Consider the following 46,567-nt stretch of genomic DNA (forward strand, 5'->3'; position numbering starts at 1 on the left):
GCGCCTGCCGCAAATCAGCCTGATGGCAGGCCACGGTCAATGCTTTTTGCTTGGACACATCCGTAATGTACTGGAGAAAACGTTCATCGATATCGACTACGTCAATTTGCCCTGGACGTTGCTGATTCCCTGGAAACAAGCGCTTGAGCAAAAGCCCCAGCGAGATGCTGACCAAATCATCATCCCCGACGCATAATATTTTTTTACCCACCAAACTCTGATGCCGCAAGCATAAGATTGCCCTGCGCAAGCTCGTCTCGACTGTGCATTTGGACTGATCGATCTGTACATCGACTTGTGGACGCCCAGCAAAAATCGTCTCCATTTCCGCTTGCAAGTCAGCCAGCTCAGTTTTCCAAGCTTCATCGTCTCTCATCAGCTTCTCGTACAGCTCTCGATCCAGCCCACCAAACCCTAGCTTTTGCTCAATGAACGCGTCCCCTTCTGCGGTACATCTCACCCCGCTCCCCTGCTGTATGGCACCTGCCTTGATCAGTTCTTTTTTGATCGCAGTCGCCACAGGTACAGGCAAGAGTACTTTTCTCGCCAGCTCTTTCGTAGGCAAACCCGGATGAAAATAACACGCGAGCAGAAACTGTTCGATTACACGCTGACCTTCTTGTAAACGCACTTGTTTATAGGTGTCTTCGATATAATTTTTCATGTAGAAAACCTCTTTTCAAAAGGGATGGACCCATCGATGCATGCAAAAAAGGCAGAGCATGAACATTCGTTCATCTCCGCCTTGAGGGCATACGTTCGCTACGTGCGCGTGGATAGTCACGCAAAAAAACCGTGCGTAAGAGCACGGTTCCCGTAGTCGAGCAAATGGGTAGATGGATGACCGTAAGTTCTTAACTAATCAAGGTCTCCCTTTTTCCATAGCAAATAAGCCGACATGAAATGCGGTTTTTGCCAAAATAATACTGGGAGTCCCCTATCCAATTGCTTAGTTAAGAACACACACCGACATCAAAACGTCCCCTTTTTGAAAAAGATACTTTCTATTATAAGGTACTCGCAATCAATCGGCAAGAAGCTATATGGCAGTCTCTACAATCGCAGTTCTAGGCTGCTTCCGCTTTTCATGCAACCTGCGTCCCAACCAATAAAAGATCAAGCTGACCAGTGCCAATACTGCCATGACCAAAAACATCACGGGGCCACCATATGCGGTGAGCACCATACCACCTGCCCATGGTCCGAGGAAGCTCCCCAGCATCGTTGCGCTTTGGGCCCCATAGTAAGTCCCTCTCATGTTCGCTGGACTGATCTCATCGATTTGCGCATACTCCGCCGGTATGATCAAGATTTCCCCGAGCGTAAAAACGATCATCGCTGTAATAAACCAAGCCCAATCCGGCGAAAAAGCAAAGCCGACTTCTCCTATGGCCATCAATACAGCGCCACCTGCTATCCGTGTAAACAAGGAATAACGCTCAACCAGCCTCGTCACTGGAATTTGCAAAAGCAAGACGGTAAATCCGTTGACGCTCATCAATGTTCCAAACAAGGCGACTCCCTCTGAAAAGTTTTCCCGCAAGTATTGGGAGAGCGTAACAGACATCTGACCGTACACCGTCACTAACAGGATTCCGCCTGTGACAAATGTAAGAAGGACGACATCCCTTCTGAGCACTTGCCAGATCTCACCCAAACTAGCTCTCTCTACCTCTCCGTTCCCCCCAACATCATCGGTGACGCCACATCTCCGACATGCCACTAATAAAATGATGGCAAAGCTCACCAAGGATACCGCAGTCAGAAAAAACGCCAGATTGCTGCCGGAAATCCCCAAAAAAGCACCGAGCATAGGACCAATCGCAAAACCTAGATTGTTCGCAAGATAGCGGTTCGAGAACACACGAAAACGTCTATGCTCGGGAGTCAAGTCTCCCATCAGCGCTTTTGAAACCGTCGCAAAAATCGAAGCCGCAAATCCCATAACCATGCTGATTAACAGCAAACCAATCGGATGAGCCACCGTAATGAATCCGATAATCGAGCACGCCATAGCAAGCAAGGAAAAAAACATCAGCTTTTGTCTGCCAAACAAATCCGAGAGAATCCCGCCAACAAATCCTCCTACTGTTCCAGCCAAAGGACCTGCACCGATAATCAGTCCAATATAGGCATGAGAGAGCTTCGTCGTTTCACCGAGATAGATGGCCAGAAAAGGGATACTCATCGATTGGGTGAGCTGAACGAACACCGTCCCTGCCATCAACAGATGAACAATCGGGTGATACGCCTCCCACACTTGCCTCATTTTGCTCATACTGATTCAACCTACCCTCTCAACAAAATCATGCCATTTCCGTAAGCAAAATCACTCTGGTGTATGGAAGAAGGAACGCAGTAAGACGGGAAGACGCTCGACGAAGGCTTCTCGCAGGCTGTAGTAGGAAATCGTCGTACTTCCTGTGTAGTGAGCACGAATCAGCCCCGCCCTGCGCAACGCCGTCACATGATGATGGACGGTGCTTTTTGCCAATGATACATGCTTCTGTAATTCACCGAGGGTGCACGTCTTTTTTGCCAGGCAGCGCAAGATTTGCAGACGCTTCTCATCCGCCAAGCACTGTGTGATGGGCAACAGCTCGAGGAGCGGCTGTGGTTTGGTCGTTGCCGCATCTTTGACAGGGTACATGCAAGTGGCAAGTCCCCGATAAAAGTCGAGAACAGAAGAATGGGCACAATGGTATTGCGGGATCAGTACAACCTCTCGCAAATCTGCCATCGGCTCAATCCAGATACCGTTCGTAACATGATCGACCAAATCGATCGGAGGCGTTTCTTTGGCGCGGACTGTCAGCTCATCGGCGCTCCGCTGCAGACTCTCCAAAATGCGTGGGTCCACTTTCGAAAAATAATGTTCATTCCACCGGGTAAGCAACGATAGGCTGCGATCACGGATTTCCCCCAGGTTCAGCGGGATGGTCTCTACCCATGGCGCGAGACGCTCATAAATTTCACCGGGAGGGATGCTTTCCAGCCACTCAAGAAATTCTTCAACGGATTTGGTCTTGGGCGATTGCGCTACAAGCAGCACCAAACGGTGGAGTACTTCCCAGCGTTCATCTGCGAGTTCATCTGCAAAAGACGCCGGGAGCTTTTGTTTTGTCTCCTCTAACCAAGCCGTGCCAAGCAAACAATGCTTGCGCTCCTTCTCGTAAGTGTAAGTGTAGAGGCTAATGATACATTCATACGCAGGAGACCATTCTACTCTGATCGAATATAACCCATTCATTCTATCACCATCGAACGTTTAGTTTTTTTCAGTGTATCATTCTTGTTGTATTTTGCATAGCGCCATTTCGTTGAATAACCTATAAAGGTCCTTATGAATGGGGTCAACATAGTGGAGGAGAAGAAAAAGCACAGCTCTCTTCGACTCTGACACGCCAACAGGGGTGATTCACTGTCCGTCTCCACTTCCAAAAGGGGACCGTCGAGCCAAAGCCACCCTACGGGCGGATGTATCTCAAGGAAGAAGTGTTCGACAAGCGTGGTCCCCTTTTGAAAGTTCCAACTGGGGAGGCGTTGTCAAGGTCTACGAGCCCTGTGCTTTTTCTTCTTACCAGCTTTGTAGGTTTATCGATACCACTTAAACCTTTGGCAAAAAAACTCTTTCTAGGCATCCTCAAGGGAGTGCGACCGCGTTTAAGCAGAAAGTTTTACTGAAACCATGCAAGAAGCAGACGTTGAGGCACCTTGTTCACGCAAAAAAAGTAAGCCCCCAGCTTCACCAAACTGACGGGGCTTACCTATACTAGCTTTCCTTATACAAACGGCGGGTCCCACGCTTTTTTTCGCCAGCCCAACCGATGATTAACGACGTTCAAATCACGATCCAAGACAACATCTACGCCAAATGGCAGCTTGCGGTTGTACCAAAAGCGCACATCGCTCCATGTGACTTCGTAACCGTCGGCAATCTCCTTCCACGTGACGTGGATTCGTTGAGCAAATCCGAGAAAAGCACGAACGCCGTCCACACCGACGGTAGCCTGAATGATTGCATCACGCTGCTGCTTCGGATACACATCCTCCAGTATCACACGTGCATACTCGATTCTTCCTGTGTAAAACAGTTCCTCCGTCTCTACGACGAATCGCCAGTGAAAGGGATGCATGCTCGGGAAAACATGGGATATGCCTCTCGTTTCTAATGCCCTTACTACCCGTCTGACGTTACGGTGATGCTGCCAAGCCCGCACGCCAATATACAGGAGCGTCATTCCATATGCTATCGGAAATAACACGCTGGGATCTCCGTTAAAAGCTATCCACCATATCGCCGCTGCTAAATGAACCGCGAACATCAGTGGCTCAAAAATCGCAAGCACATCCAAATGCACCCAGCGCTTGCTAATGGGGCGAATACATTGAACTCCATAGGCGTTTAGCATATCGAGAAAAACATGGAGCACAACAGCCAACAGCGTCCAACCGTACAAAATCCCGAATTGCCCCATGAGACCAAACCCCCAGGCAAGAGGAAGACTGATGATGAGGGGCCACAGAAACAAGGCGGGAATCGAATGAGTAATTCCCCGATGAAAGCGAATGTAAAAAGAAATACCGCGAAGTCTGGCCACAGTGTCGAAATCCGGGGCATGAGATCCCACTACCGTTGCGACCATCAGCGCCTGAGCAAGCGCCGGATCATCTGCCACTACTGGCGTGATATGAGCTAAGCCCGCCAGTGTAACACCCAACAAAAGATGACTGCCAGTGTCCATTACAATGCCTCCCTTTGCAAGTACTCCCTTCCCTTTTACTGTACGAAAAATTAGCGAGGATTCTATAAACCGCAGGTAAAGGTTATCCGAAGATTTCTTCTGCGATGTTAACAATCTCTCAACGAAAAAGCAGCCTGTCAGAAAAGCGACAGACTGCTTGGAGCTTATTTATTCGTGAATTTATGCTTCTTCTGTCAGGCGCAAGAATTCGTCGATGTCTGCCACAGCCAGATCAACAGCTTTTTGCCAGAACTCAACTGCCGTCATATCCTCGCCGAGATGCTTCTTCGCCAGGTCCTCTACCATCAGGCGGCCCGTATCTTGGAGCAGTGCATCGTATTTCGGTGCGAAGCTCTCGCCTTCTTCGAGTGCACGCGCATAGACACTCATGCTGAACAAGTACCCGAATGTGTACGGGAAGTTGTAGAACGGATACGACGTGATATAGAAATGCAGCTTGGAAGCCCAGAAGTGCGGCTCGTAATCTGCCAAAGCCCCGTTGTACGCTTGCTTTTGCGCCTCTTCCATGATTCGGTCGAGATCAGCCGCGCTCACGAGACCTTCTTTGCGCTTCTCGTAGAAGTTTTTCTCGAAAATAAAGCGAGCGTGGATGTTCATGAAAAACGCGACGATAGATTGCAGCTTATCTTCCAAGAGTACCAGTTTTTCATCGTCATTGGCTGCATTTTTCACAGCAGCGTCAGCGAGGATCATCTCTGCGAAGGTCGATGCTGTTTCCGCAACGTTCATCGCGTAGTTTTGGTTAAGTGCTGGCAAATCCCACATGACTTGCTGATGATACGCATGCCCCAGCTCATGTGCCAGTGTGGATACATTGCTTGCGCTTCCCGCATACGTCATGAACACGCGGGACTGCTTGCTGACTGGGAAGCTCGTGCAGAATCCGCCTGGGCGTTTGCCAGGACGATCCTCTGCCTCGATCCAGCCCTCATCGAATGCCTTTTGCGCAAACTCAGCCATGCTCGGATTGAAACGGTTGAAGTGCTCAACGATCAGGGCAGCTGCTTCATCGTAAGACACTTCTTTATGTACATTCCCGACTGGAGCCCCTACATCGTACCAACTCAGTTTGTCTACACCGAGCAGCTTCGCCTTGCGCTCCAGGTAGGCAACCAAACGATCCTTGCGATTGTCGATGGCCTGCCACATCGCGTCGAGTGTTTTTTCCTGCATCCGTCCAATATCCAGCGGCTCACGCAGGACGGAATCCCAGCCGCGATGACGGTACAGAGAGAGACGGAAACCACCCAAGTGATTCAGCGCCTGCGCGCACAGCTCCGTTTCCTTGCCCCAAGCTTCTGTCCACTTTTCAAAAACATGGGCACGAACAGCACGGTCAGGACTGCTCATCAGGTTAGAAGCTTGCCCAACGGACATATGCTTCGTCTCTCCATTGACCTCAACCTCAATGCTCATACGTCCCACGACCGCATTGTACAAATCTTGCCAAGCGTGATACCCGTCTACAGCTAAATCGTTTGCCAGCACTTCTTGTTCAGGCGACAGCTTTTCCTGTGCACGGCGACGACGCTCATTCAGCACAAAAGCAAGCGATTGCAATTCTTCGTCTGCCAACAGATTCTCCCATGCAGCCTCGTCGATAACCAGCAGCTTTTCTTCCCAGCGCGTCAATACTGCACCAAACGCAGCCGAGATGCTCTTTACACGCCCACCCATCAGTTTGGCTGGCTCATCCTTTACATTTTGAGCAGTCAGGCAGGAAATGAATGCACCTGCTTGTCTCACACGCACGGCAATGCTTTGGACATGAGTGACAACTTCCTTGAAAGCCGCTGTTTCATGCAAACCAGTGCTAGATTGTTCCAACCGAGCTTTCAGGTCCGCAATATCCGCTTCCAAAGTTCTTAAAAACGCTCGAAAATCCTCCGATTCACTACCACCAGGAAAAATCACATCCATATCCCAGCGCTGTGGAAATGCTTTTGTCATATGTACCCCTCCTCAAAAAACTCCTTCGATAAAAATATTTCTATAATAAGGTAGCTATTCCCTCCCTATTTATTCATATCGTTAGAAAAGCGACTGCCATGTAAGCAGTCGCCAACTATTCACACCTATTGAACAGGGAGGGAAAACGTCTCCCCTTGTTTTTCAACAACGATCCTATCCCTCTCGTCCCCCGCTACTGCCAACAGACGCTCGAACGGCTCATCAACAGGCTCACGCGAGAGCACAAACGTATTCCAATGAATGGGCACCAGCCACTTGGCTTTGGTCTCCTTGAACATTTGCCATGCTTGCTCTGGCGTACAATGCGCTGCTTGATACGAGTCTGGCTTGTAGGCGCCAATCGGCATGAACACCAGATCGATAGGCCCGAATTGCTTCGCCAAATTTTCCATGGAGATATAAGCAGTATCGCCTGGATAGAGGATACGCACGCCATTTTTCTCAATCATATAGCCGTTGTAGCCATACTCATGATTCCATGGAAAGCGGTTGCCCCAATGACGAACAGGAATCGCAGTAACCGTAATTCCTTCTTTGGTTGTAACGGCTTCTCCCGGCTGCATTTCCTCATACGAACCAAATGGCATATGCTTGAACAGCTTGCTCGTCTGGTGCGCCGTAATGACATGTGTGGAACGATTCGCTATTTTCTGCAAGGTAGGCAGATCGACATGATCCAAATGGGCATGCGATAACAAGATGATATCTACCTCGCCAATCTCAGCAAAGTCGAGAGCAGGAGGCGTAAAACGCTTGGGACCAAAATGGACACCTGCAAGCTTAATCCCGAGCTTCTCTCCCAAAACCGGATCCGTCAGTATTTTCGTACCAAACATATTCAACAGAATCGTCGAGTGGCCGATCCATGTAAATGTAACCTCATCATGACTCCAGTCGGCAGGCACTGGCTTTTTCGTGTCCAGATGACGAAACTCCGGCTTCGGAAGCTGTCCCATATGGTACCAGTAGCGGTAAGCCACATAGCCAATCAATCCGAGTGTGAGTACCCCCACTATGGAGCCTACCCATGTAAAAAAGTTGAGCATCAGACAACTCCCTTTATCTAGCTGTTATTTCCCCATTATAGCAAAAGGCATTATTGCTGTAGCAAGCCTAAAAAAGCGGCAAACTGCTTTTTACGCTTGCTTACTTCCTCATGCCGGGCTTGCTATAATTGCTAGAGAAAAACTTAGAGAATCGAGGAGAAACCCATGATCCTGCACAAGGGAGAAGTCCTGTTTCGACAAGGAGAAACAGGACCGCTCTATCATCTGAAGAGCGGTCTGTTAAAAATCGTTCGGGTACATGCAGACGGAGCATTGACGCTGGTCAACATCATCGTTCCAGATGAGATCATTCCGCATCATTCGTTGATGAGCCCGAATCCCTATTACGGGACAGCAATCGCTCTCGTGACCTGTGAGATCGAAGTGCTGTCTGCCCCGGATTGGTATCGCCATCTGGATGACCATCCTGAAAAGTGTCGTGATATCGCGCTACAGCTGCAAGGGAAACTACGTATGATGCAGCAGCGTATCGACCAACTGACCGAAGTCTCTCCTGCTGAAAAGCTTCGCAAGCTCCAGCTTTGGTTTCAGACATTCATTCCTGTCGCCTCGCTTTCGGAGTTGCTAACTCAGGATGAAATCGGTCAACTCATCGGACTTCGCCGTGAAACGGTAAATCGACTGCTGCGCGCTCAAGCTGCGAATCGCGAGTAAGCTTGCGTTTTTTTCGTGGGAGCCTCTTTATGCCAAGGTCGCTGCCGGACCAAAAAACTCAAAATGAATGTCTTCTGCTGGCACTCCCCATTCCAACAGAGCACCGTTGATTGTCTTCATGAATGGAATTGGACCACAGAAATAATAGCTCGCCTCTTTTGTATCGATGACCTTTTGCAGCCACGCCAAGTCGATATACCCTTCTTTCTGGAAAGCACCGTTCAATCGATCTTGTTCGGTCGGCTGAGTATAGCACCAGTGAACAGAGAGCTGAGGATGTTTTGCGGCCAACTCCTCTACTGCCGGCTTCATAGCATGCACATTTCCGTTTTTGGCTGCGTGAATGAAGGTGATCGGACGGGCTGTTCCCGATTTGATCAGTGTGTTTAGCATGCTGATCATTGGGGTCAATCCTACACCACCACTGAGCAGCACAACCGGACGGCTGTCCTCTTGCTGTAAGGTAAAATCTCCAGCCGGAGCAGACAACTGCAAGCTATCTCCTTCCTTCACTTCCTCTGACAAATAAACGGATACTTTTCCTGCTGGCTTATCTTGCATCGCGTCCTCGCGTTTGACAGAAATGCGGTAGTACGCATTCCCTGGCCCATCAGAGAGACTGTACTGGCGAATATGCGTAAATTGCTCGCCCGGTAATTCTACCTTGATGCTGACATACTGTCCTGGCTCATAGCTGGAGATCGGTTGACCATCCGCCGGAACCAGATAAAAGGAAGTGATTACGTCGCTTTCCTTCACCTTGCGTTGGACGATAAACTCTCTGAAATCTACCCATCCCCCAAGCTGCCCGCTCGCCTCTTCATACATTTCGTGTTCTACACCGATGAAGGCATCCGCAATGACACCATATGCTTCCGCCCATGCCTGTAAAATCTCGTCCGTAGCGGCATCCCCAAGTACGTCTTTAATCGCAGCAAGCAGGTTTTCCCCGACGATTGGATAGTGTTCGGCCTTCACTCCCAAGCTGCGGTGCTTGTGTCCAATCTGCTTCACAACAGGCAAAATCGTTTCCAGCTTATCAATATACAAAGCCGCAGCATACACCGCATTTGCCAGAGCTGTTTGCTGTCTTCCCTGCTTTTGATTGGCGTGATTGAAAATATTGAGAAGCTCAGGGTGCTTAGCAAACATCATTTGATAAAAACGTTTTGTAATGGCAGTTCCATGCACCTCTAGCACAGGAACGGTTGATTTTATAATTTCAATGGTTTTTGGGCTTAACATCGTAGAACCTCCTTGAAGTGCTTCGTTCTTTCTATATTTCAAGTGTACGGGAGGTTCAGAAATACACATGTGATTCTGGTCACAGGAAATAGAAACAATTTGTGACAATTGCAAAACACCATTGTTGCAAAAGAAACGATTGCCATGATAGCATATCAGCCAAATCCATCATTAAACAAAAACACTGAAGGTGAATGAATGCTAACAGTAAACCGAGATGACGAACGTCCAATCTGGCAGCAACTGCTGGACCAAGCAATCCATAATATTACCACCGGAAAATGGCAGCCAGGTGAATTGCTGCTCCCCTCCCGCGAACTCGCTTCTTTAATTGGCGTTTCCCGTTCAACCATACAGATTGTTTATGAGGAGTTATTCAGCCGAGGATACACTGTCACCTCTCGTCGTGGCGGGACTAGAGTTAGCGAATGGACTTATGCAACTCGTCCTTCAGAGGATGCCGCGCCCGAAGGACCTGTCCCTCCCGAATTACCTTTATTAAACGCTACAATCGGTCATTTGCACGGTTGGTTCGGGGACAAAGATAGTCAAAAGGTTGAGATCGATTTCAGTCCCCATGAGCCATATTTGGACGAACATTTTCAAAAGAATTGGAGACGTTCGTTTTTACAGGCTTCCACAGAAACGAATCTGGACAGTTGGGCTTATGGCAATGCCTATGGATACCAACCGCTACGAGAACAGATTCAACGTTATTTGTCACTTGAACGGGGCGTTCATGTGACTATCGATCAAATCATGTTAACCTCAGGTGCACAACATAGCATCGATTTGATTGCCCAAGCCCTTTTACATGAAGGAGATAGCGTTTCTGTTGAAGATCCTGGCTTCCCTGCTGCCTGGATGGCAATGAAGTATCGGCGTATGCAAGTTGTCTCCGTTCCAGTTGACGAGTACGGGTTATGCGTAGACCAGATTCATCCGGGGTCCAAGCTTGTCTATGTTACGCCATCGCACCAGTGTGCGGTTGGAGTCATTATGTCGGAACCTCGCAGGCAACAATTGTTACATATGGCTGCCGAGCAGCAGTTTTGGGTTGTTGAGGATGATTACGACAGCGAATTTCGCTATCGCGGCGACCCACTTCCAACCTTGTTCAGTCAGCGACCTCAGAACACATTGTATATGATGAGTTTTTCCAAAATGATTGCTCCTGGTATTCGTATATCGGCAATCGTTGGTCCCAAAGAGGCCATTCGTCAGCTCGCCCAAGTCCATGAATTAACGTATCGTCATCTTCCGATTATGGAGCAATTAACGCTTACTCATTTTATTGAGCATGGTCATTTCATGCGCCATATGAGACGAGTTCGAAATGTATATCGGCGCAGACACGAAGCCATGACGAAGGCCATCATCACGACAGGTCTCGGCGAAAACTTCACACTAAGCGGCGTAGAAACGGGGTTGCATATCCTCCTTGAAGCTGATAAATCGTTTGTCGAAGAAGCCGCGACGAACCTAGCACTCGAAAATGGAATCCGTGTTTATCCACTTAGCAAGTATTGTATGAAAAGCGATCGAAAAGGATGGGTACTGGGTTTTGCTAAAGTAGACGAATCCACCATTGAAGAAGGCATTTTTCGTCTTGCGGAGATTACACGGTTTTACCAGGGTTGAACATTTTTTCTTCTTCCAATGGATTTTCTTTCGCAGTGATATGATGTGGATCTATTCGGTACACTTGAACCGGACCACCGAATACTGCTGAACGGTATTTGTCTACGTGCTGCTTGGGTAAAGGCCGATTATAGTAGCCAGGCACATACTTATTCATCATTTCTTGCAACATGTGTGTAGCTTCATCCAGATCGGAAATAGGCTGTGCCTTGCCAAAAATCATTACACTCATATACGCTGTGTCCGTCTTAGCTGGCACTGGATCAGTAATCGTTCCATATTCTTCACAAACCGTAAAACAGACCTCTGGATTAGCATCCATAACCTGATTTCTTCTCCCGCCGGTGGCTCCATGGAAATAAAGCTGCCCCTTTGTCCAAACAAAATTGAGCGGAACAACATACGGCAAATGACCATCTACCATTCCAAGATGTCCGATTCTAGCTTGCTGCAAAAATGTCTCAATCTTGCTCTGATCCAATACTTCTCTAATTTTGTAACGCACTCCATCCATTGTTATCACTCCTATTATTTTGAAATATGCTGCAAGTTTATCAGCCATTGGAGTGAATATATACGTCCAAAACCACCAGATCGGAGCAATCCATAAACTATCGTCTAAAGCATGAGAAAACGAAAAAGCTGCCGGATCATCCCGGCAGCAGGCATTTTCTTATTACTCAGTATGATTGATTAAATGAGCAATTTCTTTCACTCTCTCCATTGTAATTCCTTCTCTTTGTTCAACTGCAAGTGGATGATCCGTTTGTTCTAATTCTATTAAGGGAACCGCACCAACTTCTTGTGTATGTACCAATGTCTTTAATGATAGTGTTGTTTTTGGATAGATGGAAAGTTCAGTCGATAACCACCCAAAATAAGGTTTTTCATTTTCTCTTCCTTCTACATGCAGCAATTCATTTGATTTCAAAAAGTTTTCTTCACTAAGAGAAACCCAAACACTCCATATAAATGTCTCATTACTATCAACTATCGGTATTTCAATATGTCCTCTAATAAAGAAATGCTGTTCATCAATTACACAAAAGTCTCTTATTAATTCTGTTCGTTTCTCTTCTGGTACCGTGTAAAAATAATGTGGTGCTTCCATTCCGTAACAGTAAGGAAGTTCATTTAATTCGTTGTTACAGTGAGGGCATTTCATGTTCTTTGCTCCTTATCGTTTCTCGCCTATTTTTTATTTACATTACCACATATTTCATTACATGGATAATCTGACAGCAAGTCTAATAGCTTGCAATAAAAGTTTCTTCCCCCACTACTGGTCGATAGCATCGAAGCGATTGCCAATCGTCATAATATTAGTGTCAAGGCTGCTGCACTACAATTTGTGCTTGTGAATCCGGCAGTTGCTTCCGTCATCCCTGGTGCGGATGCTATCTGGGTGGTGAATAGCTCCATGCTGCTCAATTATCGAAAAAATGCGGTTGTTCTTTTTACCGGAGCTTCCATATAAATGAATATGATACAAAAATTAATAATAGTTTAAAAAAATAATATTTTGTAAGAAAATAGAAATAATAGGACAAAAAGTTGTAATATATAACATAGTTTTACAAATTTATACAAAAGATAGGTGATTCTGTTATGAAGAAACTGATTAAATCAACTCTTGTAACAGCTCTACTTTTAAGCAGTCTTTCGGTGGGGGTGTCTGCGGAATCTGCTCGACCTTTAGAAATTGTTCCAAGTAGCGGACATGGGGCTTTTACTGATAAGAGCGGTACGATACAGCCATTAGGTAGAATCATAAGAGACACATTTACGTATGACGGAAGCGACAGCTGGACTTTCAATTTCGACGAGTGGGGACCAGGCGAGGAAGAGCTTCGAGTATACGTACAAAACTTGGGGGACATTGATATGAAGTACAAAGTTTCCACGCCATCCGGCAGGACTTGGTTTTCCGGTACTTTAAAACCTAACGAAAAAGTCGAGAACTCCTTCTATTTAGATGACCCATGGGAATTTGGCGATTATAGATTGAACGTTTCCAATAAAAATGGCGTCCCGGGAAAAGTTAAACTTTCTGCTAGCTCCAATTAGCATTTGGAAGATAGAGTGGGTTCGAGCATAGCGCTCGACTCCTCTTTTTTATTTTCCCATGTCACAAACCGCATACGATTACGACATTAACCTCCTGAGTCACATCGACAAGGAGGTTTTTTCTATTTATAATTAAGCTACTGCGAGACGTGGAAGAGACTGTACGTCGCAGCTTTAAATACAAGCGAGACTCGCATACAAGCACATGCAAAAAATCGGACTCACGCCGGATGTGGAGAAGCTGCGCCGCGAAGCAGAGATTGATCCGCCCCTTGCGCCTATGGATCGCGTAAACAACGCGCCAGACGCGACATTGAGTGGCTGGGCAGCGAATGGCTAACGCAAAGTTCGTCCGATCCACGTAGGTGCAAACGTGGTCGTCGGTAGAAGTTTCCATCTACAAAAAAAGATCATCCCAAATCAAGCTGGAATGATCTCAATGTTTCTAATCAGTTTTGACAATACCAACCGGATACCCGTTCCCTTACAAACTTGGCCATGTTGTCTATGTCATTAATATCGAAAAATGGCAACCCCGGCTGACGATTGTCTGACCAACCTACGATCCCTACCAGATGAGTAACGATCGATAAGAGCTCCTCATCTTCTGGCCTGCGAAGCAGGACGAGCTTGGGATAGCCTTCACGCTTGAAGCCTTCTACCAAAATGAGCTCAGCCCCGGCATCTGCTAAGCGCTGAATAAGAACGGACAACTCCTGCGGCTTTTGCTCCACGATGGCCGTTTTCGTTTTGGATGTGATCGCGACTAGCGAGGCTCCGGCTTCACGATAACGCCAAGTGTCCTTCCCTGGTTGATCCCACTCAAAATCGTGTCCGCCATCATGCTTGATGACCCCGACTCTTATCCCTGCTTTTTCGAGGATCGGAATGAGCTTAGTTAGCAGCGTCGTCTTGCCACTGTTCGAATAACCGACAATCTGCAAAACACAAGGTGGCTTGACCATTCGCTATCCCTCTCTTCTCCAGGTTGGGGCGGCATGCGTGAGAACATCAACCAGCTCTCCTGCTTTTTGCCCGCTTCCCCCGGCTGGTATGATCATAAAGCATTCGCTGTCCTTCAAAGTCCCCAGATTCCCTGCCTTTTCATTGAAATCAGGTATCGCGTGCAAAACCCCGTCTTTTTCGAGGAGCTTCCCTCGCAGGTAACGAGGGTATGGACAAGGCTTCGTATAATCGACACCAAGTCTCGCCTTAATCACCTGCTGCATTACATGGGCTTCTCCCGAGATGTGACGAATGGCTGCTCGCGCAAATAACTCAAACCCGAGAAAACAGGCACCCGGATTCCCTGATAGGGCAATAAGAGGCTTGCCTTCCATGATCATGGCTGTCGTCGGACTTCCCGGACGTATCGCAATCCTGTTGAACAGAAGCTCCACCTCAGGCTCATCCACTAAAGCCGCGATCACATCAAAATCCCCAACGGACACACCGCCGCTTGAAATGACCAAATCCACGCCCTGCAAGCATTCACTGATTTTCGCCTTTGCCACTGACAGATCATCCGGCAGTCTTGAAAACGAAACAGGGATGCCCCCTGCCTCAGCAATCAAGGCAGTCAGCATCACCGTATTACTGTTGCGAATTTTGCCTGGAGCAAGCGGCTGATCAATCTCCAGCAGCTCGCTTCCAGTCGAAATCAGACCGACACGCGGCTTGCAGAACACCTCTACCTTCGAATAGCCAAACGTAGCCAAACTGGCGAGTGTACCTGCGTTAATCCGCTCGCCCGCCTTAACAATGATCGTTCCTGTGGCCATCTCTTCACCGCGACGAGATACATTTTCTCCGGGCTTCATCTCCCGCTTGATCCGTACAGTATCCGCCTCTTCAGCTGGGTTGTACGTTTGCTCAAACATGATGACCGCATCCGCACCCGCAGGCATCATCGCACCTGTCATGATCCGCGTCGCGTAGCCCTTTTTCAATTCTCTTGTAGGTACTTGCCCAGCCGCAACCGTCTCTAGCACTGTTAGCGTAATCGGATGGTCAACGGAGGCCCCCATCGTATCCGCAGCTCTCACAGCAAACCCATCCAGCGGCGAGCGGTCAAAGTGCGGCAAATCGTATGTTGCACGTAGATCAGAGGACAGTATCCGCCCGTATGCCTCCCCGATCTGCACTTGTTCCGTTCTCCCTGTCAGCAATTTTGCCAACAGCTTGCTCATCGCTTCTTCAACCGAGAGTGTTTGTCGCGAAAAACGCATGGCTTGTTCCTCCTAATCTTGACCACCCATTGCTACAGCTTGTCAGCCGACGTTTACTTCCAAATCTTCAACTTCTCTCTCCACGTATTTCAAATCTTTGTTGGCGTGGAAAGTGTCCGCTTTTTCAACCTTCACGGCTGTATTGTATTCGGGAATACCAGCGTATGTCTCGTATACACCCTTCGGAATGAGTACGTTCCCTTCCGGCCAGTGTACTTGAATGTTTCCTCGTCTAGTGTCCTCGAATTTGGCACGTCCTTGGAACGTTCCATATTTATTGTAAACGACGATATTTTCGCCTTCTGCAATGCGCAGTTCTTTTGCATCCTCTGCATTGATCAGGATATCATAACGGTCCGCATTGTTGAACGGGTCTTTCTTGCTGTAAATCATCGAGTTGAACTGCTTACCGCGACGAGTCGTTACATAGAAGTGTCCCTCTGGCTTGTTCAAATCCGGAATCTCAGTCGGAATCAGATTCGCTCGACCGTCCGGTGTCGGGCATACGCCGCCTTCACACAACCATGCACCGCCCCATTGGAAAACATCTCCGCGGTTTTTCAGGTGCTGGATACCATCGTAGTTCGGATTCGCCTGGGCAATCTCTGCGCGAATTTCAGCTGCGGTTGAGAAGTGCATCTGATGCTTTTTCTCTGGATTTACCCGTGCCGCCAGATCTACGTAAATCTCCCATTCCGAACGTGCTTCTTCAATACGTGGCCCTTCCACTTCTGCACTGAAGTAAACCATACGCTCTGTACTTGTCGAAGTTCCGCCACCCGGCTGCTCGTAACGAGTCATTGCTGGCAGTACGATCACTTCTTCCTTCGCATCCACCAACGTAGATGTATTGAAAATGATGTCCTGATGTACACGCACTTCTATGCTCTCCAAGCATTTTTGCATGAAGTCCGGATCTGGCATCGTCTCCAGGAAGTTGCCGCCACTCGTATAGAACAATCTGGTCTTGCGCTCGTGTCCATCTGGTAACACTGCATTCTCCAAAGAAATACCGACGATATCTCCTTGCCATTTCGGAATCGGGAAGTTCCAGATCTTTTCAATGCGGTTCCAGGATTTTTCTTCGAAGTCGCCACCAGGCAAGCTGAATGGATCGGCACCCATTTCACCGGAGCCTTGTACGCCGGAGTGACCGCGAATCGGCATGAGGCCCGTGTGCTTACGACCGAAGAATCCACGAAGAATGGCCAGATTGGCTACCTGAGAAATATTGTCCGTACCGAATTTGTGTTGGGTCAGTCCCATACTCCATACGAATACACCATTTTTGGAGTTTGCGAGCAGCACCGCAAATTCTTTGATACGCTCGCGGCTGAGACCGGAGGATTCAATGATTTTATCCCACGATTCATTCATCACATGCTTGCGCAGCTCTTCGATGCCGTTCGCGTGCTCCTTGATGAATTCATGGTTGATCGCAGAACCTGGCTTCGCTTCTTCCATCTCGAACCAAATCTTCATGACACCGTTCATGAACGCGATGTCGCCGCCAATGTTCACTTGGTAGAAATCGTCCGCGATCTTCGTCCCGAACAAAGCACTATCCGGTACAGATGGAATCCAGTACTTCTCCATCGCTGGCTCTCTGTACGGGTTGATCAGGATGATTTTCGTTCCTGCTTTTTTCGCAGCATACATGTATTTCGTCGATACAGGCTGGTTGTTACCTGGTACTGAGCCCCAGAATACGAGCACATCGGTACCGATCCAATCCTGATAGTTACAGCTCGATGCACCAATACCAACCGAACGCTTCAATGCTGTCTTACTCGGCGAGTGACAAATACGCGATGCGTTGTCGATGTTGTTGGTTCCGAGGAAACGAGCCATTTTCGCTGCCGTGTAGTATACCTCGTTCGTAATACCACGAGCTGTCAAGAAAAAGGCCAGTTGTTTTGGGCTGATGTCTTTGATTTTTTTCGCAATGCGGTTCAGCGCTTCATCCCAGCTAATGCGCGTGAACTTGTTTTCTCCAGGTTTTCTGGACAGCGGATACGGGATTCTTCCCAGCTTGCGCAATTCTTCGCTGGATAACTTTTGTAGCGCCCGTACATCTTCGAACCATTTTGGATCCATCGCAGACATCGTATTGAGACGTAGCACGTTCAAGCGCGTGGTGCACAAATGCGGGCCAGTCAGCGTCTGATCGTAGAGACCAGATACGCCGAGAGCGCAGCCATCACATACACCTTGCGTTAAAATTCGATAGGCGTAGCCCAAATTATCGCGATTGTCATATGCTACCTTCATCGTATCGCGAATGTGATGCGGTTTAATTTTTCCGAGTCCCATCGGCATCAGTGAAGCCCACAACGAAGGCTTCCAAGAAGTATCCAGCTTAATTGGTCCACCATGCTTGGTCTTGCCCATTTCTTTAGTCTCCCCTCTTATAAACTCCATTAAGACGAAAAAAACCACCATGAAACCGTCCCTCATCCTAAGGAAAAGAGCGTGTTCACGGTGGTTGTCTACGGCAGGTTCGCTACCTAGTCTCAACTTCGTGTTTGCTTTCGCGAATTCCGTTACGTCTAAGCCGGTGAACAGGAACGCTGCTTCGTTTAGACTTACGGTTCGTTTTTCATTCTTTTTTCGATGTCTTGATCAAAAACAAAGATCGACATTCCAAAATCCCGTTCAATGTCAATATCGACGAATAGATCAACGAGTTTTGCTCCAAGAAACGCTTCCATGTCAACTGGCTGGTGTTTCCGATAGATCTCTTTGACCATTTCGGTTCGGGCAGCTCGTAATGTCTGCTTTCCGTCTTCCGAAGTGGCGATGAACTTTTCCACCGGAGAAAGGTTGCCTTCCATCTCGCAGATCGCCCAGTTCTTGCAGAACGTGGTGCTGATCTTGCTAGGTCCCTTTCCCATATGGCGCTTTCGGAAAGCCCTGACCAAATTACTGAATTCTGCTTCGAACTTATTCATCGAGGAAAATCACCTTTACTTCAAATCATTCTCTACTTAAACTTTACCATTGATTAACTAGCCAATTCAACAGACTTTTCTCTTTGTTTGGCTTCTTCCTTCAGTTTTTTGATATCCAAACGGACTAATAGCGAGATCACCAGAGCGACAACGAACATTCCTGCGAAAACACTCATAGTTCCTGTATAGCTATCTGTCGTCTTGCGAACCCATGCTGCAAAGATCGGTCCTGCCAAGCCGGCAGCAGCCCATGCCGTCAAAATGTAGCCGTGAATCGCGCCCAATTGCTTCGTTCCAAACAAGTCACCAATATAAGCCGGGATAGATGCAAAGCCACCACCGTAACAGGTCATAATGATAAACATCGCAACCATGAACAGGATTGGATTGGACATATTCGGCAACAGGAAGAACAATACCATTTGGATGGCAAAGAAAGCAGTGTACGTATTTGGTCGTCCAATGAAATCAGACAGAGACGCCCATCCGATTCGTCCACCACCGTTGAACAAACCGTTTAACCCTACCATCAGAGCTGCTGTTCCGACAGACATGCCCACCATTTCTTGCGCCATCGGCGATGCTACCGAAATAACGGCGATTCCACATGTCACATTGATAAACAGCATCAGCCACAGCCAGTAAAAACGGCGTGTCTTGATCGCTTCGTTGGCAGTCAATTGGCACAAATCTTTTTTGATTTGCTTGCTGCCAGCTGTTCCCTCAGCGGAAAATCCAGCCGGTACCCAGCCTTTTGGGGGTGGAGCCAAATATTGAGCCGAAGCCAACATCACAACGAAATAAATAATGCCCAAAATATAAAAGGTGTTCGCGATTCCTACATTTGCAATCAAAGCGTTCATAATCGGACTGGCAATCATAGAAGCAAAGCCGAAGCCCATAATCGCAAGACCTGTTGCTAAACCACGGCGATCCGGAAACCATTTGACCAAGGTCGATACTGGCGTAATATAACCTACACCAAGACCGATACCACCCAGCACTCCATAACATAAGTACAACAGAGGCAAGCTGCTCAATTGAATTGCCAAGCCAGCGCCGACAGTTCCTACTCCAAAAAAGATAGATGCTAGAATGCCAGCTTTGCGCGGGCCGTGCTTTTCTACATAATGACCGAGGAAGGCAGCAGACAGCCCCAAGAACAAGATCGCAATACTAAACGTAAATTGAACGTCTGGCAAGTCCCAGCCGAACTGCTCGGTAATTGGCTTGGTGAATACACTCCATGCGTATACCGATCCAATCGAGATGTGGATGCCTACCGCAGCCAACGCGATGAGCCAGCGGTTTTTCACTTTTTGTTCCAAATCATTCATCTCCTTCGCAATGGTCTTTCGCATGCTGTGGATCCATCAGCAGCCTTCTCGAAAAAAAGAAAAACTGCTGATTTCACCGACTCACCCAGGTCTCCACAAAGGGAAACGAGGGCTACGATGAAACACAGCAGTTAATCATCAGCAGGAACGCTACATCAGCATCAACAAGCATTGTGTTCACTATGTAATTCGCTGCAAGGCTACAAAATAATCGGTGGCAGGGTCGCTGCTCCGTGTCAATCTGTCCTCACGCTATGAATACATGGAAAGACGAAAATTTTATGACACTTTTCATCTCACATAGTATACTACCATGTAAGCGTTCACTCGACAATATTTTCCTCACAAAATAGCCATAAAAACTTCATATTTTCGACAAAAAGGAGGCCCGTATGTCCGAACTAACCATCACCACCCGACTGCCCGTGTTGAAAATTTCGGCTGACCAACATGGCTGGGAAGACGACGAAATCGTTACCGAGTACCCCCTCACGATTTTCCTCAATGATGAGGAATTCGCTACAATCGTATGTACTCCGGCCGACCTGGAAGAAATGGTCATCGGTTTTCTCGCAGCCGAGGGCGTCATCAAGAGATACTCGGAAATTAAACAGCTTACGATTAATGAGGCCCAAGGGTTTGCCTACGTTGATTTGCATAAAGAAACGATTTTGTCGCAAAGCTTTTACTCCAAACGCAGAATTACTTCCTGCTGCGGAAAAAGCAGACAATCCTTTTACTTTTTTAGCGATGCGCGCACAGCAAAGCCCGTTGAAAGCACAACAACGGTCACTCCCGCTCAATGCATGCGCCTGATGAAAGAATTGCAAACGTCGTCTGAGATCCACCGCCAAACAGGTGGCGTCCACAATGCAGCCCTCTGTACACCGGATGAAGTTTTGCTTCAGTTCTCCGACATCGGACGTCACAATGCTCTCGACAAGATCTATGGGAAATGCTTGCGAGATAACATTTCCACCACGGACAAAATTCTTGTATTCAGTGGACGCATCTCGTCTGAGGTGCTGCTCAAGGCTGCCAAGATAGGTGCTGGCATCATTTTGTCCAAGTCCGCTCCCACTGATCTCGCCCTGCAGCTGGCAGATGAGCTGAAGCTCACCGCAGTCGGATTTATCCGCAATGACAAAATGAACGTGTATACACAAGCAAAGAGAATCCTCCTACCTTAAAGGAGGAATCAATCAAAAGCGGGACAAGCTTAGAGCCTTCCCGCTTTTCTATGTTTTTCTCATCTGGTAATCTCAAAGCCCGAGGTAGCCTCTCGGGCTTTTGTTCTTTGTACGTGGGAATTTTTTATTTGCAGCAGCCATGTTTCTTTTTGTGATGCTTGCAGTGGTCGTCATCATCTTCGTCCTCATCATCTTCTTCATCTTTATCTTCGTCGTCGTCATCTTCGTCTTCATCATCTATGTCATGCTTCTTACAACAGTGATGGTCATGTTTTTCAAAGCATTTGCAATCATCGCGTTTGCAGCAACAGCAGTGATCCTGGCAAGGTTCATGCTTTTTGCAACAGCAATGCGGCTCATCGTAATGACTGTGTTTTTTGTAGCAGCAGTGAGGCTCGTAGTAATCGTCGTGTTTCTTGCAGCAGCAGTGGTAGTCGTAATATTTGTCGTGTTTCTTGCCGCAACAGTGGTGGTCGTAATATTTGTCGTGTTTTTTGCCACAACAGTGGTGGTCGTAATACCTGTCGTGTTTTTTGCCGCAACAGTGGTGACCGTGGTGTTTGCCCTGTTTTTTGCACTTTCTTGTCATTGCGCTCCCTCCTTTCGTTAGCCATCACTACTATTCATACGGTTTGTCCAGAGAAACGCTTGTATGATAGCCCCCTATGAAGAGCCCCTTTTTTCCAAACAAAAAACAGGACACGTCTCAAGCATGTCCTGTCTTTCTGCGTTTTTCTTCAATTTTTGCCTGTTCGTACTCTTCAGGCGTGTTGACATTAAAAACAGCCCAAGGGTCCAACCATTCATCAGGCAAGGGCACCACGCGCAGCTCATCTAAAGTCCGCATCAGTTTTCGCTGTCCATGCAACAGCGCCTGCTCCCAGTTCGCCTGTGTTCTCCGATGGTACACTGCACATAATGGATGGATTCGTCCCTCTGATTGGGCGATAATCACATCCCAATCGTTTCTCTCCATCGCAAATTCAATGAGTTTGGCTATTTGCACACGGTCCATAAAAGGAAGATCACAGGACAATACCAACAAAGCATCCTCGGAACTTACGCGAAAGGCAGTAACCAGTCCACTGACAGGGCCGCAGGATGGTACCAGATCAGGTGTAATTGTGACGGGCTGTTCATCAATTTGTTCCTTTTGTGTCACTTGAGTGTCCGAAAAATCGTTCGCTACAATGATACAAGACAAGCCAACCGCTTGTACTTCTTTTACTAGCTCTGTTAAAAAGGTTCCGTCCCTCCACAGTAAGTTTTGCTTTGGCGAGCCCATTCTGCTGCTTTTTCCGCCCGCTAAAATAACCGCACCGATACGCAGCTGCTGCATAAATTTCCTCCTGGGTGTTGACAATAATCCTTATTAGTTTATAATAAGTTTAAACAAATAATAATTATAAACAAGGAGAGATTCTCGATGGAAAACACACTCTATAGCGTATTAAATAAACAAGTGGCGAACTGGACAGTCCTCTATACGAAACTACACAATTTTCACTGGAATGTAAAAGGACCTCACTTCTTTACACTCCACGCGAAATTTGAGGAATTGTACAACGAAGCAGCAGCGAATCTCGATTCCCTCGCTGAGCGTGTCCTCTCCATCGGTGGAAAGCCTGTAGCGACTTTGGCTGCATGTCTGAACACAGCGAGCATCACCGAAGCAGAAGGAAGCGAAACAGCTGAGCAAATGGTAGAAACAATCGCGAGAGACTTCTCCATTCTTGTAGATGAGCTGAAGCTGGCTATGGAAACAGCAGACCAAGCCGACGATGAAGCGACAGCCGATATGCTGTTGGGAATCCGCAGTAGTCTGGAAAAACACATCTGGATGCTCAAGTCCTTCTTGCAATAAGCAAGTAAATCAATAGACACCAAAAGGCGATTGTGCATAGACACATCGCCTTTTTTGGGTCTTGCCTCCCGTGAAACTGCTTATCCACCCTGGTTGCCTAGAGTGAAAAAATCAGTTTCCGCCCGTCCTTTTCTACTTTTACTTGGGGTAGATACTTTAATGACTTCTGTACACCAATGTAGGGACTCGCAAACTCAACCTGGTGCCGTGCTTTCAAAACGGAGCAGAGATCAACCAATGACATCGGAGACATCGCTTCCCGTAACAGGTTTTCGATGTGCTTCGCAACTTCCAAATAATCGTGACGAATGTGCGCCTTTCTCACCTTCATTCGCTTCATCAGATCGTCGGAAAATTCCTCTGTTGGCATAGTTTCATCCTCTGAGCTTTCAGCGTCTCCGATCCCTGCTTCGTTATCCAACTCGCGAATGCGGCTCAAAAGCTGCTTGATGTCAGCTCCCAACTGCTTGTCCTGATCGACATACTGTCGACGCAGTGCCATACGTTGCTCTAGCATGGCCTGCAATGTCATTTGTAACGCTTTCCGTTCGTTAAACATTGCGTTATGTATTCCCCTTTTCGCAAAAAGTAGAATGATGGAATTATACCCAATGATAATATAATTCTCACTAGTTGGAAACGGGGGAAATTGAGTGAAAAAAATCCCCACGAAAACCAAGGGTTAATCTTTTGCAACTGTACCTGTATATATCCAAAATAGCCCCTTTCTATCCCAAGCTTGGCTATAGAAAGGAGCTATCTTGTCTCATATTCGAAATGAATTATAGATTATTAACAGACAAACTATAGTTGACAGTTTCACCAAGTCTCAATACTTTAAGATAATACTTTTGACCAGCCACTACTTCAATATCCATTGGCATATCTAGGATAGCATTTCGAATATATGAAGTGTCAGAGTCATATAAACCGACGGCTGCAACCCCAGTTGGTGCTGTAAGTAAAACACGTACTTGTCCAGTTTTGTTAGCTACAAAAACAAAAATATCTTCATCATCAATTTTGTCAACTTGACCTGTAATACTAGAGTCCACCGCCAATGAATTAGCTGTTTCGAAAGTATTGTTCGACTCTGTTTCCGAGCTTGCAGCAAAAGCTGAGGACGATACAGCAAACACAAGTGTCAATGCTAGTAGGATTTTTTTCACAATGATTGCCTCCTATATTATGGAATAAACTGAATGTACCATCGTTTTCAAATTATGTCAAAAAATAAAGTTTTTTGAACTTATTTGTTGATTTTTGTAAATTGTATTGACTTTTTGTCGAAGGATAACAAAAAAGCCCCATCCCCAAAGGGACGGGCCTCTTTTCCACATACATCTTTCAAGCAGATTTTAAGCTGCTTTCTCCTCGCTCAAACGATCCGTAATCACCGCAATCGCACCATCACCCGTTACGTTACAAGCGGTACCGAAGCTATCCTGCGCGATGTACAGAGCAATCATCAACGAAGTCAACGTGGTAGTAAATCCGAGCATGGACTCCATCAATCCGAGTGCTGCCATGACTGCTCCGCCCGGCACACCTGGTGCGGCGATCATCGTTACGCCCAGCATCAAGATGAACGGAAACATCACGCTAAAGGATGTCGTCATGTCATTTAGCATCATGACTGCCATGGAACAGCTGACAAGCGTAATCGTGCTTCCGGAAAGATGGATCGTCGCACAGAGTGGAACGACGAAATCTGCGATCTTTTCGCTCACACCGTTTTTCTTGGTTTGATTCAGTGTCACAGGAATGGTGGCCGCAGATGATTGTGTCCCAATCGCTGTGAAGTAAGCGGGAAGCATATTTTTCATCAGCGTGAATGGGTTTTTGCGTCCCATCTGGCCCGCTATCAAGTACTGCACGAATAGATAGAATAGATGCAAGGCAATAATCATAACGAAAACTTTAACGAACACGGACAAAATCATGGTGACTTGTCCACCATAGGTCAGGTTGGAAAATACAGACAGGATATGTAATGGAAGCAACGGGATAATGACGGAAGCGATCAGCTTCTCTACGATATCTCTCAAGTCTACCATCACATTTTGCAGCGCGTTCCCTTTGATGACAGTCGCTCCTAGACCAAGGGTGAAGGCGAGCAACAATGCTGTCATCACACCTACAATCGGCGGCATGTCCACGGTAAAGAATGGCTTCACCAGTGCTTTCTCCGGGTTGGCATACTGATTAGCCAGTCCACCTACCTCAAGAATGTGTGGAAAAATACTCGTACTGACCAAATAAGCAATCGCTCCTGCAAGGATCGTAGACAAGTAAGCAACCCCCGTGGTTATCCCAAGCAAACGCCCTGCCCCTTTGCCCAGCTCACCAATGCCTGGGGCGATAAATCCAATGATAATCAACGGAATCGCAAATCCGAGGAAATTTCCAAACAGGCCACTAAATGTAGCCAATCCTTTCACAACCCAAATCGGCGAAATGGAGCCGATCCCGATCCCGAGGACAATGGCGATGAGGATTTTGGGTAGTAAACCTAGCTGTTTCATGACTTGAACCCCCGTTACGTGTTGGTAAATGTTGTCCACGTGGAATGGACTATGTCTCTTTTACGTGGACTAATGAATAACAAGGTAACACATCCGGGATGAGATTGTCATGAATCATAAAAAAGTAATAATATTTAAATTAAAGAAAAACCCCCAAGGAGCGTTGCTTACTCACTTGGGGAACGATATTATTTGGCGCAAACCGCTTGGCAAAATTCTTCTTCGATATCTGCCAGCACGCGCATGGCATCTGCTAGCTCTTTCTCATTCTTTTCTACGGTTAGTGTGTGACAACGTCCGAATTGCTTCGCCTGCTTCTCTTTGATCGCCGCCAGCTCTGGTTCATGCTTCGAGAAAAATCCAGCGAAATCCAGCGCTCGCCTCGCCCCTAGCTGGAAAGCAAAATAGGATAAGTGGCCCATTTCCGCTGGCGAAAGTCCACCTTCATCTTCCATCCGCTTCACTACACGCAAGATCGCTTCCTTTCCGTATAGGATCGAAGGGTTTGGCTCAGCTGCTGCGCTTTCCTGATAGATCCCTTGGTATAAACGAAGCGCATTTGCAACCAGCTCCTCCTCTGTCGGACTGCCTACACGCTTTGGTGCAGTCCAATAATGATAGGAAAAGAGGCTATCAAAAATTTTCTCAGCCTTCCACGCCAAGACAAACTGAGACAACGGCAGGCTGACAAAAGGAAAACCTGCGGGATCATGCACGTAGATCGCTTGATCATCCATCTCGTACGCAAGAACAAAATGATCAGCGCCACCCAAGTACTGAGCATTTGGGTTATACGTCAGGTAGCCCATATCAAGCGGTCCGAGCAACACGGGACCCTTTTCCAAATCGCGCCGTAATTCCGCCAACGGTGGCTCGCCCTCCGCATCTCCTGATCTTTCCGTCCAACGAAAACCAAGCAGTTCTAGCGCATGACTGACACCACGGTCAGGAATCACTTGTCCGAAATAAATGACTTTTTGCTCCTCATACCAGATGGCTCCGACTCCCACGCCGGAAAGTACCTCGAGTACGGCAGGCGATACCTTTTCCCCAATTGTCTCCAAAAGCATTGATGATGAATTTGCGTAGCAGTAGTGGCCACTTCCAATATAAGATAGCATGCTTTTCTCCCTCTTTCTCGTCAATGTATGGCTTACCTATCATTGACTTCGGGTCGCATGTTTTTCTGACAACGCCTTGCAAAATACTTCTCGTTTACGCAAAATATTTTTTGAAAAACTCCATCTTCTCATTCACGAAAGCATCATCCGATTCGCTGCTACCCATGATATGAGGATCATGCATGCACAGCCCCATTAGCCACAATTGGCGAATGCCTGTCATAAGCGACACCGCAGCCTGATCGTTTTCAGATAAGGGACGAACTTCGGTATATCCTTTTAGGAAAGCATTCCACAGCGACTCCACCAATTCGTCATCTTCTTCGATCAATATTCGGCTCAGCTTGAAAGCGGCCAGATCATACGCCCTCCAGCCATATCCGCACAGGTCGAAATCAAAGTGGGTATAGGTGTTGTCCTCGCAAAAATTCGTATTAAAATTCCCTTGAAGGTCTCCGTGGCAAATCCCCCAGTCTAGTCCCGCACGGATATGCTCGTTCAGCTTGGCGTCCCACACCTCGCGAGCTTGTTGTGTGGAAAAACCTTCTGCTTTGACATGCAACTCAGCAACGGCTCTGCCAAACCGTGCGCTCAGTTCCTCGCTATCGATCTCCTGCTCCTTGCCACAGGCATACGTGAACAACACACCAAAGCGATTGCCCTCTGTTGCTTGCAATCTCAAGACATGCTTTCCTGAGCCGTCCGCAATTGGCACAGAAACAGATACTCCTTGTCTGTTCAAATGAAGCAACAGCTCCATCTCGAAAGCGACTGCTGCTTCCTCTGTTCGCCAATCGCTGCGATACAGCCTGAATATTCGTTTTTGAACGATTGTCTCCACGAGGTACGTATCGTTCATGCCCGAAGCATGTAGTGTACCGATTGTATTTGTTCAGTTGGATATGCTTCCTGAAGTACTTTCTGTAATGCTTTTTCACAGATGGTTGAGTAGACAACGGGTAAATGCATAGTCATGCTGCTCCTTTTTGCTAAGTATTAGTAAGTTATTTTGGAAGACGTATGAATGGGGAAAAGGACACAGCAAGTAAAAAAGGACCTTGAAGGGCTAAAGGCCGATCAAGGTCTGGTAATATTTAATTATTGCATTTTGTTATAAAGCTCTTTGAAGATAATATGAAGACTATTTTTAAGAGGAGTATTTTCAATAGTCAAATGAATAGGTTCAATCTTAAGTGCATTTAGTTCTTGTTGTACTTTTTTCCAATAAATTGTTGATTCGTATGAATGGCTGAAGTTATCTACTATATAAGCTACTTGTCCAATCTCTTCATCGATTACTGCAACACAAGAGTAGGCACAACCTATCTCACCACAATAACCGCCATATTTACTAAATGTTAAAACGCTAATCAAATTAGATCGAGAACTATTTATCAAGTTTACAATCTTATTTTCACCTAATCTTGGATGCTCTCTGTATGATAGTTCAACAATGTCAGACATCTCTTTAGCAAGAAGACCGTTGCTATAGTTTTTCCAAAGATAATGGTATTTAGATACCTTCCACACATCCTGTTTAACGGCATGTTCCTGGATTAAGTTATGATTGAAAAAGAAATACAGTTTAGAATCGGTTATATTAACTAAGTCATACCCATAGGTAATAATCCTCTTATTCGAATTGGTATTTTCCTTTAAGCAAACAAAAAACTGATTTAAATATACTAAATATTCTTTCGGTACATTTCGAGAAAGAAATTCTTCCGTTTGCTCTGAAGTCAATTTCTCAACAATTGATAAATGTTCAATCCACTTTTTGATTTTAATTTTCATTACATCCAATACAATTTTAGGTATACGTTTTATTCTATAGTCCATAAATATTTTTATAATCCAATCTGCAATATGAAGACTATGATCGCTTTCCAAAATTATTTCCGGGTATTTATGCGGTATGATAGTCGTTCTATAGAGACCTAATGTTCGAAAATAATGAAGTTTTATATCTTCAATTTTAGTCATGCCTAATTTTCTGGAAGTAAATAAGATAAAACTCTCCCAATCTAATAAACCAATGTAATAGGAATCTACGAAGTATTGATCGTAGCCATCTAAACAATCTTTCTCAGGACCAAATAGCTTACTGAAAGTTGATTGTCCAATAATCATCACAAACTTGACTCTCGAACCAATGAGTAATTCCTTGTACTGATCAAATAAGGAGATAATAAAAGACTCATCCTTTTTATCCAACTCATCTAAGACGAAAACTAGATTATGATTTTGCTGAGATAAATATTTAATCAAATGTTGAAATTGAAGAAGTAGATATTCATCATCAAAAGATCGATTATATTCTACTTGTCTTGAATCTTCAATACTCAATGCTTCTTTTTCTTGTTGAGTTACTGCCACCTCTTTCCCTCCCCTCCCTTCTAGGCCAAACAATTTCGCAACCAGAAGCAATTTAAGAGAGCTTCTAGTTTGATTTAGTGATTCACCAGTCTCTGTTCCTTTTTCTCCTACCCTCGTTGTTATATTCATTTTGGAAAAACAAAAATTATAAAGGTTATCTAGTACATCATTACTGTTTTTATCAATATTTTCTCTAAAGTCCGAATGATACATTGCATTGGTTAAAGTAGCAATAAAACTTCCAGAATGATTTCCCATATTCACCGTGATTGGTGTAATCTTTGATCTATTCTGCACACGATTAATAACAAATTCTACCCATGTACTCTTACCAGATCCTTTTGGTCCTCCCACTGCATAACATCCATCTGCATTGCCTTGAAGATACTGAATAAAATGATTGGTCATTGCCTTCATTTCTGGATTAGAAAAATACATATAAAATTCATTGCTCTGCAATGGACTGATTAATGATTGTCTTTTTCCGTATAACAAAAGTAGACCTCCTTGTTCTTGAGAGATTATTTAATACCTATATCATGATTGAAAAAATTAGTAATCTCTATAGCATTCATGTCCTACAAAGTTTTATCTAAAACAACATGTACACAGTATTCTAAAAACTCAAACCGAATTCAAACAGAAGAAACCCGCACAAAAATACGTGGCGGGTGATTGAGGTATCAATAGTAGAAATCAACTTTGAAATTAATCATTTTATTTTTCTTTTTACAAAAATAGCTTCTGTATCATTAAACCCTTTTTCAACTAGCCTACTTCTGCAAGTATAATAATATATCATTAGGATGATACCAATAAAGATGATTTCTATAAGTGTACTGAACAAAAATCCAAGTGGTGGGTAAGCACATCTTAAAGATTCATTTATCAAAATAGCCCAAATAACTGTTACAGCTAAACTTAAAAGCTGATTTATTTTTTGATACAGATAATGGATATTCCGAGAAAGGATTCAAATAATTGTTTCTGTTTGGATTAGTTACTGTTTTATATAAAGGTCCCATAATATCGTCTTCAAGATAGTCAACGTGCCTTTCCCAGTTGTTTTGCCAAAACTTGCTTCCCCTATTTACCAAAAACCAACTAAATGAAAAAAGGAACCCTAATATACTCACAATTAAAATATGTCCCCAGTGAAGCCTTTCTGCAGCATTTACATTTCCGTTTATTAACACAAAGTAACCTGCAAATGAGGCTCCAATAAATGTCCAGAAATATGTTGCTCTTTTCCAGTACATATCTATTTCAAACTTTCTAATATCTAATGCCATCTTAAGAGCTTCTAGTTGTTTTTCATCTCTTTTGTATTTCCTATTCTCTGAATCTAACAAATCAGGCTTTATTCTAAACTCCTCTAGATATTCTGTTTCATTGTTAAATACGTTATTCATTTCTTCGCTCCTTTTAAAAAATGGTACTAATGGAATTATATCACAGATCGTTTCATTAACTGTTAAATCACTATATTACCACCAGTTTTTAGGGAAAATGTCACTCCTCCATCTGATACTTCAGACGTGTCTCAAAGATGGTTAATCTGTTCTTTTTATTGGAAAATTACGGAATTCGTGTGAATGGGGAAAAGGACACAGCAAGTAAAAAAGGACCTTGAAGGGCTAAAGGCCGATCAAGGTCTGGTACAGACAGCAACAATTTGTCCCCCTTGCTGAATAAGCTCTTCAAGGAATCGGGCAACATAAGTAATGGATTCGTATTCGTCACGCTCATCAGAAGGTTTGATGTCAAAAAGCGTTATTTCTTCACTTTTCCTTTGATCTCGCGCAATTCCTCGAGGATCAGATCATATTTGTCGCTGTATTTGTCCAACAAGTCTTGTAAACGCCCCTCGCGCTCGCGATTTGCTCTCATAATATAAAACAACAACCAGACAAACAAAGCAGCAAATGGCCCTTGCTGAAGTAATACGGTTGTTACTTGATCTTCCATGTTTGATCTCCCCTTTGTCACTGTACAGAACGTGCGTTCCTACATCGTCCTTATCTGTATTTTGTACAAAAGGCTTGTACATAATTCGTTGAAAACAAAATTAATATCCATACTTTTCTTTTTCATTCTCATTTAGTACAATAAATTTGTACATCCTCACAGGAAGGACTGGCACGCTCATGCTATCTCAGCGCTTACGCACAGCTCGTAAGACAAAAGGTCTGACCCAGGAAGAGTTGGCAGAGCATGTCTGCACGACCAAGGGGACGATCAGTAACTACGAGAACAACCACAGCACACCACCGAATGACATGCTGCGGCAATTGGCTGATGTGCTGGACGTCACGACCGATTGGTTGTTGGGCCGCACAGATGAAGTCACGGCCTATATTCTCCCCGCAACTGAGCAGACTAATAAACGTTCGTTGGACGAGCTCTTGCAGGAAAAGATCGATGACCCGGACGACTACTATTTCCTAGACGGGTATCTGGACGCTTCGGAAGAGGAGAAAAAAGAAATTCGTCGCTACTGGTACGACTTGAAGAAACAGTGGAAAGTCCGTAAAGTACGCGAGGAACGACCTCCGTCTTTGTTTGACATCACGGAAGACATCAAAAAAAAATAAAAATAACCCCAGTGCGGGGTTTTCTTTTCAGCGCAAAACAGAACGCACGTTCCTCACCATTCATTTAGGAGGTCCTTGATGCTTCACTCCCTTTTGAAAGAAATCTGCGAACCGCAAACATGGCTCGAGAGTCGCGTGTACTTGTTGCTTCAGCATCACGGCATCGACCAGCCCGAACAAATCGATCTGCATCTGCTGTGCGAGACGTACGGCATCGAGATCCATCACATTTGCGGCAGGAGTCGTGCACACGCGCATCCCTTTTCTGCGGGACGTTATGTCATTGCGGTGGACGAGCGACTCGATCCGGCTACCCAGCGGGTTAAAATCGCGCATGAGCTCGGACATTTGCTCCTTCATGAAGGCATTCAGCCCCAGAGCAGCGAATGGATGATTGACTGGCAAGAATCGCAGGCGAATCATTTTGCCGAGCATTTGCTGCTTCCTATCTACATGATGAGCCCCCTGCTTGCCGATTGCTCGCGATATAACGCTCCAGCTATGTTGGCTCAGCGCTTTCAGGTGCCGATGCCTCTTGCTCGCGCCCGTTTTGAGCGCATACTGAGCAGACTGTATGCCAAAGGCTTTCCCGTCTATGGGTAATTAACGACGCTATTATGTAGGAGGCGATACCTGATGAAACGAGTCTTTATTGCCGGAGATGCATTCACGACTCATTTTTTTGATCTCGCCTTGGACCAAGACGATGAGCTGTCGCTATTACCCTCCTTGCAGGTAGCCAGCTATCACGTGGCCCGCTTTGCTCTCATCATGCGAGATGATGGCCTTCGTGGTCTCGGTATTTTTCCCGGAGATGCTCTCTTGATCTCAGACTTTTCGATGGAGCCTGTAAAAGACAGACCTGTTTTGATCCGACAGGAGGGGCAGTTCCTTGTGCGCATCGCAGCAGACGTCAATCCATTGGAATGTCTGTTTACAACCACACGTGAGCAAGACACCCCCATGCTACTCCCCTCGGAAAACATTCGCATTACAGGTGTTGTATCCGGTATTATTCCACGTTCATCATCGTAACCTCATTAAGCAGCCAATCCTTGATTGCTGCCACCGTTTGCTGCCACTGCTCCTGCGGGGTAATGGCAGCGGGCTGGTCGCCCTCCTGCGATCCATAGCTTCCGAACTGGGAGTGATTCCCTCCTTCTATGGACATGTACACGGTACGATCTGGCAAATATTGCTTGCTCTCCATAAACCTTTCGATATTGATCACTCCATCGCGAGACCCGAGCAAAGACAGTACAGGTAAATTCACCTTCTTCAAGTTCCCCTGACTGTTCGGATACGCTCCCAGTAAAAACACGCCGTTGATTCGGTCCGGGTGGTTTGCTGCGAATTGAGCTGCCATAGTACCACCAAGCGAATGTCCTCCGATGACAAACGTTTTATTTGGGTACGCCTTCAATACTTGTGTGGCTCGCGTCATATCACTTACAGCCAAATTCAGCGGCATTCGTGCGAGAAAAACATGGTAGCCGGATCCTGCCAAGGCACGGGCAATCGGTGCATAGCTCTCCGGTTTGACCAGTGCTCCCGGATATAAGATGAGTCCCGGTTCGCGTGACTCCCCGCCTTGGAAAATAATCCAGTCATTCGTATCCATGACCGTAATCCCTTCACCGCCTTGCATGGCCGTTAACGCAGCCTGATCAGGCTGATATGGTTGTAAATACCATATAGCCAGACAAACCGCTCCAAGTGTCACCAATACGAGTGCCTGAAACCACTTTTTGCGTGCTTGACTCATCCCACCTACCTCGTTTCCGTTCCCATGTATATGCTACTTATTATGTCTCAAACATAGAAAAAACCGTCAGAGACAATAGCCCGACGGTTGTTGGTAATGGCTTCATTAGTCTTTTTCCTTCTGCCGCTCGCGAAAACGGCGCACCTTCATCAGGTTTCCGCACATTTTGTCATCACACCAGCGGCGCACCCGGTTGCGGCTTTCATCATAAAACACCCAGCGGCAATCCTCGTTGTCACATATTTTGATTCGCTCCAGATGCTGCGGGGCAAGCAACTCCGCGAAAGAAGCTGCAATTTGTGCCATGACGAGGGGCCACCCCTCTGTTGAGCTGGATTGCTTTTGCCTGTAGCTGCCCTCCTCTTCTACATACAACACCTGCATATGAAAAGGGGCGAGAGCCAAAGCTCTGTTCAATTCCTCAAGGTCCTCCTCTTGGATTCGATCTCCACGGATAACGGCCTCCAGTATACGTCGCAAACGTTGGCGCAGTTGCAAAAGTGAATCGGCAAACTCCTCATTCATTGGCAACGGAGCGGTTAGCTTGTATGTTTGCAAAAAGGATGATAGCCATTCCTGGTTCTCCAAGCGATTTTCCCCACGACCAGAACCACGCCAATCCCGCCAATCACTATTTAAAAAATCGATACAAAGCCAGTCCATGTCATCAACTCTCCTGACTAAACCCTTCATTTTTCTCTCTTGTGTGAACATACAGGATATGGTAATCTCTATTTGTAACTACCGTAATTAAGTTAACTAGTTACACCTTCATTACTTATTGCTATTATAGCGTTTCATCAATCTGTTTCACAGACGAGGAGGAAGCGTATGAATCGGAAGGATTTGCTTTTGCACGGATGGGAATGTACGTATGACAAGGAAGACTGGTATCCTCCCTTAAAAGAAGCGCTTTCCGGAGTATCAGTAGCGGAGGCCAGCTGGCGCCCTGTGGGAGAAGCAGCCAACACGATCTGGGAAAACGTCAGCCACCTTCTTTATTACAAAGAACGCCTGTTGCATCGTCTACTGGGCACTGAATTTCCTGGCTCCGCTGAGACAAACGATGATACCTTCATCCCGTCCGGCGCTCCGGATGACGAAGACGCTTGGCAAGCGACCCTCTTGGGCATGGAAAGCGTCCATCGCCACATTCATGAAAAGCTCTCCTTGCTGACGGATGAGGAGTTAAACCAGACGGCTACCTATACGCCCATTTACCAAACCGTGATGAGTCTTGTCCTGCATGATGCGTTTCATACGGGACAAATCGTCCAAATTCGCAAGCTGCAAGGCTCCTGGCCTGCCAGACGCTCTTTTGAATAACAAAATTTCACATTGATTAATCATAAACAATCCTTTATAGTTGATGAATCACATAACTTCATACATGTTATCCTCATCTTTCACGGTGAGGATAGAGGTCGCGGCTTTTATATCATCCTGTACGAGATTCAGAGAAAATCAATGACTCCAGGTAAGGAAAATCCGCCGAAGCTCATATCGCGTCTCTGTGCGATTGGGTTGGGGCTGTACTCGAAAGAGGCAGAACTGTCACGTTTGCATGCCAAGCAAACGTGGTGAGCTATCTTCAGTGAAGGCTTGGTGGGGATTGGATGATACCGCCCTATGCCATTTTTTTGGCTATGGCGGTTTTTTCGTTTCCGACCTTCCTTCTCAAAAATCATGAAAGGTCGTGCAAGCAGCTTATGTCACAAAATCAATTGCAACGTGGTTTAAAAGCCCGACACCTGACGATGATCGCTATCGGCGGCTCGATTGGGACGGGATTGTTTCTAGCGAGTGGAGGCTCGATCCATTCCGCCGGACCAGGTGGAGCTTTAGTCGCCTATCTCGCCATTAGTATCATGGTTTACTTTTTAATGACCAGCTTGGGGGAAATGGCAGCCTTCATGCCTGTATCCGGTTCGTTTTCGACGTATGCCACACGGTTCGTCGATCCATCTCTCGGCTTTGCTCTCGGCTGGAACTACTGGTACAACTGGGCCATTACCATTGCCGTCGAGCTGTCAGCTTCCGCACTCATTATGAAATATTGGTTCCCGGATACCCCAGCGATAGTGTGGAGCGCTTTGTTCCTCGGATTGCTGTTTGCCTTGAATCTCCTGTCTGTGAAAGCCTATGGAGAATCTGAATATTGGTTCGCCTTGATTAAAGTAGTAACAGTAATCGTCTTTATTATCGTAGGTGTGTTGATGATTTTTGGCATTATGGGCGGCCAAGCAGTCGGCTTCCAAAACTTCACCAAAGGCGACGCGCCATTCAATGGCGGCTTCATGGCCCTGCTCGGTGTCTTTATGATTGCCGGATTCTCATTCCAAGGGACAGAGCTCGTTGGTGTCGCAGCTGGGGAGAGCGAAGACCCTGCCCGCAACATTCCAAAGGCCATCCGTCAAATTTTTTGGCGCATCCTACTCTTCTACATCCTCGCTATTTTGATCATCGGGTTATTGGTTCCATACGATAATCCAAATCTGATCAGTGGCGACCTTACAGATATTGCGATCAGTCCGTTTACGATTGTATTTGAAAATGCCGGATTTGCTTTTGCGGCATCCGTCATGAATGCCGTTATTCTCACGTCTGTATTGTCTGCTGGTAACTCTGGCATGTATGCTTCTACACGCATGCTGTGGAATTTGGCGAAAGAAGGAAACGCACCAAAATGGTTCGCAAAAGTAACAAGTAACGGCGTACCGATCAATGCCTTGATCTTGACTGCGCTCATCGGCGCCCTTGCTTTTCTATCCTCTCTGTTTGGGGAAGGCGAAGTGTATGTATGGCTTTTGAATGCTTCCGGTATGTCAGGCTTCATCGCTTGGCTGGGAATTGCCATTAGTCACTATCGTTTCCGCAAAGCGTTTATCGCTCAGGGTCGTGACTTAAGCGAATTGCCTTATCGGGCAAAGTGGTTCCCGTTTGGACCGATTTTTGCCTTTATCATTTGCTGTATCGTTATTTTCGGGCAAAACTACTCTGCGTTCATCGGTGGAACAGTCGACTGGTATGGCGTCATGGTCTCTTACATTGGCCTGCCACTCTTCTTAATCATTTGGCTCGCTTATAAAATCACCCAAAAAACCAAGCTCGTCCCTCTAGAACAAGTAGACTTCAGCATGGATGAATACACGAAATAATCGAAGAAAAAAATACGGACTTCCGTTATCTGAACGGGAGTCCTTTTTCCTGTTTGCCAGCATATTAAAAACTGACCAAAAACAGCCGATAGTATAGACAAGGAGCAATTGAGATCCGTTTCCTTCCGTTCTCACAACTCATAGCAGTCATCCGATAAAAGGTAACAAGATCTCCTGCCATCACGACTGAACATGAATCCATGTGAGGAGAGTAGAACATGCAAATCCAATCGAATACCCGCTACCTACCCCCCCCAACCAACCTGCACCCAAAATGGTGACAGGAACTAGTCTGGGATTGCCCAAGTCCGATACTGTAGACCTTCGTTCACACAAGGCACGCGAGCTACCTGCTGATGCCATCGAACATCACAGCGTCCAATTTTTCTTTAGCACAGAGATTAATGAGCGTTTGGATAAAATGTTCGCAGATAAACCACCCGAGGCTCGCAAAGCTTTTGACCACATCCTGGAGCAAAATTTTTTCAACTCCCAATCCACCTACACCGATGAAGAAAGAGCCGGTTTGGTAGAAGTGGGTTTAACCCAAGGTAAATTTTTGGCGGACCAATACATGGTTGATGAAAAAAATGCTGCTGAATTTTTGGATACCCTGCATCTGCTTGCTGGCGTTGCCAAAACACGAAAGGTCGACCCTGCAACTGGCAGTGTCAGCTACGTAGAGCTTCCGCAAAAACCACATGGAGCGCCGAACGACTATGTTAATCCGTCCAAGCTGATGGAGCGGTACGACCCGGAGGCCTACAAAAAAATGCAAGCTGCTACAACCAATCAAACAGAGAAAGTAAGCATGCTGATTCAATTCGTCAAAAAGCTGCAACATCGTCCAGACTGGATCGCACAATACCGAAACGAACAAGCTACGCTTCTCTCCGATTTAAAAAATACAAAAATCGCTAACCGCTTTGAGAATGTAAATACAAAGGACGCCACTGAATTTGTTCGTCAAATAAATACGCTCGCTGAAAATGCTTCCTTTTCTACCTTCACACCATTGCTACAAACGAATCTGGCCTCTTTTATGAAGGTTCTGGCCAAGAAAACGAGTTAACTGCACAAAGATGATCGTCACAGCCTCCGCCCGAACTTTCTGGGACTGGGGCTGTTTTTTCGTGTGTAGTACCAGTCAATTTCCTTTTCCAGTTAAGGAAATTGACCGGCAAGTGGTGGACATACTAACCCGTAAAGGAGGAGACGAACATGGATGACAATCGCGAAAACGACCTGCCTGATTTTAAACAACTGGATGACAGACTGATCGCTAAACCTCCGACAAGCCCAATACTCGCAATCCGAACCAATCTAGACAAGGAACCAAATGACGTCGACAATCCATATGTGCAGCAAGACTCTGAACCCACTGGACAAAATAAGGGGGACGCAAATGCCTGATCGCAACTCAAAGGAAAAACCGGACATGGGTTATAACGGAAGCAATATGCATGGTTATTCCCTTACACCAAAGGAAGGGACATTGGACCAAACTACAAAGACGGCTGCGGCAAAAAAAGAAAACAGGGACAAAGAATAGTTCTTTCCCATCACGAAGAACAAATCCCCTTTGGGGAAACAGGCAGATGTCTCACTTTGCCTTTTTCCTGAAGGGGATTCCTTTTGGATTTCTGACCAAGAACTTGATGAAAAAACATTTTCTTATTGACGAAATTCTATTGGAAATATATACTTTTCATGGATTTGATAATGAGAATCGTTATCAAATTCTTGCACATATGATCAGGAGGTTGCCCCATGAAATCCAGGCTCTTCAAACACATTTACAGCACAACATTAGTCACTTCTCTCCTCACAGGTGGCGCCCATATGGCTCTGGCCGCACCACTCGTGGCCACTGCTGAACAGACGGACATTTCCCTTTTGTCGCTAGATTTCGCAGTCGAACAAGCAATAAAGAACAGCGTTGATCTGGAGGTGCTTCGGCTTGACTTAGATACTACGAAGTACGAAACTTCCATCACACTGAGAGAAAAAGAAGAAATCAAAAAAGCCGACATCATGACTCTGGCTGATGCAAAAAAGAAATTCGAAGACGCAGCCAAAGCGGTCAAAGAAGTGGTTGTCGATGAAGTCGCCCTGAATACGCAAAAAAACACCATACAATTGCAAGTGCAAAAAGCATTCTTCGAAGTCCAATCATTAGACGCCAAAATCAAAGCGCAAAAGAAAAGCTTGCAAAGGCAGTACTGGTTGGACTCCCAAGAAACAGAAGCTCACAAAAATCTTGCTGCCCTTGAAACCAGCTACAAACAAGCATTGGCCAAGCTCAACGATTTATTGAATGAAAAAGCGGACAGACAATGGAAAATGACCGCTACTGATCTGACCCAGCACGAGCTGCTTTCCCTGGAGCAATTGCAAGCAAAAGCTTTTGAAAAACGTCCTGAGATGATCAAGGCACAAGCAGAAATAGACTTTGCCCAAGTAAGAATTGATTACACGGTAGAGTATTCCGCACTCAGTACACATAAAGGTACAATCGCAAAAAACGAGCACAAAAAAGCGGAACTGCAAAAACAAAAAATACAAAAGAAAATCGGTCAAGAAGTAAGTGACAACTATACGAAAGTACTGGCAGCAAGAAAGGCATTAGAGGAAAGTACAACAAAGAAAGAAACCGCATTGGAGCGCTATCAGGCAACAATCGATCAATATAGATTAGGAAAAGCATCGATGAAAGAACTGATGGAAGACGAAGCAAACCTGTTTGACTCCGAAACAAAAACAATCGAATCTGTTTATCAATACAATCTCGCTGCTACCACTATGAATCAGTCAACTGGCTATTAGTATTTCGTATCACGAAAGATCTCATTTATTCATTTAAAATAAAGAAGGCTTCATCCCACAGGGTGAAGCCTCTACTCATTGATTAGTCTCTCAAAAACTCCAGGCATCACCAGACGACCACCGTCTACACCAAAATCCTCTATGAACCACCAAGCCGATAGCACACTGTGGCAATACGCCCACGCCAACACTCTCTCTTTTTGCAAAAACAGCGCCTTCGTCAGCCCATCGACCCGCTGTTTCATTACTTCTTCTACCCCATCCTCTGGCAAATGGTTCAGCAAAAACGGAATCACCTCGTATTCCGTCTCCCCGATCAGCCCCTTTGGATCAATTGCCAACCACGGCTCTCTTTCTGCTCGCAAAATATTTTCATGATGAAGATCACCATGCAGCAGGCACTGTTCTTTTTGGGTGGAGAGAAGCTTTTTGTACCATTGCATGGCCCGCTCCACCATTTGCTCGGGAATCGGTCCTGTCCCCCCTTGGAAATGAGGGCGAATCTTTTCCAGTCCCACAGCCCAGTCTGCTATCGTCGGAAACATAGACGAAAGCTTACCCACTCTCGAAATGGGCGTCTGCATCCTTTTGATCACGTCAGCCACGCATTGAATTCGCTCGTCTTCGTTACTCAGCTTGTCCAGTGTCTCTCCTGGCAAGATGCGCTCCAAAAGCATACTCCCTTTTTCCTCGTCAGCATCAAGTAGCTGTACCATTCCCCGCCCTTCAAAAGCCCGAATCGCCGTCAGTTCTCTCTGCCAATCCAGTCCAGGCACGCCCAGCTTCAGCACTGCGTTTCTCCCATCCTGAAACACAACTGGTGCGACAAAGTTATAGGAGAGTGGAAACGGCTCAAGCACCTTTAGAGACCACCGTTCTTCGCAATCAGCAATCAGCTCATGAAAGGAATCGAGCCAGAGACGCCCGTCTTCTTTATGTACGCCCATAATTGTTTGGGTAAAATGGGTTGGCAATGAAATCATTAGGCATCTCCTCCTCGAACTACTTGCAAAACATCCCCTTGCACCAGCTTTCAAGCTATTCCCTTACCACAGCCGCTTAAGAAGAAGCGCATTTCCAGTCAAGCGCCTCTGGAGCCCATCCCAGCTTCGGAAAAAAGGGGACAGCTTCGAAAGCCGCCCCCCTTTATTTCCCGGAAAATGTTATGACAGTCGTCCCATCAAGCTCTCCATACGTTCCAGAGCCTTCTTCAACTGCTCCATCGATGTTGCATAAGAACAACGGATATGCCCTTGTCCGCTTTCGCCGAACACATCTCCAGGTACGACAGCTACCTTTTCCTCCATCAGCAATTTCTCCGCAAACTCTGAAGAACTGAGACCTGTAGAAGCTACAGACGGGAATGCGTAGAATGCTCCGTCCGGCTCATGGCAAGTCAATCCGATCTGACGGAATCCATCTACCACATAATTGCGGCGCTGACGATAGCTCTCGATCATTCGTTCCATATCAGAACGTCCATGACGCAGGGCTTCCAATGCAGCCATCTGAGCCATTGTCGGTGCACACAGCATGGTGTACTGGTGGATTTTCAGCATGCCTGCGAGCAAATCAGGCGACGCGCAGACATATCCCAGGCGCCAGCCGGTCATCGCGAACGCTTTGGAAAAACCGGAGATCAGGATCGTCCGATCTTTCATCCCTGGCAGAGCCGCGATACTATCGTGCATTCGACCGTAGGTAAGCTCCGCATAAATCTCATCAGAGATCACCATGAGGTCGTGCTTTTCAATGATCGGCAGAAGTGTTTTCCACTCTTCAGCCGTCATAGTCCCGCCAGTCGGGTTATTTGGATAGCAGAAAATGATTGCTTTTGTACGCGCGGTGATGTGCGTCTCTAGCTCTTGTGGTGTCAGCTTGAACTGGTTTTCCATCGTTGTTTTCAGGAAAACCGGCACCCCACCAGCCAAGCGAATGACTGGTTCATAGGAGACATAGCAAGGTTCCACGACCAACACTTCATCACCCGGATCGAGAATGGCACGCAGTGCAATATCAATCGCTTCGCTTGCACCGACCGTCACGAGAATTTCTGTCTCTGGATGATAGCTGACAGAAAAACGTTCTTCCAAGTATTTCTGAATTTCCACACGCAACGGCAGCATACCTGCATTGGATGTATAAGCTGTATGTCCACGCTCCAGCGAAGAAATCGAAGCTTCTCTCATGCGCCAAGGAGTGACAAAATCAGGCTCCCCTACACCTAAGGAAATGACTCCCTCCATCGAAGCTGCCAAATCGAAAAAGCGGCGAATGCCTGATGGCTTCAATGATTGAACTGTATTGGATAAACGGTTTTTAACTTTGACTTGTGTACTCACGGCGTAACCACCATCCTGTGATCTTCGTCACGATCTTCCAGCTCAATGCCATCGTGCTTGTAACGTTTCAAAATAAAATGTGTAGCTGTTGAGACAACTGAATCGAGAGTGGACAGCTTTTGCGAAACAAAAGTGGCTACCTCTTTCATCGTTTTGCCTTCCAAAATAATCGACAAGTCATAGCTTGCACCAGACATCAAGTAAACAGCCTTCACTTCTGGGAAACGGCATATTCGCTCAGCAACTTCATCAAAGCCGACATCGCGCTTCGGTGTCACTTTCACATCAATCATGGCGTTCACGTACGGATGATCGTCCACACGCTCCCAGTTCACCAGCGCTGGATATTTGACAATGACCTTCTCAGCTTCCAATGCCGCAATGGTCTGCTCAACGACCTCGGTCGGCTCCCCGATCATTTTTCCGATTTGCTCAGCGCTCATGCGACTGTCTTCTTCCAACAGGTGTAACAGCTCTCTTTGCTTCAAGCGATCCATGCCCCACCACTCCAGTTTTCTCTTTATTTTTAACATAACCTCATAATGCAAAAAGCCCCAGCAACCAGACTCATGATTTCCATGAATCTGATTGCTGAGGCGAAGGTATCGCGGTACCACTCAGCTTTTTTGCCTCTCTCACAAAAGGCAAACTCGTGCTGTCTACAAAGACATGCGCCCCATAACGTGGGCCATCCGCTGCTTTCTACTTGGCATTTTCAAAAGCAGAGCTCCAAGGTGGCTTTCAAAAAGAGTTCGCGGCTGCCCTCTCAGCTAATAGGCAACTCTCTGGACGTCAAAATCCCTTTTTTACTTTCCTTTTCACGGCTGTGTTGGTTGTTTTATTGAATGTCTCAGATTATAAATGACGTTTTCTCTCATTGTCAACCAACAACTTCTGTCTTCTGGACCTCTTTCAAACCGTTAGGCAACCAGACGCGAAACACGGTCCCTGTTCCCAAGCTGCTTTGTACGTCAATTTTCCCACGATGATTTTCTACGATGGATTGGGTGATCGACAGCCCCAAGCCAGCACCTCCGCTTTTGCGTGCACGTGAGGATTCAATCCGGTAGAAACGGTCGAATACATGCGGGACATGCTCTGGTGCGATACCTGCCCCATTATCTCTGAACGTCAGTTCAATCCCATTGACAATCTTGCTCAATGTAAGCTCGATCTCACCGTTCACAGGGTCAGTATGCTGCACGGCATTTTGAAACAGATTGAGAATAACTTGCTTCATTCCGTCACAATCGAAAGTAGCCTTAACATTTGGTTCTACGCGGAAATGAACGTTTCGGTCACCTCCTAGGACCATGAGCTGCGATTCCATACTGTGCACAACCGCGTCCAACTGCCCTTCTTGCAAAAGAAAAGCCGGTTCCCGATCCATCCGAGCCAGGTAGAGCAAATCATTGACCAGTTTATTCAGTCGCTCAGTCTCCCCGTGCATGCTTTTCAAAGCTTTCTGCAAATGTTCGGGATTTGCCGCCGCACCACGCAGCAGCACCTCCAAAAAACCATGGATGGATGTCAGCGGTGTTCGCAATTCGTGTGAGGCATCCGCCACAAAGCGCCGCATCCGTTCTCCAGCTTCTTGCTCGATTTTAAAGGAGGTTTCCAACCGCTCCAGCATTCCGTTAAAGACCGCCGATAATTGATCAATCTCCATTTGGCCTTGATCCATCGGCAGTCGTTCATCCAAATTCCCCGCATTAATCCGCTCAACTATAACCTCAATACGCGAAAGTGGGTTCAGCGTACGGCGGAGCACAGGCACATAAGTTAACAAGCCGATTAGCAAGGCGAGTGCAGATGCAGAGAAAAAAATGATCAGCTGTGGAAATAGCACTTCCCGCATCGGGCCGACAGGTGTACTCAGTTGTACGATTCCTTGCAGCTGTTCAGGTGATTTGATAGGTGCCAGTACGACCATATAATCCTTCCCAGTACTACCCTCCAAAATTTTGTATTTAAAAGTGCATACGCCACTAGCTAAGATCTCGCGGTATAAACTGTCAGGAAAGCGTGGGGAATACCCTTCGCTCGGATTCGCAAACAGCTCCGTCACATTGGCGTCGTTGTCAATAAAGGCATACTTGATATCAGGTGTACGCAAGGAGAGCAACGCGCTGACATACTGATCGTATTTCGGGAGCGTTTCCGTATCTTCCAAGACCTGATAAGGAACGGTAACTGCCAGATTTAACAAGCTTTCCGCTTTGCTGCGATACAAGAACTGCTCCATCAATAAGTATTGAATCATGCCGATTAGAAGCAGCAACCCGGATAAGATAAATAACGAACGTGACAACAGCTGATAACGCAAAGAGTTCGGTTCTAGGAAGGCGGCCCATTGATTGTTTCGATTCATCGTCATACAAAATCAACCCGATAGCCCGCACCGCGCAATGTGCGAATGATCCGATGCTGACGATCGTTCAGTTTGTCACGCAGGGAGCGGATATACACCTCGACAATGTTCTCCTCCCCACCGAAATCATAGCCCCACACGTTATCCAGAATCATTGGTTTACTCAGCACCAAGCCGTGATTCGTCACCAAATATTTCAGCAAAGAGTATTCCGTTGGCGATAGCTCTAGAAGCGTTTCCTCGTAGGTAATTTCCTTTCGCCTGTCATCGATCTGGAAGGGGCCGAGATGTACCTTGGAGAGCAGATGTGGGTAATGATTGCGAATGCGCGCATGAATGCGGGCAAGCAGCTCCTCAAAGCTAAACGGCTTGATCATATAATCGTCGGCACCCAGCGTCAGCCCTTTTACCCGATCCTCTACGTCTTCTCTGGCTGTCAGCATGATCGTTGCTACATTCTGTATCTTTTTCAGCATCCGGCATACCTCGAAGCCATCCATGCCTGGCATCATCACATCGAGAATGACGACATGGGGCTGATGCTCCTTTACCATGGTCACCGCGGTCATCCCATCTTGTGCCGTCAATACTTGAAAACCTTCATTTTCAAGACCCATCTCCAAAAATTGAAGGATGGTCGGTTCATCATCGACAAGCAATATTTTAATGCCTTTGTTTAGGCTCATTTCTTTCACCTCACCTCTATTTTACCTGAACAGACCAAGAGTAGCTGAATGTTTGCTGAATATGCCCTGAGTACGAGCTGAAAGCTTTTTACAGAATAACAAACCAAAAAATGTAAATTTAATATAAAAAACGTTGATAATTCTCTTACCATTGCACTTTCAACAAACTTTCAGCCAGCTTTCAAGACCCACTCAGCTTCCTCTCTCATAATGATCCCTGCGTAGTCAAATACATACGACTCAAATCTGAACACTTCAAAAACATGGAGGTTATACAATAATGAAAAAGAATTCGGTTATCCTGACAGCATCAGTTGCCACGCTCGTGGTCGGTATCGGAGGTTACATGCTCTATGACTATTTCGTGGGAAACCATGTGGAGATTCAGCCTGCAGCTGCGGTAACCACAGCCTCATCTACCGCTTCATCAACACCTTTGACAGCAGATCAACTGAATAAAAAATGGACAATCAATGACCAGTCCAAAGTCTATTTCTCCGTAACTACGTCGAAAGAAACAGTAAACTTTGAAATGGATGGCATTACTGGCAGCTGGGATGTGAACCTTTCTGCACCAGATCAAATGAAAGCAACAGCTTCCGCTGACTTGAATAAGCTGAACTCCGGTAATGAAAAGCGCGACACCCATATCAAATCTCCAGATTACTTTGATACAGCCGTGAACCCTGCAGCTACCTTTGAAGCGAAAACTTTTGAGAACTGGCCAACCACTTGGACAGAAGGCCAAAAAGCTTCGTTCACCATCAATGGCGTCCTGACCGTAAAAGGAATTGCCAAAGACGTGAAAATTAATGCTGACGCCATTTATTCCCAAGGCAAGTTACAGTTGGAAGGAACGTCCGTCGTAACGTTTGGTGACTTCGGATTGACTAGCCCTCATACAATCGTGGCCAAAACGGAAGAAAACATTAACATTACATTGCGACTCGCGCTGGATGCTGTTTAATCAATCGCTTTTCGCAGGAATTGCTTCGAGAGACGTCTGACATTCACAGACGTCTTTTTTCACAGATTTTTACATTGTAATATTGACATTGTTAAAATGATATTATAACATAAAAACATGATAACAAATTCGAGCAAACGGAAAGGATGATCTTGTGAGTACGTCTCCCCTTCGAGCCAAACGCATCCACTATCGGACCAAAAAGTACCGCTCGCCGGATGGACTTCCTACAGATATTTGCCTCTTTACGATCCTTTCCATCCCGCGCCAAACGAAAACCAAATCACTGCCACTCAAGCAATTGGCCGTTCTTCTGATCAAGCGAAAAAGCGATACATTTGGAGAGCAATGGGCATTGCCTGGCGGTTTCTCCCATGAATCGGAGACACTGGACGAATGCGCCTATCGAGAATTGAAAGAAGAGACGAATATTGACCGCGATGTACACATCGAGCAGTTGAAGACGTACTACAAGCCAGGTAGAGACCCTCGTGGTTGGATTCCGAGTGTTGCCTATGTCTCCCTCGTCCATGAAGATTTATTGAAACACACACAGGCAAACGACGATGCATCAGACGCGCAGCTGTTTCCGATTGAGGAAGCTTTTGCCCTCAACCTTGCTTTTGATCATCGTGAAATTTTGACTGACGCCTTACAGCGAGTTCGTGAGCAGATGCTGCAAACGACTATCGCCAAAGCGTTTTTGCCAGATGAGTTTACCTTGAGCGAGCTGCTGCAAGTGATCGAGACCGTCGTTCCGTCCTTTTCGGCAAAAGATCGCGGCAATTTCGAGCGGCGCTTACTTGCGACAACCAGACGGCAAGGACTGCTCGAGCCAGTTCTATCGGCTGGGGG

48 protein-coding genes, 1 pseudogene, 1 riboswitch and 1 other annotated feature are annotated in these 46,567 nt (G+C 46.3%); of the genes and pseudogenes, 19 read left to right on the top strand and 30 right to left on the bottom strand.

Annotated features, from left to right (window positions below; all coding sequences use genetic code 11):
- From PMI05_RS13875 to PMI05_RS13900, 6 genes are all read right to left on the bottom strand, one after another.
- Window positions 1–664, bottom strand: a 664-nt coding sequence (locus PMI05_RS13875) for a bis-aminopropyl spermidine synthase family protein (protein WP_007722475.1), incomplete at its 3' end; no start/stop codon positions are given.
- A gap of 375 nt (window positions 665–1,039) precedes the next feature.
- Window positions 1,040–2,278, bottom strand: coding sequence for an MFS transporter (locus tag PMI05_RS13880; protein ID WP_007722476.1), 1,239 nt, complete (start codon window positions 2,276–2,278; stop codon window positions 1,040–1,042).
- Between the two features lie 51 nt (window positions 2,279–2,329).
- Window positions 2,330–3,250, bottom strand: coding sequence for a helix-turn-helix transcriptional regulator (locus PMI05_RS13885; protein ID WP_039960768.1), 921 nt, complete (start codon window positions 3,248–3,250; stop codon window positions 2,330–2,332).
- A gap of 532 nt (window positions 3,251–3,782) precedes the next feature.
- Window positions 3,783–4,745 carry a metal-dependent hydrolase gene (locus PMI05_RS13890; protein ID WP_007722480.1) on the bottom strand — a complete coding sequence of 321 codons (963 nt, stop codon included), beginning with the start codon at window positions 4,743–4,745 and terminating at the stop codon, window positions 3,783–3,785.
- 180 nt (window positions 4,746–4,925) lie between these two features.
- Window positions 4,926–6,716: a M3 family oligoendopeptidase gene (locus PMI05_RS13895; RefSeq protein ID WP_007722481.1), complete on the bottom strand. Its 1,791-nt coding sequence runs from the start codon at window positions 6,714–6,716 to the stop codon at window positions 4,926–4,928.
- Window positions 6,717–6,841: 125 nt separating this feature from the next.
- Window positions 6,842–7,783 carry an MBL fold metallo-hydrolase gene (locus PMI05_RS13900; RefSeq protein WP_007722483.1) on the bottom strand — a complete coding sequence of 314 codons (942 nt, stop codon included), beginning with the start codon at window positions 7,781–7,783 and terminating at the stop codon, window positions 6,842–6,844.
- 165 nt (window positions 7,784–7,948) lie between these two features.
- On the opposite strand from PMI05_RS13900, the gene PMI05_RS13905 reads away from it, so the two are divergent.
- The gene (locus tag PMI05_RS13905) at window positions 7,949–8,458 is read left to right on the top strand and encodes a Crp/Fnr family transcriptional regulator (protein ID WP_007722490.1); all 510 of its coding nucleotides are present in this window, start codon (window positions 7,949–7,951) and stop codon (window positions 8,456–8,458) included.
- A 27-nt stretch (window positions 8,459–8,485) separates the two neighbouring features.
- On the opposite strand, the gene hmpA is transcribed toward PMI05_RS13905, so the two are convergent.
- The gene (hmpA, locus tag PMI05_RS13910; RefSeq protein WP_007722491.1) at window positions 8,486–9,703 is read right to left on the bottom strand and encodes an NO-inducible flavohemoprotein; all 1,218 of its coding nucleotides are present in this window, start codon (window positions 9,701–9,703) and stop codon (window positions 8,486–8,488) included.
- A 198-nt stretch (window positions 9,704–9,901) separates the two neighbouring features.
- On the opposite strand from hmpA, the gene PMI05_RS13915 reads away from it, so the two are divergent.
- Entirely contained in the window at window positions 9,902–11,344 is a 1,443-nt protein-coding gene (locus tag PMI05_RS13915; protein ID WP_007722492.1) for a PLP-dependent aminotransferase family protein, read from the top strand.
- Here the strand turns inward: PMI05_RS13915 and PMI05_RS13920 are convergent.
- The gene (locus PMI05_RS13920) at window positions 11,322–11,858 is read right to left on the bottom strand and encodes a pyridoxamine 5'-phosphate oxidase family protein (RefSeq protein WP_007722493.1); all 537 of its coding nucleotides are present in this window, start codon (window positions 11,856–11,858) and stop codon (window positions 11,322–11,324) included. The genes PMI05_RS13915 and PMI05_RS13920 overlap by 23 nt on opposite strands.
- Before the next feature lie 162 nt (window positions 11,859–12,020).
- A complete protein-coding gene (locus PMI05_RS13925) occupies window positions 12,021–12,509 on the bottom strand; it encodes a DUF2199 domain-containing protein (protein WP_007722495.1) in 489 nt (162 codons plus the stop codon).
- A 120-nt stretch (window positions 12,510–12,629) separates the two neighbouring features.
- On the opposite strand from PMI05_RS13925, the pseudogene PMI05_RS31370 reads away from it, so the two are divergent.
- The 3 genes and pseudogenes from PMI05_RS31370 to PMI05_RS31645 form a co-directional block, all read left to right on the top strand.
- Window positions 12,630–12,737 (top strand): annotated as a pseudogene (locus tag PMI05_RS31370) (aldo/keto reductase); the annotation flags it as partial.
- Between the two features lie 215 nt (window positions 12,738–12,952).
- Entirely contained in the window at window positions 12,953–13,411 is a 459-nt protein-coding gene (locus tag PMI05_RS13930; RefSeq protein ID WP_007722496.1) for a hypothetical protein, read from the top strand.
- A 205-nt stretch (window positions 13,412–13,616) separates the two neighbouring features.
- Window positions 13,617–13,751, top strand: a complete 135-nt coding sequence (locus PMI05_RS31645) for a hypothetical protein (protein ID WP_255344499.1) — start codon at window positions 13,617–13,619, stop codon at window positions 13,749–13,751.
- Window positions 13,752–13,860: 109 nt separating this feature from the next.
- Here the strand turns inward: PMI05_RS31645 and mobB are convergent, their stop codons facing one another.
- From mobB to PMI05_RS13955, 5 genes are all read right to left on the bottom strand, one after another.
- Complete coding sequence (mobB, locus tag PMI05_RS13935) at window positions 13,861–14,376, bottom strand: molybdopterin-guanine dinucleotide biosynthesis protein B (RefSeq protein ID WP_007722497.1); 516 nt, start codon at window positions 14,374–14,376, stop codon at window positions 13,861–13,863.
- A 3-nt stretch (window positions 14,377–14,379) separates the two neighbouring features.
- The gene (gene glp / locus PMI05_RS13940; protein ID WP_007722499.1) at window positions 14,380–15,639 is read right to left on the bottom strand and encodes a gephyrin-like molybdotransferase Glp; all 1,260 of its coding nucleotides are present in this window, start codon (window positions 15,637–15,639) and stop codon (window positions 14,380–14,382) included.
- A gap of 42 nt (window positions 15,640–15,681) precedes the next feature.
- Complete coding sequence (locus PMI05_RS13945; RefSeq protein ID WP_039960772.1) at window positions 15,682–18,030, bottom strand: FdhF/YdeP family oxidoreductase; 2,349 nt, start codon at window positions 18,028–18,030, stop codon at window positions 15,682–15,684.
- Between the two features lie 194 nt (window positions 18,031–18,224).
- Window positions 18,225–18,590, bottom strand: a complete 366-nt coding sequence (locus tag PMI05_RS13950; protein ID WP_007722503.1) for a DUF2294 domain-containing protein — start codon at window positions 18,588–18,590, stop codon at window positions 18,225–18,227.
- 53 nt (window positions 18,591–18,643) lie between these two features.
- Entirely contained in the window at window positions 18,644–19,918 is a 1,275-nt protein-coding gene (locus PMI05_RS13955; protein ID WP_304412535.1) for an OFA family MFS transporter, read from the bottom strand.
- A gap of 401 nt (window positions 19,919–20,319) precedes the next feature.
- On the opposite strand from PMI05_RS13955, the gene fdhD reads away from it, so the two are divergent.
- Window positions 20,320–21,117 carry a formate dehydrogenase accessory sulfurtransferase FdhD gene (gene fdhD, locus PMI05_RS13960; protein ID WP_007722505.1) on the top strand — a complete coding sequence of 266 codons (798 nt, stop codon included), beginning with the start codon at window positions 20,320–20,322 and terminating at the stop codon, window positions 21,115–21,117.
- Window positions 21,118–21,217: 100 nt separating this feature from the next.
- Complete coding sequence (locus PMI05_RS29640; protein ID WP_052006430.1) at window positions 21,218–21,727, top strand: hypothetical protein; 510 nt, start codon at window positions 21,218–21,220, stop codon at window positions 21,725–21,727.
- Window positions 21,728–21,823: 96 nt separating this feature from the next.
- Here PMI05_RS29640 and PMI05_RS13970 read toward each other — a convergent pair whose 3' ends face one another.
- Window positions 21,824–22,456 (bottom strand): molybdenum cofactor guanylyltransferase, encoded by a 633-nt coding sequence (locus PMI05_RS13970; protein ID WP_007722507.1) that lies wholly within the window; start codon window positions 22,454–22,456, stop codon window positions 21,824–21,826.
- An 87-nt stretch (window positions 22,457–22,543) separates the two neighbouring features.
- Here PMI05_RS13970 and PMI05_RS13975 point away from each other — a divergent pair, with 87 nt between their 5' ends.
- The gene (locus PMI05_RS13975; protein ID WP_007722508.1) at window positions 22,544–22,981 is read left to right on the top strand and encodes a Dps family protein; all 438 of its coding nucleotides are present in this window, start codon (window positions 22,544–22,546) and stop codon (window positions 22,979–22,981) included.
- Window positions 22,982–23,078: 97 nt separating this feature from the next.
- On the opposite strand, the gene PMI05_RS13980 is transcribed toward PMI05_RS13975, so the two are convergent.
- The 8 genes from PMI05_RS13980 to PMI05_RS14015 all read right to left on the bottom strand — a co-directional run bounded on the left by PMI05_RS13980 (window position 23,079) and on the right by PMI05_RS14015 (window position 30,971).
- Window positions 23,079–23,540: a hypothetical protein gene (locus PMI05_RS13980; RefSeq protein ID WP_007722510.1), complete on the bottom strand. Its 462-nt coding sequence runs from the start codon at window positions 23,538–23,540 to the stop codon at window positions 23,079–23,081.
- A 223-nt stretch (window positions 23,541–23,763) separates the two neighbouring features.
- Window positions 23,764–24,150 carry a hypothetical protein gene (locus PMI05_RS13985; protein WP_007722512.1) on the bottom strand — a complete coding sequence of 129 codons (387 nt, stop codon included), beginning with the start codon at window positions 24,148–24,150 and terminating at the stop codon, window positions 23,764–23,766.
- Between the two features lie 189 nt (window positions 24,151–24,339).
- Window positions 24,340–25,506 (bottom strand): dicarboxylate/amino acid:cation symporter, encoded by a 1,167-nt coding sequence (locus PMI05_RS13990; protein WP_007722519.1) that lies wholly within the window; start codon window positions 25,504–25,506, stop codon window positions 24,340–24,342.
- Between the two features lie 188 nt (window positions 25,507–25,694).
- Window positions 25,695–26,627 carry a hypothetical protein gene (locus tag PMI05_RS13995; RefSeq protein WP_007722521.1) on the bottom strand — a complete coding sequence of 311 codons (933 nt, stop codon included), beginning with the start codon at window positions 26,625–26,627 and terminating at the stop codon, window positions 25,695–25,697.
- Window positions 26,628–26,721: 94 nt separating this feature from the next.
- Window positions 26,722–27,486, bottom strand: coding sequence for a homoserine kinase (locus PMI05_RS14000; protein WP_007722529.1), 765 nt, complete (start codon window positions 27,484–27,486; stop codon window positions 26,722–26,724).
- A gap of 239 nt (window positions 27,487–27,725) precedes the next feature.
- Window positions 27,726–29,498 carry a P-loop NTPase fold protein gene (locus PMI05_RS14005; protein WP_007722532.1) on the bottom strand — a complete coding sequence of 591 codons (1,773 nt, stop codon included), beginning with the start codon at window positions 29,496–29,498 and terminating at the stop codon, window positions 27,726–27,728.
- Between the two features lie 386 nt (window positions 29,499–29,884).
- Window positions 29,885–30,415: a hypothetical protein gene (locus tag PMI05_RS14010; RefSeq protein ID WP_007722534.1), complete on the bottom strand. Its 531-nt coding sequence runs from the start codon at window positions 30,413–30,415 to the stop codon at window positions 29,885–29,887.
- 361 nt (window positions 30,416–30,776) lie between these two features.
- Entirely contained in the window at window positions 30,777–30,971 is a 195-nt protein-coding gene (locus PMI05_RS14015; RefSeq protein WP_007722536.1) for a BhlA/UviB family holin-like peptide, read from the bottom strand.
- Window positions 30,972–31,150: 179 nt separating this feature from the next.
- On the opposite strand from PMI05_RS14015, the gene PMI05_RS14020 reads away from it, so the two are divergent.
- From PMI05_RS14020 to PMI05_RS14030, 3 genes are all read left to right on the top strand, one after another.
- On the top strand, window positions 31,151–31,597 hold the full coding sequence (locus tag PMI05_RS14020; RefSeq protein WP_007722539.1) for a helix-turn-helix domain-containing protein: 447 nt from the start codon (window positions 31,151–31,153) through the stop codon (window positions 31,595–31,597).
- Between the two features lie 78 nt (window positions 31,598–31,675).
- Window positions 31,676–32,200 carry an ImmA/IrrE family metallo-endopeptidase gene (locus tag PMI05_RS14025; protein WP_007722542.1) on the top strand — a complete coding sequence of 175 codons (525 nt, stop codon included), beginning with the start codon at window positions 31,676–31,678 and terminating at the stop codon, window positions 32,198–32,200.
- Between the two features lie 33 nt (window positions 32,201–32,233).
- Window positions 32,234–32,632, top strand: a complete 399-nt coding sequence (locus tag PMI05_RS14030) for a hypothetical protein (protein ID WP_007722544.1) — start codon at window positions 32,234–32,236, stop codon at window positions 32,630–32,632.
- On the opposite strand, the gene PMI05_RS14035 is transcribed toward PMI05_RS14030, so the two are convergent.
- Both PMI05_RS14035 and PMI05_RS14040 read right to left on the bottom strand, forming a co-directional pair.
- Window positions 32,610–33,362: an alpha/beta fold hydrolase gene (locus PMI05_RS14035; protein ID WP_007722546.1), complete on the bottom strand. Its 753-nt coding sequence runs from the start codon at window positions 33,360–33,362 to the stop codon at window positions 32,610–32,612. The genes PMI05_RS14030 and PMI05_RS14035 overlap by 23 nt on opposite strands.
- A gap of 105 nt (window positions 33,363–33,467) precedes the next feature.
- A complete protein-coding gene (locus tag PMI05_RS14040) occupies window positions 33,468–34,025 on the bottom strand; it encodes a CGNR zinc finger domain-containing protein (RefSeq protein WP_007722549.1) in 558 nt (185 codons plus the stop codon).
- 168 nt (window positions 34,026–34,193) lie between these two features.
- On the opposite strand from PMI05_RS14040, the gene PMI05_RS14045 reads away from it, so the two are divergent.
- From PMI05_RS14045 to PMI05_RS14065, 6 genes are all read left to right on the top strand, one after another.
- Window positions 34,194–34,688 (top strand): DinB family protein, encoded by a 495-nt coding sequence (locus PMI05_RS14045; RefSeq protein ID WP_007722551.1) that lies wholly within the window; start codon window positions 34,194–34,196, stop codon window positions 34,686–34,688.
- 84 nt (window positions 34,689–34,772) lie between these two features.
- A riboswitch (Lysine riboswitch) is annotated at window positions 34,773–34,958 on the top strand.
- A 113-nt stretch (window positions 34,959–35,071) separates the two neighbouring features.
- Complete coding sequence (locus PMI05_RS14050) at window positions 35,072–36,520, top strand: amino acid permease (RefSeq protein WP_039960775.1); 1,449 nt, start codon at window positions 35,072–35,074, stop codon at window positions 36,518–36,520.
- A gap of 298 nt (window positions 36,521–36,818) precedes the next feature.
- Window positions 36,819–37,592 carry a hypothetical protein gene (locus PMI05_RS14055; protein ID WP_007722555.1) on the top strand — a complete coding sequence of 258 codons (774 nt, stop codon included), beginning with the start codon at window positions 36,819–36,821 and terminating at the stop codon, window positions 37,590–37,592.
- Between the two features lie 149 nt (window positions 37,593–37,741).
- Window positions 37,742–37,933 (top strand): hypothetical protein, encoded by a 192-nt coding sequence (locus tag PMI05_RS14060; protein ID WP_007722557.1) that lies wholly within the window; start codon window positions 37,742–37,744, stop codon window positions 37,931–37,933.
- Window positions 37,926–38,072 (top strand): hypothetical protein, encoded by a 147-nt coding sequence (locus PMI05_RS31080; RefSeq protein ID WP_007722558.1) that lies wholly within the window; start codon window positions 37,926–37,928, stop codon window positions 38,070–38,072. Before PMI05_RS14060 ends, PMI05_RS31080 begins: the two co-directional genes overlap by 8 nt.
- Window positions 38,073–38,290: 218 nt before the next feature.
- Complete coding sequence (locus PMI05_RS14065; protein ID WP_007722560.1) at window positions 38,291–39,346, top strand: TolC family protein; 1,056 nt, start codon at window positions 38,291–38,293, stop codon at window positions 39,344–39,346.
- A gap of 71 nt (window positions 39,347–39,417) precedes the next feature.
- Here PMI05_RS14065 and PMI05_RS14070 read toward each other — a convergent pair whose 3' ends face one another.
- The 5 genes from PMI05_RS14070 to PMI05_RS14090 form a co-directional block, all read right to left on the bottom strand.
- Entirely contained in the window at window positions 39,418–40,329 is a 912-nt protein-coding gene (locus PMI05_RS14070; RefSeq protein WP_007722562.1) for an aminoglycoside phosphotransferase family protein, read from the bottom strand.
- A gap of 180 nt (window positions 40,330–40,509) precedes the next feature.
- Window positions 40,510–41,688 (bottom strand): aminotransferase, encoded by a 1,179-nt coding sequence (locus PMI05_RS14075; protein WP_007722564.1) that lies wholly within the window; start codon window positions 41,686–41,688, stop codon window positions 40,510–40,512.
- Window positions 41,685–42,185, bottom strand: a complete 501-nt coding sequence (locus PMI05_RS14080; RefSeq protein ID WP_007722565.1) for an Lrp/AsnC family transcriptional regulator — start codon at window positions 42,183–42,185, stop codon at window positions 41,685–41,687. Before PMI05_RS14080 ends, PMI05_RS14075 begins: the two co-directional genes overlap by 4 nt.
- Window positions 42,186–42,277: 92 nt before the next feature.
- Window positions 42,278–42,519, bottom strand: a binding site (T-box leader).
- A 49-nt stretch (window positions 42,520–42,568) separates the two neighbouring features.
- The gene (locus PMI05_RS14085) at window positions 42,569–44,065 is read right to left on the bottom strand and encodes a cell wall metabolism sensor histidine kinase WalK (protein ID WP_007722568.1); all 1,497 of its coding nucleotides are present in this window, start codon (window positions 44,063–44,065) and stop codon (window positions 42,569–42,571) included.
- Window positions 44,062–44,745 (bottom strand): response regulator transcription factor, encoded by a 684-nt coding sequence (locus PMI05_RS14090; protein WP_007722570.1) that lies wholly within the window; start codon window positions 44,743–44,745, stop codon window positions 44,062–44,064. The genes PMI05_RS14085 and PMI05_RS14090 overlap by 4 nt, the downstream gene beginning before the upstream one ends.
- A gap of 280 nt (window positions 44,746–45,025) precedes the next feature.
- On the opposite strand from PMI05_RS14090, the gene PMI05_RS14095 reads away from it, so the two are divergent.
- Window positions 45,026–45,712, top strand: coding sequence for a YceI family protein (locus tag PMI05_RS14095; RefSeq protein WP_007722572.1), 687 nt, complete (start codon window positions 45,026–45,028; stop codon window positions 45,710–45,712).
- A 154-nt stretch (window positions 45,713–45,866) separates the two neighbouring features.
- Window positions 45,867–46,567: NUDIX domain-containing protein (locus PMI05_RS14100; RefSeq protein ID WP_007722574.1), on the top strand; the 701-nt coding region annotated here is incomplete at its 3' end.

The organism is Brevibacillus sp. BC25, assembly GCF_000282075.1.
Lineage (GTDB): Bacteria > Bacillota > Bacilli > Brevibacillales > Brevibacillaceae > Brevibacillus.

Excerpts from the sequence above, each read along its gene's own strand:
- PMI05_RS14090 (WP_007722570.1), bottom strand. The coding sequence starts at position 44,745 with ATGAGCCTAAACAAAGGCATTAAAATATTGCTTGTCGATGATGAACCG.
- PMI05_RS13880 (WP_007722476.1), bottom strand. The coding sequence starts at position 2,278 with ATGAGCAAAATGAGGCAAGTGTGGGAGGCGTATCACCCGATTGTTCAT.
- PMI05_RS13900 (WP_007722483.1), bottom strand. The coding sequence starts at position 7,783 with ATGCTCAACTTTTTTACATGGGTAGGCTCCATAGTGGGGGTACTCACA.
- PMI05_RS13990 (WP_007722519.1), bottom strand. The coding sequence starts at position 25,506 with ATGAAACAGCTAGGTTTACTACCCAAAATCCTCATCGCCATTGTCCTC.
- PMI05_RS14070 (WP_007722562.1), bottom strand. The coding sequence starts at position 40,329 with ATGATTTCATTGCCAACCCATTTTACCCAAACAATTATGGGCGTACAT.
- hmpA (WP_007722491.1), bottom strand. The coding sequence starts at position 9,703 with ATGTTAAGCCCAAAAACCATTGAAATTATAAAATCAACCGTTCCTGTG.
- PMI05_RS14065 (WP_007722560.1), top strand. The coding sequence starts at position 38,291 with ATGAAATCCAGGCTCTTCAAACACATTTACAGCACAACATTAGTCACT.
- PMI05_RS13890 (WP_007722480.1), bottom strand. The coding sequence starts at position 4,745 with ATGGACACTGGCAGTCATCTTTTGTTGGGTGTTACACTGGCGGGCTTA.
- PMI05_RS13925 (WP_007722495.1), bottom strand. The coding sequence starts at position 12,509 with ATGAAATGCCCTCACTGTAACAACGAATTAAATGAACTTCCTTACTGT.
- PMI05_RS14045 (WP_007722551.1), top strand. The coding sequence starts at position 34,194 with ATGAATCGGAAGGATTTGCTTTTGCACGGATGGGAATGTACGTATGAC.
- PMI05_RS13895 (WP_007722481.1), bottom strand. The coding sequence starts at position 6,716 with ATGACAAAAGCATTTCCACAGCGCTGGGATATGGATGTGATTTTTCCT.
- PMI05_RS13980 (WP_007722510.1), bottom strand. The coding sequence starts at position 23,540 with ATGTTTAACGAACGGAAAGCGTTACAAATGACATTGCAGGCCATGCTA.
- PMI05_RS14060 (WP_007722557.1), top strand. The coding sequence starts at position 37,742 with ATGGATGACAATCGCGAAAACGACCTGCCTGATTTTAAACAACTGGAT.
- PMI05_RS14015 (WP_007722536.1), bottom strand. The coding sequence starts at position 30,971 with ATGGAAGATCAAGTAACAACCGTATTACTTCAGCAAGGGCCATTTGCT.
- PMI05_RS13905 (WP_007722490.1), top strand. The coding sequence starts at position 7,949 with ATGATCCTGCACAAGGGAGAAGTCCTGTTTCGACAAGGAGAAACAGGA.
- PMI05_RS14040 (WP_007722549.1), bottom strand. The coding sequence starts at position 34,025 with ATGGACTGGCTTTGTATCGATTTTTTAAATAGTGATTGGCGGGATTGG.
- PMI05_RS13945 (WP_039960772.1), bottom strand. The coding sequence starts at position 18,030 with ATGGGCAAGACCAAGCATGGTGGACCAATTAAGCTGGATACTTCTTGG.
- PMI05_RS14080 (WP_007722565.1), bottom strand. The coding sequence starts at position 42,185 with ATGGATCGCTTGAAGCAAAGAGAGCTGTTACACCTGTTGGAAGAAGAC.
- PMI05_RS13970 (WP_007722507.1), bottom strand. The coding sequence starts at position 22,456 with ATGCAGCAGCTGCGTATCGGTGCGGTTATTTTAGCGGGCGGAAAAAGC.
- glp (WP_007722499.1), bottom strand. The coding sequence starts at position 15,639 with ATGCGTTTTTCGCGACAAACACTCTCGGTTGAAGAAGCGATGAGCAAG.
- PMI05_RS14010 (WP_007722534.1), bottom strand. The coding sequence starts at position 30,415 with ATGAATAACGTATTTAACAATGAAACAGAATATCTAGAGGAGTTTAGA.
- PMI05_RS13885 (WP_039960768.1), bottom strand. The coding sequence starts at position 3,250 with ATGAATGGGTTATATTCGATCAGAGTAGAATGGTCTCCTGCGTATGAA.
- PMI05_RS14025 (WP_007722542.1), top strand. The coding sequence starts at position 31,676 with ATGCTTCACTCCCTTTTGAAAGAAATCTGCGAACCGCAAACATGGCTC.
- PMI05_RS14020 (WP_007722539.1), top strand. The coding sequence starts at position 31,151 with ATGCTATCTCAGCGCTTACGCACAGCTCGTAAGACAAAAGGTCTGACC.
- PMI05_RS14085 (WP_007722568.1), bottom strand. The coding sequence starts at position 44,065 with ATGACGATGAATCGAAACAATCAATGGGCCGCCTTCCTAGAACCGAAC.
- PMI05_RS13975 (WP_007722508.1), top strand. The coding sequence starts at position 22,544 with ATGGAAAACACACTCTATAGCGTATTAAATAAACAAGTGGCGAACTGG.
- PMI05_RS13915 (WP_007722492.1), top strand. The coding sequence starts at position 9,902 with ATGCTAACAGTAAACCGAGATGACGAACGTCCAATCTGGCAGCAACTG.
- PMI05_RS14050 (WP_039960775.1), top strand. The coding sequence starts at position 35,072 with ATGTCACAAAATCAATTGCAACGTGGTTTAAAAGCCCGACACCTGACG.
- PMI05_RS14000 (WP_007722529.1), bottom strand. The coding sequence starts at position 27,486 with ATGAACGATACGTACCTCGTGGAGACAATCGTTCAAAAACGAATATTC.
- PMI05_RS14035 (WP_007722546.1), bottom strand. The coding sequence starts at position 33,362 with ATGAGTCAAGCACGCAAAAAGTGGTTTCAGGCACTCGTATTGGTGACA.
- mobB (WP_007722497.1), bottom strand. The coding sequence starts at position 14,376 with ATGGTCAAGCCACCTTGTGTTTTGCAGATTGTCGGTTATTCGAACAGT.
- PMI05_RS13995 (WP_007722521.1), bottom strand. The coding sequence starts at position 26,627 with ATGCTATCTTATATTGGAAGTGGCCACTACTGCTACGCAAATTCATCA.
- PMI05_RS14095 (WP_007722572.1), top strand. The coding sequence starts at position 45,026 with ATGAAAAAGAATTCGGTTATCCTGACAGCATCAGTTGCCACGCTCGTG.
- PMI05_RS13920 (WP_007722493.1), bottom strand. The coding sequence starts at position 11,858 with ATGGATGGAGTGCGTTACAAAATTAGAGAAGTATTGGATCAGAGCAAG.
- PMI05_RS31080 (WP_007722558.1), top strand. The coding sequence starts at position 37,926 with ATGCCTGATCGCAACTCAAAGGAAAAACCGGACATGGGTTATAACGGA.
- fdhD (WP_007722505.1), top strand. The coding sequence starts at position 20,320 with ATGTCCGAACTAACCATCACCACCCGACTGCCCGTGTTGAAAATTTCG.
- PMI05_RS13950 (WP_007722503.1), bottom strand. The coding sequence starts at position 18,590 with ATGAATAAGTTCGAAGCAGAATTCAGTAATTTGGTCAGGGCTTTCCGA.
- PMI05_RS14030 (WP_007722544.1), top strand. The coding sequence starts at position 32,234 with ATGAAACGAGTCTTTATTGCCGGAGATGCATTCACGACTCATTTTTTT.
- PMI05_RS31645 (WP_255344499.1), top strand. The coding sequence starts at position 13,617 with ATGCAAAAAATCGGACTCACGCCGGATGTGGAGAAGCTGCGCCGCGAA.
- PMI05_RS13930 (WP_007722496.1), top strand. The coding sequence starts at position 12,953 with ATGAAGAAACTGATTAAATCAACTCTTGTAACAGCTCTACTTTTAAGC.